This is a genomic window from Alistipes sp. HGB5 (assembly GCF_000183485.2).
GTDB lineage: Bacteria > Bacteroidota > Bacteroidia > Bacteroidales > Rikenellaceae > Alistipes > Alistipes finegoldii.
Genome location: NZ_AENZ01000019.1, coordinates 1 through 56702, shown reverse-complemented (window position 1 = coordinate 56702; position 56702 = coordinate 1). Strand labels below are relative to the sequence as shown.

The 56702-nt window shown below is 61.3% G+C and carries 44 protein-coding genes; 17 read left to right on the top strand and 27 right to left on the bottom strand.

The annotated features are described in order from the left end of the window. Window positions 1-323: 323 nt before the first annotated feature. Window positions 324-1316, bottom strand: a complete 993-nt coding sequence (locus HMPREF9720_RS03240; protein ID WP_009596759.1) for a class II fructose-bisphosphate aldolase — start codon at window positions 1314-1316, stop codon at window positions 324-326. 293 nt (window positions 1317-1609) lie between these two features. Between HMPREF9720_RS03240 and HMPREF9720_RS03235 the strand changes: the two genes are divergently transcribed. The 7 genes from HMPREF9720_RS03235 (at window position 1610) to HMPREF9720_RS03205 (ending at window position 9923) form a co-directional block, all read left to right on the top strand. After that, window positions 1610-3223: a fumarate hydratase gene (locus HMPREF9720_RS03235; RefSeq protein ID WP_009596757.1), complete on the top strand. Its 1614-nt coding sequence runs from the start codon at window positions 1610-1612 to the stop codon at window positions 3221-3223. 76 nt (window positions 3224-3299) lie between these two features. Continuing rightward, entirely contained in the window at window positions 3300-5156 is a 1857-nt protein-coding gene (locus tag HMPREF9720_RS03230) for a BatD family protein (protein ID WP_009596752.1), read from the top strand. Between the two features lie 8 nt (window positions 5157-5164). Continuing rightward, on the top strand, window positions 5165-5983 hold the full coding sequence (locus HMPREF9720_RS03225; RefSeq protein ID WP_009596763.1) for a tetratricopeptide repeat protein: 819 nt from the start codon (window positions 5165-5167) through the stop codon (window positions 5981-5983). Further along, on the top strand, window positions 5984-6580 hold the full coding sequence (gene recR / locus HMPREF9720_RS03220) for a recombination mediator RecR (protein WP_009596722.1): 597 nt from the start codon (window positions 5984-5986) through the stop codon (window positions 6578-6580). Between the two features lie 31 nt (window positions 6581-6611). Then, window positions 6612-7724, top strand: a complete 1113-nt coding sequence (locus HMPREF9720_RS03215; protein ID WP_014775119.1) for a metallophosphoesterase — start codon at window positions 6612-6614, stop codon at window positions 7722-7724. A 43-nt stretch (window positions 7725-7767) separates the two neighbouring features. Beyond that, window positions 7768-8766: a malate dehydrogenase gene (locus HMPREF9720_RS03210; RefSeq protein ID WP_009596748.1), complete on the top strand. Its 999-nt coding sequence runs from the start codon at window positions 7768-7770 to the stop codon at window positions 8764-8766. A gap of 485 nt (window positions 8767-9251) precedes the next feature. Next, complete coding sequence (locus tag HMPREF9720_RS03205) at window positions 9252-9923, top strand: DUF5039 family protein (RefSeq protein WP_039939727.1); 672 nt, start codon at window positions 9252-9254, stop codon at window positions 9921-9923. Between the two features lie 59 nt (window positions 9924-9982). Here HMPREF9720_RS03205 and HMPREF9720_RS03200 read toward each other — a convergent pair whose 3' ends face one another. Then, window positions 9983-10411 (bottom strand): META domain-containing protein, encoded by a 429-nt coding sequence (locus HMPREF9720_RS03200; RefSeq protein ID WP_009596735.1) that lies wholly within the window; start codon window positions 10409-10411, stop codon window positions 9983-9985. 77 nt (window positions 10412-10488) lie between these two features. Here HMPREF9720_RS03200 and HMPREF9720_RS03195 point away from each other — a divergent pair, with 77 nt between their 5' ends. The 3 genes from HMPREF9720_RS03195 (at window position 10489) to HMPREF9720_RS03185 (ending at window position 15002) form a co-directional block, all read left to right on the top strand. Further along, the gene (locus HMPREF9720_RS03195; RefSeq protein ID WP_009596764.1) at window positions 10489-10863 is read left to right on the top strand and encodes a RidA family protein; all 375 of its coding nucleotides are present in this window, start codon (window positions 10489-10491) and stop codon (window positions 10861-10863) included. A gap of 226 nt (window positions 10864-11089) precedes the next feature. Further along, entirely contained in the window at window positions 11090-13645 is a 2556-nt protein-coding gene (locus HMPREF9720_RS03190; protein WP_009596732.1) for an adenosylcobalamin-dependent ribonucleoside-diphosphate reductase, read from the top strand. 157 nt (window positions 13646-13802) lie between these two features. Further along, window positions 13803-15002 (top strand): OmpA family protein, encoded by a 1200-nt coding sequence (locus tag HMPREF9720_RS03185; protein ID WP_014775115.1) that lies wholly within the window; start codon window positions 13803-13805, stop codon window positions 15000-15002. Window positions 15003-15369: 367 nt separating this feature from the next. Here HMPREF9720_RS03185 and HMPREF9720_RS03175 read toward each other — a convergent pair whose 3' ends face one another. Then, on the bottom strand, window positions 15370-15642 hold the full coding sequence (locus tag HMPREF9720_RS03175; RefSeq protein ID WP_039939733.1) for a DUF721 domain-containing protein: 273 nt from the start codon (window positions 15640-15642) through the stop codon (window positions 15370-15372). 14 nt (window positions 15643-15656) lie between these two features. Further along, window positions 15657-17003 (bottom strand): DNA replication/repair protein RecF, encoded by a 1347-nt coding sequence (gene recF / locus HMPREF9720_RS03170; RefSeq protein WP_009596725.1) that lies wholly within the window; start codon window positions 17001-17003, stop codon window positions 15657-15659. 191 nt (window positions 17004-17194) lie between these two features. On the opposite strand from recF, the gene HMPREF9720_RS03165 reads away from it, so the two are divergent. Both HMPREF9720_RS03165 and ribH read left to right on the top strand, forming a co-directional pair. Beyond that, window positions 17195-17878: a tetratricopeptide repeat protein gene (locus HMPREF9720_RS03165; RefSeq protein WP_009596731.1), complete on the top strand. Its 684-nt coding sequence runs from the start codon at window positions 17195-17197 to the stop codon at window positions 17876-17878. Window positions 17879-17886: 8 nt separating this feature from the next. After that, window positions 17887-18417, top strand: a complete 531-nt coding sequence (gene ribH / locus HMPREF9720_RS03160; RefSeq protein ID WP_009596738.1) for a 6,7-dimethyl-8-ribityllumazine synthase — start codon at window positions 17887-17889, stop codon at window positions 18415-18417. A 266-nt stretch (window positions 18418-18683) separates the two neighbouring features. Here the strand turns inward: ribH and HMPREF9720_RS03155 are convergent, their stop codons facing one another. The 5 genes from HMPREF9720_RS03155 to dnaX all read right to left on the bottom strand — a co-directional run bounded on the left by HMPREF9720_RS03155 (window position 18684) and on the right by dnaX (window position 25596). Next, window positions 18684-20108 carry a calcineurin-like phosphoesterase C-terminal domain-containing protein gene (locus HMPREF9720_RS03155; protein WP_009596744.1) on the bottom strand — a complete coding sequence of 475 codons (1425 nt, stop codon included), beginning with the start codon at window positions 20106-20108 and terminating at the stop codon, window positions 18684-18686. Window positions 20109-20159: 51 nt separating this feature from the next. After that, window positions 20160-21509, bottom strand: a complete 1350-nt coding sequence (locus HMPREF9720_RS03150) for a sodium-dependent transporter (RefSeq protein WP_009596751.1) — start codon at window positions 21507-21509, stop codon at window positions 20160-20162. Between the two features lie 52 nt (window positions 21510-21561). Next, window positions 21562-21915, bottom strand: coding sequence for a dihydroneopterin aldolase (folB, locus tag HMPREF9720_RS03145; protein WP_009596750.1), 354 nt, complete (start codon window positions 21913-21915; stop codon window positions 21562-21564). A 1-nt stretch (window position 21916) separates the two neighbouring features. Continuing rightward, window positions 21917-23215 carry a tyrosine--tRNA ligase gene (gene tyrS / locus HMPREF9720_RS03140; RefSeq protein ID WP_009596737.1) on the bottom strand — a complete coding sequence of 433 codons (1299 nt, stop codon included), beginning with the start codon at window positions 23213-23215 and terminating at the stop codon, window positions 21917-21919. A gap of 131 nt (window positions 23216-23346) precedes the next feature. Beyond that, window positions 23347-25596 carry a DNA polymerase III subunit gamma/tau gene (gene dnaX / locus HMPREF9720_RS14950; protein ID WP_009596733.1) on the bottom strand — a complete coding sequence of 750 codons (2250 nt, stop codon included), beginning with the start codon at window positions 25594-25596 and terminating at the stop codon, window positions 23347-23349. A gap of 339 nt (window positions 25597-25935) precedes the next feature. On the opposite strand from dnaX, the gene clpB reads away from it, so the two are divergent. Next, window positions 25936-28533 carry an ATP-dependent chaperone ClpB gene (gene clpB, locus HMPREF9720_RS03130; RefSeq protein ID WP_039939723.1) on the top strand — a complete coding sequence of 866 codons (2598 nt, stop codon included), beginning with the start codon at window positions 25936-25938 and terminating at the stop codon, window positions 28531-28533. A gap of 142 nt (window positions 28534-28675) precedes the next feature. Here the strand turns inward: clpB and HMPREF9720_RS03125 are convergent, their stop codons facing one another. Further along, the gene (locus HMPREF9720_RS03125) at window positions 28676-29572 is read right to left on the bottom strand and encodes an extracellular catalytic domain type 1 short-chain-length polyhydroxyalkanoate depolymerase (RefSeq protein ID WP_009596740.1); all 897 of its coding nucleotides are present in this window, start codon (window positions 29570-29572) and stop codon (window positions 28676-28678) included. Between the two features lie 17 nt (window positions 29573-29589). Next, complete coding sequence (locus HMPREF9720_RS03120) at window positions 29590-30519, bottom strand: glycosyltransferase family 2 protein (RefSeq protein ID WP_009596739.1); 930 nt, start codon at window positions 30517-30519, stop codon at window positions 29590-29592. 186 nt (window positions 30520-30705) lie between these two features. Between HMPREF9720_RS03120 and HMPREF9720_RS03115 the strand changes: the two genes are divergently transcribed. Next, window positions 30706-31590, top strand: coding sequence for a hypothetical protein (locus HMPREF9720_RS03115; RefSeq protein WP_009596727.1), 885 nt, complete (start codon window positions 30706-30708; stop codon window positions 31588-31590). An 82-nt stretch (window positions 31591-31672) separates the two neighbouring features. Here the strand turns inward: HMPREF9720_RS03115 and HMPREF9720_RS03110 are convergent, their stop codons facing one another. The 5 genes from HMPREF9720_RS03110 to pdxA form a co-directional block, all read right to left on the bottom strand. Then, a complete protein-coding gene (locus HMPREF9720_RS03110) occupies window positions 31673-32326 on the bottom strand; it encodes an acylneuraminate cytidylyltransferase family protein (RefSeq protein ID WP_009596761.1) in 654 nt (217 codons plus the stop codon). A gap of 53 nt (window positions 32327-32379) precedes the next feature. Then, on the bottom strand, window positions 32380-33345 hold the full coding sequence (locus HMPREF9720_RS03105) for an acyltransferase (protein ID WP_039939721.1): 966 nt from the start codon (window positions 33343-33345) through the stop codon (window positions 32380-32382). Between the two features lie 354 nt (window positions 33346-33699). Continuing rightward, entirely contained in the window at window positions 33700-34323 is a 624-nt protein-coding gene (gene infC / locus HMPREF9720_RS03100; protein WP_081488085.1) for a translation initiation factor IF-3, read from the bottom strand. A gap of 138 nt (window positions 34324-34461) precedes the next feature. After that, on the bottom strand, window positions 34462-36414 hold the full coding sequence (gene thrS, locus HMPREF9720_RS03095) for a threonine--tRNA ligase (RefSeq protein WP_009596765.1): 1953 nt from the start codon (window positions 36412-36414) through the stop codon (window positions 34462-34464). Between the two features lie 222 nt (window positions 36415-36636). Continuing rightward, entirely contained in the window at window positions 36637-37731 is a 1095-nt protein-coding gene (gene pdxA / locus HMPREF9720_RS03090; protein WP_009596720.1) for a 4-hydroxythreonine-4-phosphate dehydrogenase PdxA, read from the bottom strand. 357 nt (window positions 37732-38088) lie between these two features. Between pdxA and HMPREF9720_RS03085 the strand changes: the two genes are divergently transcribed. Beyond that, on the top strand, window positions 38089-38451 hold the full coding sequence (locus HMPREF9720_RS03085) for a hypothetical protein (protein ID WP_039939717.1): 363 nt from the start codon (window positions 38089-38091) through the stop codon (window positions 38449-38451). Between the two features lie 309 nt (window positions 38452-38760). On the opposite strand, the gene HMPREF9720_RS03080 is transcribed toward HMPREF9720_RS03085, so the two are convergent. The 11 genes from HMPREF9720_RS03080 to HMPREF9720_RS03025 form a co-directional block, all read right to left on the bottom strand. Then, a complete protein-coding gene (locus HMPREF9720_RS03080; protein WP_009596754.1) occupies window positions 38761-39516 on the bottom strand; it encodes an RNA methyltransferase in 756 nt (251 codons plus the stop codon). Further along, entirely contained in the window at window positions 39513-40436 is a 924-nt protein-coding gene (locus HMPREF9720_RS03075) for a ribonuclease Z (protein ID WP_009596728.1), read from the bottom strand. Before HMPREF9720_RS03075 ends, HMPREF9720_RS03080 begins: the two co-directional genes overlap by 4 nt. A 37-nt stretch (window positions 40437-40473) precedes the next feature. Then, window positions 40474-41406, bottom strand: coding sequence for a thioredoxin-disulfide reductase (trxB, locus tag HMPREF9720_RS03070; RefSeq protein ID WP_009596758.1), 933 nt, complete (start codon window positions 41404-41406; stop codon window positions 40474-40476). Between the two features lie 22 nt (window positions 41407-41428). Further along, entirely contained in the window at window positions 41429-42451 is a 1023-nt protein-coding gene (locus tag HMPREF9720_RS03065; protein WP_009596749.1) for a WG repeat-containing protein, read from the bottom strand. A gap of 2 nt (window positions 42452-42453) precedes the next feature. After that, window positions 42454-43311: a vWA domain-containing protein gene (locus HMPREF9720_RS03060; protein WP_009596753.1), complete on the bottom strand. Its 858-nt coding sequence runs from the start codon at window positions 43309-43311 to the stop codon at window positions 42454-42456. Window positions 43312-43318: 7 nt separating this feature from the next. Next, complete coding sequence (locus tag HMPREF9720_RS03055) at window positions 43319-45049, bottom strand: DUF4954 family protein (protein ID WP_009596760.1); 1731 nt, start codon at window positions 45047-45049, stop codon at window positions 43319-43321. 40 nt (window positions 45050-45089) lie between these two features. Continuing rightward, on the bottom strand, window positions 45090-46436 hold the full coding sequence (locus HMPREF9720_RS03050) for a WG repeat-containing protein (RefSeq protein WP_009596730.1): 1347 nt from the start codon (window positions 46434-46436) through the stop codon (window positions 45090-45092). Further along, entirely contained in the window at window positions 46412-47083 is a 672-nt protein-coding gene (locus HMPREF9720_RS03045) for a pentapeptide repeat-containing protein (protein ID WP_009596718.1), read from the bottom strand. The genes HMPREF9720_RS03050 and HMPREF9720_RS03045 overlap by 25 nt, the downstream gene beginning before the upstream one ends. A gap of 58 nt (window positions 47084-47141) precedes the next feature. Beyond that, window positions 47142-47681 (bottom strand): FKBP-type peptidyl-prolyl cis-trans isomerase, encoded by a 540-nt coding sequence (locus tag HMPREF9720_RS03040; RefSeq protein ID WP_009596721.1) that lies wholly within the window; start codon window positions 47679-47681, stop codon window positions 47142-47144. A 597-nt stretch (window positions 47682-48278) separates the two neighbouring features. Beyond that, on the bottom strand, window positions 48279-51104 hold the full coding sequence (gene gcvP, locus HMPREF9720_RS03030; protein ID WP_009596736.1) for an aminomethyl-transferring glycine dehydrogenase: 2826 nt from the start codon (window positions 51102-51104) through the stop codon (window positions 48279-48281). A gap of 141 nt (window positions 51105-51245) precedes the next feature. Continuing rightward, window positions 51246-52916, bottom strand: coding sequence for a nucleoside kinase (locus HMPREF9720_RS03025; protein ID WP_014775094.1), 1671 nt, complete (start codon window positions 52914-52916; stop codon window positions 51246-51248). 70 nt (window positions 52917-52986) lie between these two features. Here HMPREF9720_RS03025 and HMPREF9720_RS03020 point away from each other — a divergent pair, with 70 nt between their 5' ends. Both HMPREF9720_RS03020 and rpsA read left to right on the top strand, forming a co-directional pair. Then, window positions 52987-54411 (top strand): bifunctional metallophosphatase/5'-nucleotidase, encoded by a 1425-nt coding sequence (locus tag HMPREF9720_RS03020; RefSeq protein ID WP_009596762.1) that lies wholly within the window; start codon window positions 52987-52989, stop codon window positions 54409-54411. Between the two features lie 334 nt (window positions 54412-54745). Next, window positions 54746-56581: a 30S ribosomal protein S1 gene (gene rpsA / locus HMPREF9720_RS03015; protein WP_014775093.1), complete on the top strand. Its 1836-nt coding sequence runs from the start codon at window positions 54746-54748 to the stop codon at window positions 56579-56581. The last annotated feature ends 121 nt before the right edge of the window (window positions 56582-56702 follow it).

Sequence of the window (56702 nt, the reverse complement as noted above, 5' to 3'; positions counted from 1 at the left end):
AACCTGATTTGATTGTGATTGGTCCGGCATCGGCATAGTGCCGCTCGGCAGCAAAAATAGAAATACCCCCTTTCTTGTCAAAACAAAGCCGGGGGTCAAATCGGGTGTGGGGCGTTGCTGTTAAGTACTTGTTATTTAGTCCGATGACTCTGTCCGGTCCCGCCCGGACCGGGGTATATCCGATGTCTCCGCGTCGCTTTGCGTCCGGAATTCCGCGCCCTTGCGACTCTTTTCTCCGGAGCTGCCGTTTTCCGGCAACGCATGCCGGAAACGAAAGAAACCCGGTCTCGAAAGACCGGGTTTCTTTGTCGGAATGTTGCGGATTAAGCCTTGCCGGCCGAACCCAGCACGCTCTCGCACTTGTGCATGTAGAGTTTCTTCAGCTCGTCGCGAGCCGGACCCAGATATTTGCGGGGGTCGAACTCGGCGGGCTGGTCTACGAAGATCTTGCGGATGGCTGCGGTCATCGCCAGACGGCCGTCCGAGTCGATGTTGATCTTGCAGACGGCGCTCTTGGCAGCCTTGCGGAGCTGCTCTTCGGGAATGCCTACGGCATCCTTCAGCGCACCGCCGTGCGTGTTGATGATCTTCACGTACTCCTGCGGAACCGACGACGATCCGTGCAGCACGATGGGGAAGCCCGGAAGCTCCTTCTCGATCTCGGCCAGAATGTCGAAACGCAGTTCGGGCGGAACGAGGATGCCCTCGGCGTTGCGGGTGCACTGTTCGGGCTTGAACTTGTTGGCGCCGTGCGAGGTGCCGATCGAGATGGCCAGCGAATCTACGCCGGTCTTGGATACGAAATCCACGACGTCCTTGGGATCGGTGTAGGTGTGGTGCTCGGCCGAAACCTCGTCCTCCACACCGGCCAGTACGCCCAGCTCGCCTTCTACCGTCACGTCGAACTGGTGTGCGTAATCGACCACCTGCTTGGTGAGCGCCACGTTCTCCTCATAGGGGAGGTGCGAACCGTCGATCATCACCGACGAGAAGCCCATGTCGATGCAGCTCTTGCAAAGCTCGAACGAGTTGCCGTGGTCGAGGTGCAGAACGATCGGAATGTTCTTGCCCAGTTCCTTGGCATATTCGACGGCGCCCTGAGCCATGTAGCGGAGCAGGGTCTGGTTGGCGTACTTGCGCGCGCCCGACGACACCTGAAGAATTACCGGCGACGAAGCCTCCACGCAAGCCTGAATGATGGCCTGCATCTGCTCCATGTTGTTGAAGTTGAATGCCGGGATGGCATAACCGCCCTTGATGGCCTTTGCGAACATCTCACGGGTGTTCACAAGACCCAAATCTTTGTAGGATACCATAGTAATTTAATTTATGCAGTGAATTGTTTCTCTCGAAAAACCGCACAAATTTAATAAATATTCTAATTAATTGCGCCTGTTCGGGCTATTTTATTCGCCTTTTTGTGAAAAAAATAACAGACGGCCGGAAATTGTTGCGCAATCCGGATTGTTTTTTGTATTTTTGCATGGCTTTAGCTCCGGGGATTCCCGAATCGCGGACGGCCTTCCGCGCCCCGCGGCGGCCGAAACGTCGGGGCGGACTGCAAGGATTGCAAGGATATTGATACTACAAACATAAACAAACTACCATTATGGCTGACTTTATTTATCAGGAGCCGTTCCCCGTGGGGGAGGACAAAACTGAGTACCGTCTTTTGACGAAGGATTACGTGAAGGTCGTCGAGTGCGACGGACGTAAAATCCTGAAGGTGGACCCCGCGGGTCTCGAACTGTTGTCGAAGGCCGCTTACTGCGACGTGTCGTTCTGTCTGCGCGCCGCGCACCTGCAGAAACTGCGCAACATCCTCGAAGATCCCGAAGCTACCGACAACGACAAGTTCGTGGCCTACACCATGCTGCTGAATCAGGTCGTTGCGGCCGAGGGCGAGCTGCCGACCTGTCAGGACACCGGCACGGCCATCTGCATCGGCCATAAGGGCGAGGACGTCTACACGGGGGCCGACGACGCCGCGTGCATCGCGAAGGGCGTTTACGAAACCTACAAGGACCGCAACCTGCGCTATTCGCAGGTCGTGCCCTTCACGATGACCGACGAGAAGAATTCGGGCACCAACCTGCCGGCCCAGATCGACATCTACGGCGGCCGTCCGGGCATGGAATACGAATTCCTCTTCATCACCAAGGGCGGCGGCTCGGCCAACAAAACCTTCCTCTACCAGCAGACCAAGGCGCTGCTGAACGAGGAGTCGCTCACGAAATTCATCAAACAGCATATCTTCGACCTCGGCACGTCGGCCTGCCCGCCTTACCACCTCGCGATCTGCATCGGCGGCACGTCGGCCGAAATGTGCCTTTCGACCGTGAAGAAGGCCTCGGCCGGCTACCTCGACGAACTGCCCACTTCGGGCAACGAGGGAGGCCGCTGCTTCCGCGACCTCGAATGGGAGGAGAAGGTGCTCAAGATCTGTCAGGAGAGCGGCGTCGGCGCGCAGTTCGGCGGCAAGTACCTCGTACACGACGTGCGCGTGATCCGCGCCCCGCGCCATGCGGCTTCGTGCCCCGTGGCCATCGGCGTCAGCTGCTCGGCGGACCGTAACATCAAGGCCAAGATCACGCCCGACGGCATCTTCCTCGAAGCGCTGGAGAAGAACCCCGCCCGCTTCCTGCCCGCCGAGGCGCCCGCCATGTCGCCCGCCGTGGACATCGACCTCGACGAAGGCATGGACAAGGTCCGCGAAATCCTTACCAAATATCCGATCAAGACGCGCCTGAACCTGAAGGGCACGCTGATCGTGGCGCGCGACATCGCCCACGCCCGCATCAAGCAGATGCTCGACGAGGGCAAGCCCATGCCCGAATACTTCAAGAAGCACCCGGTGTACTACGCGGGTCCGGCCAAGACGCCGGAGGGCATGGCTTCGGGCTCGTTCGGCCCCACGACGGCCGGACGCATGGACCCCTACGTGGATCTGTTTCAGTCGCACGGCGGTTCGCTGGTGATGGTGGCCAAGGGCAACCGCTCGCAGCAGGTCACCGACGCCTGCCGCAAGCACGGCGGTTTCTACCTCGGTTCGATCGGCGGCCCGGCGGCTATTCTGGCCAAGAACTCAATCAAGTCGGTCGAGGTCGTGGACTTCCCCGAACTGGGCATGGAGGCTGTCCGCAAGATCTACGTCGAGAACTTCCCGGCGTTCATCATCGTCGACGACAAGGGCAACGACTTTTTTGCCGATTTCAAACATTAAAAAACGGCCCGGAGATATACTAACGGGCAAAAGTTTACGTTGTAAAATCTGAAGAAAGATTTTATTGTAAGGCTCAATGAGAGATTTCATTGCGAAAATATCCCTGACGGCGCTCTTCGCGCTGGCGATCTTCTCGGCATCGGCTGCCGAGAAGGTCACTTTTGAGGCCAGCTCTCCGCTGACGGTCGCCGTCGGCGAAGCGTTCCGCGTGGAGTTCGCGCTCAACGCCTATCCCGACAAGGGGACGTTCAAGGCGCCTTCGTTCGACGGATTCGACGTGATCGCCGGCCCGGCCGAGTCGTCGGGCCAGTCGATCCAGATCGTCAACGGAGCGATGACCAAAAGCATCAATTACACGATCACCTACGTCCTGCTTCCGCAGGCTGCGGGCAACGTCACCGTCGGGGCTGCCGAAGTCACGGTGGACGGCACCGTCTACCGTTCCAACGCCCTGCCGATCGAGATCGTGAACGAGGGCAAGTCCCCCGGCGCCGGCGGCACGCAGTCCCGGCCGCGCGAGGACTCCTCGCCGGACGTTACGGCGCAGAACCAGATCGCCAAGGACGACATTCTGCTGCGCGCCGTCGTGTCGCGGACCTCGGTCTACAAGGGCGAGCCGCTGCGCGTGACGTTCAAGCTGTACGAGCGGGTGCCGGTCGTGGGATACAACGACGTGAAATTCCCGTCGTTCAACGGATTCTGGGCGCAGGAGCTCAATACCGACAATGCCCGGCGCCAGCGCGAGACCTTCAACGGCAAGGTCTATGAGACGCTCGTGGCCAAGGAGTACCTGCTCTACCCGCAGCAGGCCGGGACGCTCGTGATCGAGCCGGCCGAACTGACGGCCGTGGCGCAGGTCGTGGTGCCGGGACGCCGCAACGTGGATCCCTTCTTCGGGGGCGGTCCCGACTTCGTCAACGTGCCCCGCAAGGTGCAGAGTCCGCGCATCAACATCGCCGTCAAGCCGCTGCCAGCGGGCGCTCCCGCCAGCTTCAGCGGCGCCGTGGGCAGTTTCACGATGGACGCCGTGCTTCCGCAGGAGCGGCTGGCCGCCAACTCCGCGGCGACCTATACGGTGAAGATCTCCGGCACGGGCAACCTTACGTTCGTGCAGGCCCCCAAACTGACGCTCCCCGCTTCGTTCGAGCAGTATAACGTCAAGACCACCGAGTCGATCAACACCTCGGCGGCCGGCATCTCCGGCTACCGCCAGTTCGAATATCCCTTCATCGCGCGCGCCGAAGGCACGTACGAGGTGGAACCCGTCGAATTCAGCTATTTCGACCCGTCGCGCATGCAGTACATGACGCTGAAGTCGAAGGCGCTGGAGCTGGAGATCACGCCCGACGCCAAGGGCGGCGGCGACGCTCTCGTGGTGCAGGGCCGCGGTATGTCGAAGGAGGAGGTCAAGCTGCTCGGACAGGATATCCGCTTCATCAAGCTGGGCAGTCCGCAGCTGCGTTCGGTCCGCGAACCGTTCCTCTTCAGCGCGGCCTACTGGGTGCTGTTCTTCGGCATCCTGATCCTCTTCGCAATGGTCTACGTCGCGCTGCGCCGGCAGATCCGCGAGTCGCAGAACGTGGCCCTGCTGCGGGGCAAGCGCGCCAACAAGGTCGCCGTGCAGCGTTTCCGCGCCGCCAAACGCTACATGGAGGAGCAGAACCGCCATGCGTTCTACGAGGAGATGCTCCGCGCGTTGTGGGGCTACATGAGCGACAAGTTCAACATTCCGGTCGCCAATCTCACGAAGGAGAACGTCCGCGAGGAGCTGCACAAACGCGGCGTCTCGTCCGAGGAGTCGCAGCGTTTCACGGCCATCATCACCAAGTGCGACGAGGCGCAGTATTCGCCGGCCGCATCGGCCCGGATGACCGAGGTCTACGGCGAGGGCGTCGATATCATTTCGCGGATCGAAGCGATGATAAAACGATAGGAACAGCTATGAAAAAACGAATTTCAGTTTGTCTCGTCCTGCTGCTGGGGTGTCTGGCATCCTATGCGCAGGAGCCTGCCGACAGCCTTGCGCAGCCGGCGGCGGAGCAGAGCGAGTCCGCGCCCCGGCCCACGACCGATGAGTTGTGGGACATGGCCAACACGGCCTATATCAACGGCAATTTCCATTCGGCCGCCGAAGTCTACGAAGAGATTCTTTCCCGCGGGGTAAGCTCCGTGAAACTCTACTATAACCTCGCCAATGCCTACTTCAAGGAGGACCGCATCGGCAAGGCCATCCTCTATTACAAACGGGCGTTGCGGCTGGCTCCCGGCAACGACGACATCCGCCACAACCTGAGCGTCGCCGAAGCCCGCACGAAGGACAACATCGAGGACATTCCCGAATTCTTCTTCGTGACGTGGATGCGCGAAGCCCGCCACACGATGAGCTGTACGGCGTGGAGCGTCCTTTCGCTGGTGCTGCTGGCCTGTGCGCTGGCGCTGTTTCTGGTCTACCTGCTGGCCCAGCGGCTTTCGCTGCGCAAGGCCGGGTTCTACGGCACCGTCGTCGCCGTGCTGTTGTGCATGCTGACGACGTGGTTCGCGCTGGGCGAACGCCGCGAGATGCTCGACGACACTTCGGCCGTGGTCATGACCGCTTCTACGGCGGTCAAGAGTTCGCCCGACAAGTCGTCCACCGACCTTTTCGTGCTGCACGAAGGCACGGTCGTGACGATCACGAACCGGCTCGACGACTGGTGCGAAGTGGTGATCGCCGACGGCAAGAAAGGGTGGCTGGAGTGCCGCAAAATCGAAACGATCTGAATGTCTAAATTACTACAGGACGTCGTCGGCGAGTTGTCGAAGCTTCCGGGCGTGGGGCGCCGTACGGCGCTGCGCCTCGCCATCCACATCCTGCGCATGGAGCGGGAGTCGGTGGCCGAAATGACGGAGAGCATCGACCGTTTCCGCAATGACGTGAAATACTGCGCCGAGTGCAACAACCTTTCGGACGAGGAGGTGTGCCCGATCTGTCTGGACGACGAGCGCGACCGGACCACGATCTGCGTCGTGGAGCAGGTCGCCGACGTGCTTTCGATCGAGAATACCCACCAGTACAAGGGGCTCTACCACGTGCTGGGCGGGGTCATTTCGCCGATGCAGGGCATTTCGCCTTCGGATCTGAAGATCGACCTGCTGACCGAACGCATCGCCCGCGGCGGCGTGAAGGAGGTGATTCTCGCCATTTCGACTTCGGTCGAGGGCGAGACGACGCTCTTCTACCTGATGAACCGCCTGCGGCAGTTCCCCGGCGTGAAAGTCACCTCGATCGCCCGCGGCATCGGCTTCGGCGACGAGCTGGAATACGTCGACGAGCTGACCATCACGCATGCTTTGCGGAACCGCCGCGAAGTCGAATGATTCGCGGCCCGACAAATAAACGGTACGAAAAATGAAAAGAGGAATAATGACCCTCGCGGCGTTGGCTGCCATGTTGTGGAGCCTGCCCGCTGCGGCGCAGGAGGAATACCGGCAACCCGCGCTGGAGAATCCCGAATCGTGGAGCGTCGTGGTGATCCCCGACCTGCAGGGATATGCCAAGAACGAAGCCAGCCAGCCCATCGCCCGCCTGATGACGGCGTGGATCGCCGACAACATCGAGCGGCTGAACGTTCGGATGGTGCTCTGCGTGGGCGACGTGGTCGAGCAGAACGACCGCATCGGCAACGGTTTTTCAGGCGACCTGACCTCGGTGCGCCAATGGCAGGGCATGGCCGATGCGTTCGACGTGCTGGACGGCCGCGTGCCCTATCTGGTCGCCACCGGCAACCACGACTACACCTATACCCGCAGCGGCGCGCGGCGCACGCACCTGAACGAATATTTCCCGATCGGCCGCAACCCGCTCAACGCGGCGGCGATCTGCCAGTTCGGACTCGATTCGGACGAGAATCCCGCCGTCGAGAACTGCGCCTTCGAACTGAAGGCCCCCGACGGCAAGGACTACCTTTTCCTGAATATGGAGTTCGCGCCCCGCGATACGGTGATGAAGTGGGCGCAGCAGGTGGCGGGGCTGGAGGAGTACGCCGATCACCGGATCGTGCTGATGACCCACGCTTACCTCGATGCCAAGGACCAGCGGCTTTCCGGCCCCTGCAAGGTGACGAGCTACGAACCGCTGGTGCGCAACGGCAGGATCGTGAAGATCAAGGGACTGCCGCTTCCCGACGCCAGCAACGGCGAGGATCTCTGGCAGAAACTGGTCCGCCCGGCTTCCAACATCGAACTGGTGGTCTGCGGCCACATTTCGGGAAGCGGGTTCCGCACCGACAGAAACAGCGCCGGAAAAGACGTACACCAGATGCTCTTCGACGCGCAGTCGATGGGCGGCGGTTACGAGGGTAACGGCGGCGACGGCTGGATACGCATTCTGGAGTTCATGCCCGACGGCGTGACGGTGAAGGCGACGACTTTCTCGCCCCTGTTCGCCATTTCGCCCACTACGCGGCAGTTCGCTTGGATGCGCGACGCGAAGAACGAATTTACGTTCCGCTTCAGCAAATAAGACCCGGGTACGGGATCGTACCCAATTTAAAATAGTTTCAGTTATGGAATTTCTGACAAACGACAAACTCACGATCGTGGGCGCGGCCGGTATGATCGGCTCGAACATGGCCCAGACGGCGCTGATGATGCGCCTTACGCCGAACATCTGCCTGTATGACCCGTACGCTCCCGCGCTCGAAGGCGTGGCCGAGGAGCTTTATCACTGCGCGTTCGAAGGGGTGAACATCACTTGGACGAGCGATATCAAGGAGGCTCTTACGGACGCTTCGTATGTCGTTTCGTCGGGCGGCGCGGCGCGCAAGGCGGGCATGACGCGCGAAGACCTGCTGAAAGGCAATACCGAGATCGCCGCGCAGCTGGGCAAGGACATCAAGACCTACTGCCCCGGTGTGAAGCATGTGGTCGTGGTTTTCAATCCCGCCGACATCACGGGACTGGTAACGCTGATCTATGCGGGCATCCGTCCCTCGCAGCTTTCGACCCTTGCCGCGCTGGACAGCACGCGCCTGCGTTCGGAGCTGGCCAAGTATTTCAAGATTTCGCCCGACGAAATCCGCAACTGCCGCACCTACGGCGGCCACGGCGAGCAGATGGCCGTCTTCGCCTCGACGACGCTCGTCGCCGGACGTCCTCTTTCGGAGCTGATCGGCCATGAAATGCCCGAAGGCGACTGGCACGACCTGCAGCAGCGTGTGATTCAGGGCGGCAAGCATATCATCGACCTGCGCGGCCGCTCGTCGTTCCAAAGCCCGGCCTACCTGTCGATCTGCATGATCGCTGCGGCCATGGGCGGCAAGCCGTTCGGCTATCCGGCCGGCGTATTCGTGCACAACGATGAGTTCAAGCATATCCTGATGGCTATGGAGACCCAGATCACCAAGGAGGGCGTCAGCTACAAGAACGTGCAGGGCACGGCCGAGGAGAACAAGACCCTCGCCGCCAGCTACGAACACCTCTGCAAACTGCGCGACGAGGTGATTTCGATGGGTATCATCCCGCCCGTGGAGGAATGGCGCAGCCTGAATCCGCACCTGAAATAGACGCGGCGAGCCGTATGAAAAAGGGGAGGACTGTCCGAAAGTCCTCCCCTTTTTATTCCTGCCGGGACCCGAAATAGACTGGCGGCATGCGCTTTTCGTATGGCGGCTGTAAAGCCTTGCAAAGCATTCGATGTGTTTGCCGGCTCGGTGGCGGGGGAGGAGCTCTGTGTCCGTCATGCGGGGCCTCATTGTTGTCTGTCTGGATCTGTGTGAAATCTGCGCTTTTGCAGGAAGTTAAGTTTTGCGGCGGATTTTGTGGAAATTTCATCTTTTTCGGCATCTATTGATGCTGCGTAACGATAAATTCCATATATTTAATGCAAAATAGTATGAAAACGATGAAAAGGGCCAATTCCGTTACGGTTACCCTGAGTGCGACGCTGTTATTTTGTGCTGTGTCAGCTGTCGCAAGCCAACCCGAAATTATCGATCTTCCGGAGACTTTGTGCTGTTGTCCGGAGCCGCCGGCGGCTCCGGAGTGTACGATGCTTGACAATTTCTCGGAAAAGCTCGCCCGGATCGAAGCCCGGATCGGGGAACTTACGCTGGAATTGAATCGGCTGGTGTGGGAGACCTATTTCGACTATGCCGAACAGGCGCGCATCGTACCCGATATTATGACTTATCCCGGATTGGATTATTCGGCTCTCTGCGATACCGTGTCGGCGATTGCCGTACTCGATGCGCAGTACCGCAAAGCGGCGGATGTCTATACGAAAGTATTGAAGAGCGATCCCAAATACGATGCCATCCACCGCGAATACGTCGCGCTGCAGAATGTGGACGACAAGGATCGGAAGAATGCCAACCGGGAGCAATATAACCTGATGTACGACCGTCTGCGCAGGAAAAACAGCGAATATGCCCCGGCCCTGAAAGCACGGCAGGATGCCTTGCGTGCGCGGAATATTGCCGTCGCGCGTTTTTTGCTGAATCATTATCAGGCTGAGGGGCGTGTGATGCCTGTCGAGCCGTTGTTCAAGCGTTATTCGGAGACGATGCGCACACTGCAAATCCGTGACGCCCGCATCGAAGCGTATGAAAACGAACTGTCGACGCTTCAACGGCTTCGCCGCGAAGTCTTGGAGCAAGTGTTGCGCGAGCAGTATGACGTGCCGAAGAGAGACGCAGTCGGCGCTTCGGCTCTTAAACCGTAAAATCGAAAAGCGGGGAGATACGAAAGTTCTCCCCGCTTTTGCTGCGCCCGTGCTTCGTCTCAGGGCTTCGCCTGAAATACGGCCCGCAGTTCGCCGTCGCTCAGCAGGAGCAGCATCGGTCCGTCCATATCGTAGTGCGTCGTCGATTCGAGCGCCTTGGTGAACGCGTCCTCCTGCTCCATGCCGGGGCATGCCATCATCGTCGATGCCAGCGGCCCGATCTTCAGCACGCCCTTCTCGGTCGCTTCGTACCTCCCCATGATGCGGTTGCAGGCGCCGACGCCCGCGATGCGGTTCTCTTCGGCCAGAAACGTAAGCGTGAATTTGCCCTCTTCGGGTTTGACGGCCTTGCCGCCCAGCTGAATGAGCTGCCATTCGGTGCCGACGAGCGGCCTGCGGTTTTTCTTCTGGTAGGAACGGCAGCTGCAGCACCCTGCGGCGAGGGCCGCAACGGCGGCGAGGGCCGCGATTTTCAGCAAAATCTTCATAGTATATTATTATATATGTGTTGTGCAAATATAGGGAATAAATCGTACCTTTGTGTAAAATTTGAAAAATACCCGTTATGAAGAAGATTATCGCATCGCCCCATGCGCCCAAAGCCGTGGGACCCTATTCGCAGGCCGTCGAAGCCGGCGGCGCGCTCTATGTTTCGGGCCAGCTTCCGATCGACGGCGCCACCGGCAAAATGGCCGAAGGCGTCGAAGCCCAGACGCACCGGTCGCTTACGAACCTGCGCCACATCCTCGAAGAGGGCGGCTATACGCTCGGCGACGTGGTTAAGACCACCGTCCTGCTGCAGGACATCGGCGATTTCGCCGCGATGAACGCCGTTTACGCCCGGTTCTTTACCGAGCGGATGCCCGCCCGCGTGTGCTATCAGGTGGCGGCGCTTCCGATGGGCGCGCTGGTCGAGATCGACGCCGTGGCGGTGAAGTAGCTGGTGCTTTTCAGGGCCGTATCCGTGCGCCGAAACGGCGCCGCGGTTTTCCGCCGGCCGATAAATGCGTCTCACGTATGCGGGGCGCATCTTTTACACCTTTTGTAAATAACTTGTGGATAAAATTGGTGTGCGTCGCTGGTTTTTTCCATATAAAAGAATCATTTTTGTAAAACCGGACTTTGTCCGTTCCGACGCTAAAATTCTGAAATAAAGTAATATAGTCATGTCAAAAGCCGCAAAACCCGTGGCGCCGCAGAAAGTCGAATACAACGATGCGGTCGCCGAGTCGAAAAAGTATTTCGAAGGGGACGACCTCGCCGCAACGGTGTGGGTCAGCAAGTACGCCCTCAAGGACTCTTTCGGCAATATTTACGAAACGTCGCCCAAGCAGATGCACGAGCGTATCGCCGCCGAGATTGAGCGCATCGAGCGCAAGTATCCCGATCCGATGAGCAAGGAGGAGGTGTTCGAGCTGCTCGACCATTTCCGGTACGTGATTCCGCAGGGCGGCCCGATGACGGGTATCGGCAACAACTTTCAGGTGGCCTCGCTCTCGAACTGCTTCGTGATCGGCCATAAGAACCCGGCCGACTCGTACGGCGGCATTTTCCGCATGGACGAGGAGCAGGTGCAGCTGATGAAGCGCCGCGGCGGCGTGGGGCACGACCTTTCGCACATCCGTCCCACGGGCAGCCCCGTGCTGAACTCGGCCCTCACCTCCACGGGTATCGTTCCGTTCATGGAGCGCTATTCCAACTCGACGCGCGAGGTGGCGCAGGACGGCCGCCGCGGAGCGCTGATGCTCTCGCTGTCGATCAAGCATCCCGACGCCGAGCGTTTCATCGACGCCAAGGTCGATACGGGCAAGGTCACGGGCGCCAACGTCTCGATCAAGATCGACGACGAATTCATGCGCGCCGCGATCGCGGGCAAGAAGTACCACCAGCAGTTCCCGATCAAGTCGGACCATCCCAAATACGAGCAGGACATCGACGCCAAGAAACTCTGGGATAAAATCATCCACAACGCATGGAAGTCGGCCGAGCCGGGCGTGCTGTTCTGGGATACGATCATCCGCGAGAGCGTGCCCGACTGCTATGCCGACGAGGGCTTCGTGACGGTTTCGACCAACCCCTGCGGCGAGATTCCGCTCTGCCCCTACGATTCGTGCCGCCTGCTGGCGATGAACCTGCTGAGCTATGTGGACAACCCCTTCACCAAGGAGGCGAAGTTCAATTTTGACAGGTTCAAGGCGCATGTCGGCAAGGCCATGCGCATGATGGACGACATCATCGACCTCGAACTGGAGAAGGTCGAGCAGATCATCGCCAAGATCGCCGCCGACCCCGAAGACGAGGAGGTCCGCCGCGTGGAGCTGGAGTTGTGGAAGAAGATCCGCACCATGGCGCAGAAGGGCCGCCGCACGGGTCTCGGCATCACGGCCGAGGGCGATATGCTCGCGGCGCTGGGGCTGCTTTACGGCTCGGACGAGGCGATCGCTTTCGCCGTCGAGGTGCAGAAGACGCTGGCCGTCGAAGCCTACCGCGCTTCGGTCCGGATGGCCGCCCAGCGCGGAGCGTTCCCGATCTACGACGCTTCGAAGGAGAAGAACAACCCGATGATCGCCCGCATCCGCGAGGCCGATCCGGAGCTGTACGCCGAAATGGAGAAGAACGGCCGCCGCAATATTGCCATGCTGACCATCGCCCCGACGGGCACCACGTCGCTCATGTCGCAGACCACGTCGGGCATCGAACCGGTGTTCCGCACGGTCTACAAGCGCCGCCGCAAGATCAACCCTTCGGACCACGACACGCACGTCGATTACGAGGACGAAACGGGCGAAAAGTTTCAGGAGTACAACGTCTACCACCACAATTTCGTCAAGTGGCTGGACGCGAACGGATACGATACGTCGAAACTGGAGACCATCTCGGATGCCGAGCTGAACGAGTGGGTGGCGGCTTCGCCCTACCACGGCGCCACGGCCAATGACATCGACTGGGTGGCGAAGGTCAAGATGCAGGGGGCGATCCAGAAATGGGTGGACCATTCGATCTCGGTGACGGTGAACCTGCCGAACAATGTCTCCGAAGCGCTCGTCGCCGATGTGTACCGCACGGCTTGGGAGTGTGGCTGCAAGGGCGTCACGGTTTACCGCGACGGCTGCCGCGACGGCGTGCTGCTCGACAAGGCTTCCAAGAACAAGAAAAAGAAGTGCGAGGGGCATCCCGGCGAAGTGGCGAAGCGTCCCAAGTCGATTCCTGCCGACATCGTGCGGTTCAAGAACGGCACCGAGGACTGGATCGCCTTTGTGGGACTTCAGGACGGACGTCCCTACGAGGTCTTCACGGGTAAGATCGAGGAGGACGCCATGTATATTCCCCGCAAGATCAACAAGGGCTTCATCATCAAGGTCCGCGAGGACGACGGCACCAAGCGTTACGACTTCCAGTATACCGACCGTTACGGTTATACGAATACCATCGGCGGCATCTCGCGTCTGTTCGACGAAGAGTTCTGGAACTACGCCAAACTCATTTCGGGCGTATTGCGCCACGGCATGCCGATCGAGAAGACCGTTTCGCTCATCGAGTCGCTCCATCTGGACAGCGAGTCGATCAACACATGGAAGACGGGCGTCTGCCGTGCGCTGAAGCAATATATCGTGGACGGCACCAAGTCGAAAGGCAAATGTCCGAGCTGCGGACAGGAGAATATGGCCTACCAGAACGGCTGTCTGACCTGTATGTCGTGCGGTTATTCGAAATGCGGCTGATCTGAAAAGATTTGATATTGAGATTAAAAGGCTGGAAACGTATGTTTTCGGCCTTTTTTAGTCGCTTTCGGCTCTGTTTTTGCGTTTCATGCTGTCGATGAATGGATTTTGAAAAATTAATTTATAATTTTACAACTGGGAATAACTAATGTTAGCTATGAAAAAACTTATTCTAATTCTTGCGGTCGTGGCATTCGCGACGACGGCATGGGCGCAGGAGACGCCCAAAAAACCGAGCTTTGCAGGTTTTGTGTCCAATGGATTTTGGGATAACTGGGAGATGTCGCTGGGCGGCGGTGTAGGCACTGCCCTGACGAACGGCTCCAATTCGGGGTCTTTCGGAAAACGTCTCGGATTCGAAGCGAACTTTTCGCTTGTAAAATGGGTGCATCCTGTAGTAGGTATGCGTCTGCAGCTGCAGGGCGGTCAGTTTGCCAACTATGACGCCGATCTGGGCAAACTCAAGTGGCCTTACCTCTTCGTGCATTCCGACTTTATGCTTAACTTCTCGAACTGGGCGGGCGGTTACCGCGACGACCGGGCCTATTATCTGGTGCCGTTCGTAGGCTTCGGTTATCTGGCTACGAACTTCACGGACAAGAGCCAAGAGGACAATATGACCGGCACGCATCAGGCTTTCGCATTCTCTTACGGTCTGCTCAACAAATTCCGCTTGTCACGTTCGTTCGACTTCAATATCGAGCTGAAAGGCATGCTGGCGCCTTCGCGCGTATGCCCCGCGAAGACGGACGGTTCCTACCTGTTCGGCTTCAGCGCTACTGCGGGCTTCACCTACCGCTTTAACAAGCGCGGCTGGCAGCGCGGCGTAGCGGGCTATACGGCTGCCGACATTCAGGCGTTCCAAGACGCCGTTGCCGCAAGCATGGCCGCTGTCGAAGCCGCCGAGCTTGAGAACGCCCAGCTGGCTCAGCAGCTCGCCGCCGCTCAGGCGCAGGCTGCCGCCGCTCAGAACGCCGCCGCCGATGCCGCGGCAGCTGCTGCCGTCGCAACGGTTGTCGCCGCCGACGAAGCCGCTTTGGCCGACACTTCGATCATTCTCTTCGATTACAGCATGTCGGTGCTGACGCCGCAGGAGAAGACGCGTCTGGAGCTGATCGCCGAGCAGATCAAGAGCGGCTCGAAGGATGCCGTTTACCAGATCGTGGGTCACGCCGACCAGCAGACGGGTACCGCTGCCGGCAACAAGCGCGTCGCCGAGCACCGCGCCAAGCGGGTTTACGACTTCCTCGTATCGAAGGGCGTGAATCCCAAGCAGTTGAATTACGAGGGTAAGGGCAACTCCCCCGATCCCTTCAAGAAGGTTCAGGCTGCCAACCGCGCCGCGATTATCCAATAATCCCCGCGGGACGGAATGACCGGTTCGCCCGGTCGGCCCGGCCGGATAAAAAAAGGATGCGCCCTCATCAGGCGCATCTTTTTTTTTGTGTGATCCGGAGCGGGGCGGAAAGTATGCCCCGGCATTTTCCGTGTTTCTCAGGCAGTCAGTCTGTTTCAGTCTGTTTCAGTCTGTCTCAGTCTCAGTTTGTGTCTCTGCCCCAGCCCCAGCCCCAGCCTTTTCGTGTGTCCGTATTTTTGTCGTATCTCCTGTATTTTTCGTGCCTGCCGTGTTCTTATCTCTCTTATTTGCCGTTGCTCCGGTATTTCCCGAATCTCTCGTATCTCCCGTATCTCCCGTATCTTTCGTTTCTTGTCGTTCCGAAAATCTACCTGATAATCACCGCATTGACGATCCGGACGCCGGAACGCCGGTTCAGCTCCTCCTTGAGCGCTTCGCGCTGGTAGAAGAGTTCCGAACGAAGCACGCTCGACTGGATGCGGGCATAGAGAATGTGGTTTTCCAGCTTCAGTTCCGTGGTGAAGTCCGCGGCGCGGTCGCCCACGACGGCGCGCCATGTGTCGGGCAGCTTCCCTTCGGCTACTTTGGCCGCGACATAGGGGCGTTTGAAAAACTCTTCCAGCAGGTCGCCCATCAGCATCGTCTTGGTCCGTCTCATCGCGCTCCCTCCTTTCCGCCGGATGCCGTGTCTGCCGTATCTGTTCCGCAGGCGTCCTGTCCGCCGGATTTTTCGCCTGCGGCCGCTGCGTTGCGTAAATCCTCCGAAGCTTCGCCTTGCACCGCTGCCGTCCGGATTTCTTCCGCAGCCCCAGCCTCCTGCGGCCCGGCATGCCGCGTTCGGTCCGCTGCTTCCTTCGCGCTCTCTTCGGCCGGAAGCTGCCCGCCGCAAGCCGGCGCTCCGGCCGTTGCGGTCTCCTGCCCGATGCCGCCGTTTTCGACCGTGAAGAGGGAGTACGCCCCGCCGGCCTTGTCCAGAATCCGGCGCAGACGGGTGGGGTTGCAGTCCGTAATGACGATCTGCCCGAACGAATCTTCCGACACCAGCCGTATGAGCTGTTCCACGCGCCCCGCATCGAGCTTGTCGAACAGGTCGTCGAGCAGCAGGATCGGCTTCTCGCCTTTCTCCTGCGCGACTATTGTGTACTGGGCCAGTTTCAGGGCGATCAGGAACGACTTCTGCTGGCCCTGCGAGCCGTATTTGCGCAAGGGGTAGCCGCCGATTCGGAGCACCAGATCGTCGCGGTGAATGCCCGACGTGGTGAACTCGTTGGCCAGATCCTTCTGCCGCGCGGCGAGGAGAATCTCACCGAACGGACGGTCGTTCAGTTCCGATTTGTAGTGCAGTTCGACCTGCTCGCGGTCGCCCGAAAGTATGCGGTAATACTCCGCCGCCACGGGTTGCAGCCGCTCGGCGAACTCCCGCCTCCGGGCGTGAATCCGCTCGCCCTGTTCGACGAGCTGCATGTCGTAAATCTGCAGCATCGTCTCGTCGGGCATGTTCTTGAGCAGCCGGTTGCGCTCGGCCAGCACGGCGTTGTAGCGCATCACGGCGGTCAGATAGCTCCGGTCCAGCTGCGAGATGAAGGCGTTGAGGTAGCGGCGCCGTTCGTCCGAGGCGTCGCTGATCAGGGCGCTGTCCGCCGGCGATACGATCACGGCAGGAACAAGCCCCACGTGGTCCGAGAGCCGTTCGTACTCCTTGCCGTTGCGTTTGAGCACTTTGCCGCCTTTGCGCGAGAAGGAGCACACGATGTTTTCGCTCTTTCCCCCGTCGGTGAGATACTGCCCTTCGGCGAGGAAGAAGTCGGCGCCGTGGCGGATGCTCTGCCCGTCGGTCATGGGCAGCGACGACTTGCACATCGACAGGTAGTAGACCGCGTCGATGACGTTGGTCTTGCCGGCTCCGTTGTCGCCTACCAGACAGTTGACGCCCCGGCAGAGGGCAAGCTCCGCCTGTTCGATATTTTTGAAATTCAGCAGCGATATTTTCTTCAGAAACATAGCCCAAAGATAATGCAAGGTGAGTGCAAATGCAAACTTGTTTGCGATTTGCCGAAGTGCCGCCCGTACGGGGCGCCGTCTGTTTTTTGTAAAGATACAAAAAAAGCGGACAGCGCATTGCACATTCTGAATAGTTTTGTATCTTTGCAGACTAACATACCGAAATTTAACTAAAACAAGATATTTTTCATATGGCAAAGCAGCATGTAGCCGAGCAGGAGACCCTCGGCGAAGCAATGAACAGAACTGAGCTTTTCTTCGAGAAAAACGGCCGTAACATGGCGTATATTTTTCTGGGATTGCTGGTTCTTGCAGCCCTTATTTTCGGATACCGCGCACTGATCGTAGCCCCTCGCGCCACCAAAGCCGCCGAGCGGATCGCCGAGGCTCAGTACCGTTTCGAGGAGCAGAATCCGGATTATCAGCTCGCACTCGAAGGCGACGCCAACGGCGCCGGCTTCCTCGACGTGATCGAAGAGTACGGTTCGACGCCTTCGGGCAACCTCGCCAAGCACTATGCGGGTATCTGCTACCTGAAGACGGGCGATCTGGAGAACGCCGCCAAATATCTGGCGAAATACTCGCCGGTCAAGGGCATCCCCGGAGCGCTCATCAACGCCCAGAATCTGGGCCTGCAGGGCGACATCGCCGTCGAGCAGCAGAACTACGCCAAGGCGGTGAAATTCTACGAGCAGGCCGTCAAGGCCGCCGACAACAACCTGACGGCACCGATGTACCTGCGCAAGGCGGGTCTGGCCGAGCAGGCTCAGGGCAACAACGAAAAGGCAGCCGCATTTTACGAGCAGATTCTGACCTCCTATCCCGCATCGACGGATGCGCGTGAGGCGGAGAAGCTCCTCGGCAGCGTGAAATAACCGGGACTATGGCGACCAAGAATCACAACCTTTCCAAATTCGACTCACCCCTGCCTTCGGCCGCGGACATGCGGTTCGGAATCGTCGTGGCCGAGTGGAACCGCGAGGTCACCGAAGCTCTGCTCGAAGGCGCCGTGCGGACGCTCCGCGCCGCCGGATGTCCCGACCTGAACATCCAGATCAAGTATGTTCCGGGGACGTTCGAACTGGCCCTCGGCGCGCAGTTCTTCGCCGAATATACCGACGTGGACGCCGTGATCGCGCTGGGCTGCGTCATTCAGGGAGATACCCGTCATTTCGACTTTATCTGTCAGGGCGTTACGCAGGGCATCACGCAGCTGCAAATCCAGTGGAACATGCCCATCGCCTTCGGTGTGCTGACCGTGAACGACATGCAGCAGGCTTTGGACCGCTGCGGAGGCCGTCACGGCAACAAGGGCGACGAAGCCGCCGCCACGGCCGTCAATATGGTCAAACTGCAGATCGAGATGGAAGCCGCTTCGCCGGACCACGAACCCGACCGGCGGAATATCAACTGATCGGCAGCGACGCAGATACATGAAAAACGGAGAGTCGTACGACTCTCCGTTTTTTTTTCGGTCTCTGGCGGCCGCATTCGCAGCGGCGGTCTGTGTACCTGTTTGCCGTCAGCCTTGTCTGCCTGCATCGGTCTTTGTTTTCCGTCAGCCTTATTTGTCTGCGTCTGCCTTTGTCTGTGTCAGGTTTGTCTGTCCGCAGCGCCTTGTCTGCGTGTCTGTTTGCCGTCAGCCTTATCTGCCTGCGGCGGCCTGTCTGCCTTTAGTCCCTATTCCTTCGCCGGGAGCGTTATGCGCTCCGAGTAACGGCGGCCGGAACGGTCGGTGGCGACGACTTCGATCTCGCGGGCCGACGCCGAAGGCCGGGCCTTGAAGTAGAAGTGCGTCGTGCGCGGCCGCTGCGACTTGGATACCGTCTTCCCGGCGGCCTTCAGCGAGTCGATGTTGGCGATGTAGTCGGGATCGTTGAACCAGATGCGCTGCATGGAGCCGCGGTAGCGGCCGTCCTCATACCATACGACCGTCCAGTAGGAATCCCAGTTCCATACCTTGGCGATCACCGAAGCGGGGTAGTCCTCCGCCGTGCCGGGACCCCATACGCGCAGCTGCCGGGCTTCGGGCATCTCCAGACTCTGGTAGGTCCACGCGAAATCCTCGCCGCATTCGCGGAAAAGCTGCCAGCCTTTGGGCGTGCCGTCGCGGTTGATCGGGTCCCGCCAGAGGTTGCCGCATATCTGCGCCACGTTGTGTTCCATCGCGCCTTCGCGGATGTCGAAATTCGAGTTGATGTGCGTATGTCCCGATATGAAATGGATTTCATGGCCAGCAAAGGCGTCCATCAGGGTTTCGGCCGACTCCATGACGCGGCGTTCGTCGCGCCACGACTTCATGGCCGGAGCGTGCATCGCGAAGCAGACGCGCGAACCCGCCGGCAGACGTTCGGCGTAGGCTGCCGCCCAGCGCAGTTGCATCGAGTCTATCTGCTCGTCGTATTTGCGGGCGCCGTGGTAGACGATGTCGTCGAGAACGACGTAGTGGGTGCGGCCCATGTCGAAGGCATAATAGGTGGGGCCGAAATGCGACCGGTAGTTTTCGGTGGCTTCGCGGTCGGTGAATTTGTTCAGGTCGTGGTCGTGGTTGCCGATCACGCCGTAAACGGGGATTCCGAGCGATGCGAACTGCTCCCTGACTTTGGCGAACAACTGGGGCGAGTCCCACACGATGTCGCCCAGCAGAATGACGGCCTGATCGACTCCCTGCGCCTTTTTTGCGGCCGTTGCGGCCTGCAGCGGCGGGATTATCTCGGTGCGGAGCCGTTCGAAATGCTCGTCGGTCTTGGGTTGCGGGTCGGCGATGGCCAGCAGTTCGTAACATGCCGCGGTTCCGGGCCACGCCTGCAGCTCGAAGTCGAAGCGTTTGGCCGAAGGGGTGTAGGGCAGATAGAACTGCGGGACGCCCTCTTTCAGCGGTGCAATGTACCCCGCCGGGGTCACGACGCTGATGAATAACGCCTCGTCGTCGGCATCGAGGGCGAACGCCCCCTGCGCGTCGCTTTGCGCAAAGGTGTAGCCGTCCGTCACGGCGACTCCGGCGAGCGGCCTGCCGCCGCATTTGACGGTTCCCCGGATCGGACGGGCGGAAACTGCGGTGCAAAGCCCGCAGCAGATCAGCAGTAGAAGTAGCGGATGTTTCATGGTTCGGGTTGTTATTGGTTTCAGGTTTTTGCTATTGCCGTCGGCCCGGCGTTAAAATACGCCAAGGTTGTCGAGGAAGATCAGCAGCAGCACGGCCGGGCAGACATAGCGCAGCAGGAAGATGAAGACGCCGTAAATGCGGAATTTCAGCTCCCCGTTGTTGGTGATCTGGTCCCTGAGTATCTGCCGGTCGAGTTTCCAGCCGACGAAGACGCAGGTGAAGAATCCGCCTGCGGGCAGCAGGATGTTGGCCGTCAGGAAGTCGAGCGAGTCGAAAAGCGAAAGTCCGCAGATCGTCCAGCCGCTCAGCACGCCCAGCGACAGCGACGCCAGCGATGCGAGCGCGGCCGTTGCGGCGGTCGTCAGCCATGCCGCGGTCTTGCGGCTCAGGTGCCACTCTTCATGCAGGTAGACCGTCACCACTTCGTGCAGCGAGATCGTCGAGGTGAGCGCTGCCACGACCAGCAGCAGGAAGAATACCGACGACCAGACCATGCTCAGGGGCATGTCGTTGAAGATGCTCGGCAGGGTGATGAACACCAGCGAAGGACCCGACGAAGGCTCGATGCCCACGCTGAATACCGCCGGGAAGATCACCACGCCGGCCAGAACGGCTACCAGCGTGTCGAGGATCGTGACGTTGAGCGCCGTATGGCGCAGGTTGGTGTCGGGCTTGAAATACGAGGCGTAGGTGACCATCGTCCCGATGCCGATCGAGAGCGAGAAGAACGCCTGTCCCAGCGCGACGAGCACCGTCGTGGGCGTCACTTTCGAGAAATCCGGAGCGAAAAGGAATTTCAGTCCCGCTTCGCCGCCCGGCATCAGCAGCGAGTGGACCGACAGGATGATCAGGATGACGAAGAGCAGCGGCATCAGAATCTTGGCCGAACGCTCGATGCCCTTCTGCACGCCGAGTGCGATCACGAAGTGGGTCGCCAGCACGAACAGACAGGTGTAGAGAACCGGCCGCCACGGATTGCTGATGAAGGTTTCGAAGAGGTTTTTGTACTCCTCGGCCGTAGAGTAGCGGGCGATCTCGCCCGTGGCGGAGTGTACCATGTATTCGGCCGTCCATCCCGAAACCACGAAATAGAATCCCAGAATCAGAAATGCCGCCAGCACGCCGTTGTAACCCAGAAAACTCCATCGGCGGTTCAGCTTCCGGTAGGCGCCCACCGCATTGAGGTGCGACGCCCGTCCCACGGAGAACTCCGCGATCATCAGCGGCAGCCCCAGCAGCAGTACGCAGAGGATGTAGATAATCAGAAAGGCTCCGCCGCCGTTGTCTCCGGCGACGTACGGAAACCGCCAGATGTTGCCCAGCCCCACGGAGCTGCCCGCCGCGACGAGCACGGCGCTCAATTTGCCACCCAGCGTGGCGCGACTCTCCTTATGATGCATAACCTAACCTGTTTATTATCGGAAACGGGTGCGCGCATGGCGCACACCCGTCCTATTTCTCCAGCACGACGCTCACTTTCTCAAGTTTTCCGCCCAGCGGCGGCGCCAGTTTCGATACGGTGCATTTTACATGCCGTACCTGCGCGAAGGCGGCGTAAATCGCTTCGATGATGTTCATCGCCACCCGTTCGATGGTGTGCTGCGTGATGCGCATCTGCATCCGCACCACTTCGTAGACCGTCAGGTAATTGACCGTCTTGCGCACGTCGTCCTGCACGGCGGCGTCGCCCAGCTCTGCCGTCAGTTCCAGATCGACCGTGAAACGGTTGCCGACCTTGCGTTCCAGTTCGTAGCAGCCGTGCAGCGCCCGGAACTCCATCCGCGAGAGAACGATGCGGTACTCCATCTTATTCGGCGATCAGGAGGAAGTAATTCTTCTTGCCCTTCTGCACCAGCAGGTACTTGCCGGCGATCAGGTCCGCTTCGGTCACCTCGCGCGCCGCGTCGGCGACCTTCTCCTTGTTGAGCGACACGCCGCCGCCCTGCACCATCTTGCGGCATTCGCCCTTCGAGGGGAAGACCTGCGCCTTCTCGGCGCAGAGGTCCACGAACGGCAGCCCCAGCTCGGCGCGGGCGATGCGGAACTGCGGCACGCCCTCGAACACCTGCAGCAGTGTCTCTTCGTCGAGTTTGCGCAGCGCCTCCGAGGTCGATCCGCCGAAGAGGATCGCCGAAGCCTCGACGGCCTTTTCGTACTCCTCCTTGGAGTGGATCATCGTGGTGATCTCCTGCGCCAGCCGCTTCTGCAGTATGCGCAGGTGGGGCGCCGCTTCATGTTCGGCGGTCAGCGCCTCGACGGTCTCGCGGTCCAGCAGCGTGAAGATGCGGATGTAACGCTTGGCGTCCTCGTCGCTGACGTTGAGCCAGAACTGGTAGAACTTGTAGGGCGAGGTGTAGCGCGGGTCGAGCCATACGTTGCCGCTCTCGGTCTTGCCGAACTTCGTGCCGTCGGCCTTGGTGATGAGCGGGCAGGTGATGGCGAACGCCTCGGCTTCGCTGCCCAGCTTGCGGCGGATCAGCTCCGTACCGGTGGTGATGTTGCCCCACTGGTCGGCGCCGCCCAGCTGCACCTTGCAGTTCATCGTCTGGTAGAGGTGCAGGAAGTCGAAGCCCTGTACCAGCTGGTAGGTGAATTCGGTGAACGACATGCCGTCGCCCTCGCCGCTGAAACGCTTCTTGACCGAGTCTTTAGCCATCATGTAGTTGACGGTGATGCACTTGCCGATGTCGCGGATGAATTCGAGGAACGAGATGTCCTTCATCCAGTCGTAGTTGTTGACCAGCACGGCGGCATTCGGCGCGTCCGACTCGAAGTCGAGCAGTTTGGCGAGCTGCCGCTTGATCGCCTCCTGATTGTGGCGGAGCGTCGGCTCGTCGAGCAGGTTGCGCTCCTGCGACTTGCCGCTGGGGTCTCCGATCATGCCCGTCGCGCCGCCTATGAGCGCCAGCGGACGGTGGCCGCACATCTGGAAATGCTTGAGGATCATCACGCCCACCAGATGTCCGATATGCAGTGAGTCGGCCGTGGGGTCGATGCCCAGATAGGCCGTCGTCATCTCTTTTTCGAGTTGTTCCTTTGCGCCGGGCATGATCGTGTGGATCATGCCGCGCCATTCGAGTTCTTCGATGAAATTCTTTGTTGCCATTTTATTGTTTCTTTGTCTTGATTATCAATATTGTCCGGCGTCCGGCCGGTCGTGCCGGCGGTCTGCATGCGCCTCCGTCTGCGGCCGTTCGCCTGAACCCGTTCTGCGGCGTGCGCCGTAAGTCGGGTGCGTTATTCCACTTCCAGATCCAGCGCCTTGCGAAGCTCCGCCACCAGCGGGTTTTTCTCCGTAATGTACCGTACCCGGTCTTCGAGTTTGATCGGACGCACCGCCCGTATCTCCTCGTTTACGATGACCTCCAATTCGATCATTCCCTCTATTCCGGCCAGTTCGGCGATGCGCATCAGCATTCCCGTCTTACTGCGCAGAATCTCTTCGCGCAGTTCGGTCGTCGGCACGCTCACCGAGATCGTGTTGTCGCGGAACGTCATCAGCTCGAAGGCCGGCACGAAGCGCGGGCGTTTCTCCTTGATGAGGTTCAGTATCCTGCTGCGGGCATGCTCCAGCTTTTCGGCGCACTCCGGATCGACGGTTACGACTTCGGCTTCGTCGGGCGTTTCGCCGTCCGAAAGCTCTTCGTCGGGATCGCTGCCCGCCGAGGCGAGCAGTTCCGAGAGCGAAGCGCCCGATATGAGCGGACGCCGTGCCGGAGCCGGTGCGGTCTGCACTGCGGGTCTTGCCGGTGCGGGCTGCGGAGTCGTTTCTGCGGTTGTTCCGCCTGCGGTTTGCACCGCCGGGACGGCCGCTCCGCCTTGTGCCGTCGGATGCGCTGTTCCGCCCAGTACCGTCGGTCCCGCCGCTCCTCCCTGCGCGGTCGGGTTTGGTGTCCCGCTCTGCATCGCCGGATTCGCCATTCCTCCTTGCGCCGCGGGATTCGCCGCTCCGCCCGGTATCGTTTGTCCGGCTGCCGCAGCCTGCGGAGCGTTGTCCTGAGCGGAAACTTCCGCTGCCTGCCGACCCGCCGTCTGCATCGCGGCTCCGCGTACGGAAAATCCGGATACCTGCGGTATGCCGGCCGATGCCGTCGGTCCGGCTTCCGGCCGAACAGTGCCTTGCCCCGTTTGTCCTGCTCCCGGCTGAACTGCGGACGGTGCCGTTTGTCCTGCCGCCGGTGGAGTTGCGGCCTGCACCGTTGCTCCCGCACCCGACTGGGACGTACCCGGCGTCGTTTGTCCTGCCGCGGAAACTGTCTGCGCCTGAACTGTAGACGCGCTCTGCTGCGGCGCGGGTCGTGCCGCAGCCGTCGGAGTCGCCGCCGCGCCTGCGGCCGTACGGGGTGAGAGGGCGGGGAGGGAATACTCCCCGGAGGAGGTCAGATCGTCATTTTTTTTTTGGCCGAGTCCTGCGATCTTCATCAGGCCCAGCTCGACGAGCAATCGCTGGTTCGACGATTGCCGGATCTTCCCGTCGAGCTCCGTCAGAATGGAGATGGCTCCGAACAGGAACTCGACATTGCAGGCGCCCGCCTGCGTCCGGTATCGTTCGAGCAGCGTTCCGGTCATTTCGATCAGCCGCAGCGTTTCGGGGCGCTTGGCCATCAGCAGGTCGCGCATGTGGCGGTTGAGTCCCGCCGTGAAGGTCTGCCCCGAAAAGCCTTTCGAGAGCACCGTGTCGAACGTGACCAGCACATCGACGTAGTTGCCTGCGAGCAGCATCTCCGTAACGCTGAAATAGGTGTCGTAATCCAGCACGTTGAGCGTCTGGGCCACGTTGCGGTAGTCGAGCGTCGTGCCGCAGAACGACACGGCCTTGTCGAACATCGACAGGGCGTCGCGCATGCCGCCGTCGGCTTTCTGCGCGATGAGGTTCAGCGACTCTTCGTCGGCCGAGATGTTCTCCTGCCCGGCGATGTATTTGAGGTATTCGACGCTGTCCTCGACGCGGATGCGGTTGAAGTCGTAAATCTGGCACCGCGAGAGGATGGTCGGAATGATCTTGTGTTTCTCGGTCGTCGCGAGGATGAAGATGGCGTGTGCGGGCGGCTCTTCGAGCGTCTTGAGGAAGGCGTTGAAGGCTGCGGCCGAGAGCATGTGGACCTCGTCGATGATGAATACCGAGTAACGGCCCACCTGCGGGATGATGCGCACCTGCTCGATCAGCGTGCGGATGTCCTCCACCGAGTTGTTCGATGCGGCGTCCAGCTCGTGGATGTTCAGCGAGCGGCCCTCGTTGAACGAGCGGCACGATTCGCACTCGTTGCAGGCTTCTGCGCCGTTGGGGCTCAGGCAGTTGATGGCCTTTGCAAAGATGCGGGCGCAGGTGGTCTTTCCCACGCCGCGGGGACCGCAGAAGAGGTAGGCATGGGCCAGCTGGGCGCGCTCGATGGCGTTTTTGAGCGTCGAGGTAATATGTTTCTGCCCGACGACCGAGGCGAAGGTCGCGGGGCGGTATTTGCGTGCGCTGACGATAAAATCACTCATAGTTCCGCAAAGATAAGAAATATGAGCGAAGATTTGAAAATTCGGGATTAAAAATTGTCCCCTCCGCCGTCCCTGCGCGCCCGTCCGCCGTTGCGCCAAATTGGCGCATTTTGACAGCGTGTTGTGACAAAAGATGACACAATGACCGAAAAATGAGGTTGGCAGGTGTTTTGCGGATGTTGATGACGAATGGTTTGCGTCTGCGATCCGGTCGCAATGCGACGAGTCCCCGCCGGGCGGGGATTTGAGGGGGAGTCGGACTTGCATGCGCGGCGGTAAGCCGCGGGTTGCGGCCCCGGACGCGAACCATCGGACCGTGTGAAATTTAACTTTGCGATTATGAATATAAACACATTGACCATCAAGGCGCAGGAGGCGTTGCAGGCAGCGCTCAACCTTGCGCGGGAGCGCGGACAGCAGGCTGTCGAGCCGCTCCATCTGCTCGCGGTGCTGATCCGCGAGGACGATTCGCTGGCCACGTTCCTGCTGGGACGCGTCGGCGTGAACGTGCGCGGACTGCGCGACGAAACCCAGCGCGCCGTCGGCTCCCTGCCGCGGGTCGAGGGCGGCGGCGAGCAGTTCTTTGCGCAGGAAACCTCGAAGGTGATCCAGCGCGCCGTGGACTTCACCAAGAACTTCGGCGACAAATACGCTTCGGTCGAACACCTTCTGCTGGGTCTCGTGGCCGAACGCGGACAGGCGGCCGACATCCTCAAGCGCAGCGGCGCCACCGAGAAGGAGCTTCTCGAAGCGATCCGTATCTTCCGCAAGGGTGCGACGGTCGATTCGCAGACCTCCGAACAGCAGTTCGACGCGCTGGGCAAGTACGCCGTCAACCTCAACGAACAGGCCCGTTCGGGCAAGCTCGACCCGGTGATCGGCCGCGACGAGGAGATCCGGCGCGTGTTGCAGATTCTCTCGCGCCGCACCAAGAACAACCCGATTCTGGTCGGCGAAGCCGGCGTGGGCAAGACTGCCATCGCCGAGGGCATCGCCCACCGTATCGTGGACGGCGACGTGCCCGAAAACCTGAAATCGAAGGTGATCTACTCGCTCGACATGGGCGCCCTTATCGCGGGCGCCAAGTATCAGGGCGAGTTCGAGGAGCGGCTCAAGGCCGTCGTGCAGGAGGTCGTCGCCAGCGAAGGCGAAATACTGCTGTTCATCGACGAGATCCACACCCTCGTCGGCGCCGGCAAGTCGTCGGGCGCGATGGACGCCGCCAATATCCTCAAACCCGCGCTTGCGCGGGGCGACCTGCGGACCATCGGCGCCACGACGCTCGACGAGTATCAGAAATACTTCGAGCAGGACAAGGCCCTCGAACGCCGGTTCCAGAAGGTGATGGTCGATGAGCCGACGCAGGAGGATGCCATTTCGATCCTCCGCGGACTGAAAGACCGTTACGAGAACCACCATCAGGTCCGCATCAAGGACGAGGCGATCGTCGCCGCCGTCGAGCTTTCGACGCGCTACATCACCTCGCGGTTTCTGCCCGACAAGGCGATCGACCTCGTGGACGAGGCGGCTTCGCGCCTGCGTCTGGAGATGAACTCCGTGCCTGAGGAGATCGACACCCTCGACCGGCGTGTGCGCCAGCTCGAAATCGAGCGCGAAGCCATCCGCCGCGAGAAGGATAAGGAGCGTGTGGAGCAGCTCACCAAGGAGATCGAGGAACTGAAGTCCAGAGACGCCGAGATGCGTGCCAAATGGCAGGGCCAGCGCGATCTGCTGAAGAGGATTCAGGAGAACAAGGACCGGATCGAGCAGCTGAAGATCGAGGCCCAGCAGGCCGAGCGGCAGGGCGACTACGGCAAGGTGGCCGAAATCCGCTACGGCAAGATTCAGGAGGCCGAAAAGGAGATCGCCGCCTTTCAGGAGGAGTACAAGCTGGCGTCGGCCAACGGCTCGATGATCAAGGAGGAGGTCGATGCACAGGACGTCGCCGAGGTGGTGTCGCGCTGGACGGGTATCCCCGTGACGCGCATGCTGGCTTCCGAACGCGAGAAACTGCTGCACATGGAGGACGAGCTGCACCGGCGCGTCATCGGTCAGGAGCAGGCCATCGCCGCCATCTCCGACGCCGTGCGCCGTTCGCGCGCCGGGTTGAACGACCCCCGCAAGCCGATCGGCTCGTTCATCTTCCTCGGCACCACGGGCGTCGGCAAGACCGAGCTGGCCAAAGCGCTGGCCGAGTTCCTCTTCAACGACGACTCGATGATGACGCGTATCGACATGAGCGAGTATCAGGAGCGCCACAGCGTGTCGCGTCTGGTGGGAGCGCCTCCGGGATACGTCGGTTACGACGAGGGCGGCCAGCTCACCGAAGCCGTGCGCCGCAAGCCCTATTCGGTCGTGCTGCTCGACGAGATCGAGAAAGCGCACCCCGACGTCTTCAACATTCTCCTGCAGGTGCTCGACGACGGCCGTCTGACCGACAATAAGGGCCGCACGGTGGACTTCCGCAATACGATCATCATCATGACTTCGAACATGGGATCGCATATCATTCAGGAGAATTTCGCGGCGGCGTTCAGCGGCGAGAAGCTCGCGCCCGAAGTGGTCGAGAAGACCCGGATGGACGTCATCGACCTTTTGAAACAGCAGCTGAAGCCCGAATTCCTGAACCGTATCGACGAGATCGTGATGTTCGAGCCGCTGACGCGCCGGGATATCGAGCGCATCGTGGACATCCAGCTGGGCGCCGTGCGCCGGATGCTGGCCGAGAACGGCATCCGCCTCGAATACAGCGACAAGGCGCGCGAATGGATCGCCGCCGCCGGCTACGACCCGCTCTACGGCGCGCGTCCGGTCAAACGTACGATCCAGCGTTACATCGTCAACGAACTCTCGAAACGGATTCTGGCCGGCGACGTCAACCGCGAAAAACCGATCAAGATCGGCGCCGACGACAAGGGCCTGACCTTCGCCAACTGAGAGCGGCCGCAAGACCGCCGGAGCGGGGTCTCGGATGCGCCGCTTCCTGAAAACGAAATGGTTCCGGATTTTTCCGGAACCATTTTTTATTGCCGCCCGCGTTCGGAGCACTCCTCTTTCGGCCCTGCGGGAGACGTTCCGCCTACTTTACGAACCTGCTGAAGAATTTCCACAGCTCCTCGCCCGTGTCGATGTCCTGCTCGCCCCACGCGTGTTTGCCGCCGACGATTTCGTAAAGCCACACCTCGCTTCCCCCAGCGCCGCCCGTGAAGCGGTGCGCGATCACCGTGCGGCCGCCGGGGGCCTTTGCCGGCAGCGTGTCGGTCTGCATGACGGTGCAGCGGTTCTTCGCCGCCCAGTAATGTACGGCCAGCGGCACGGGCAGATAAGCTCCCCAGCCGCCTTTGTTCTGCGGATCGCCCAGCCATGCCGAGGTCTTGTCCTCCGTGCCGTGGATTTCGAAGAGCGGAACCGGCGCCGTACTCCGGTCCGCTTTGTAGAGCCAGTCGAGCATCAGTCCCGAAACCGGCGCCACGGCGGCGAACAGGCGGGGACGCTGCGCCGCCAGCTGGTAACACATCTCTCCGCCGTTCGACATGCCCGTGCAGAAGACGTTGTGCCGGCTCAGTCCGTGCTTTTTCTGCAAATGGCGCACCAGCTCGGTCAGGAACCGCACGTCGTCGACGGTCATGTCGGCCTGAAAGGGGTATCCCACGTTCCAGCAGCTCTTGCCGCGTCCGTCTTTGGCGCCCTGCGGGTAGCAGACGGCGAAACCGTGGCGGTCGGCCGTGGCGTTCATGGCGAAACGGTCGGGATTGTTGTTGCCGCCGTAGCCGTGCAGGACGACGACCAGCGGGGCGTTCTCCGGCAGGCCGGCGGGCAGGTGCAGTTTGTAGGTGCGCTCCATGCCGCCCGAACGCAGGATGTAATCCGGGGTCTCCGGCGCCGCGGACTGCGCCCGGCAGCTGGCTGCTGCGAAGAGCAGAAGGGCCGTAAGAAGAAAACCCTTTGCCGCGGCGGATTTCAGCAGGTGTCTCATTTTCAGCAGTATTCGATTTACAGACCCTTGCGGGCGATGCGCCATGCCAGACTGTTGTATAGCCCGATCAGCGGAGCGCGCCAGCTGCGGGGCAGGGCGTTGAGGACGCGGACCTTGCGCAGCGTGCGGCGGTAGGTCTTGGTGTAGCCGAAAAACTCCGCCGCGCGCGCCGCCTCTTTCGTGCCGCCCTTGGCGCTGATGATGAGCGCTTTGCCCAATGCCGCGCGGGCCACGAATTCGTTGTATTCCTCAGGCGCCGACGGGTCGTAAAGCTCCTCGAACGAATAGCGCGTCCGTTCGGGCGTGTAGCTCGACGCCGAGCGGTTCGATGCGACCTTCGAGTAGTTCGCCAGCGGCTTGGGCGAGAAGCAGACCGCGTAGCGGCGGGCGATCTTGATCCACATATACATGTCGCCGCCGATCTTCATCCCTTCGGGGAATCCGCCCACCGCCTCGAAGACCGCGCGCGGTACTGCGCTGGCCGACGGGATCGAGATGTACCGGTGCGCCGAGTCGCGGAAGAAGTTGGCGACCACGCCGCGCTCCGAAGGGGTGCGGGCCGGGAAACGCCCGTCGTGGCTGACGATGTTGAAGGCCGTCGAGTAGACCCCGCAGCCCGGAAACTCCGCGATCATAGCGGCGATCTCCTCCAGAAATCCCGGCTCCCACGTGTCGTCGGCGTCCAGCAGGGCGATGTAGTCGCCCGTCGATTCGGCGATGGCGCGGTTGCGGGCCGCGCATTCGCCGGCGTTGGGCTGCGTGACGAGTTTCACGAGCGGCGAGCGGATGCCGCGCACGATTTCTGCGCTGCGGTCCGTCGAACCGTCGTCCACGACGACGATCTCTGCCGGCGGCAGCGTCTGGGCCAGCACCGAACGCAGGGTGTCGCCGATTTCGCGTTCCTTGTTGTAGAGGGGTATGATGACCGAGATGGTTGCGGATGCCATTTTTAGCGGTTTGATTTATTGCGAAGATACCGATCTTTTGCTACATTTGCAAATAATTAACGGGTGCGCGGCACTCTTCGGGCGAGTTTTTCGGCAGAAACCGGCCGGTCCTATGCGCGCGGAGTCCCTCCCGCCGCTCCCGTTCCGCTCTTCCCGTTCCGGACGGGAATTAACGAATAACGCACCATGACCGCAGCCGAGAAACTCATCGCTTTCATCCGCAACTCGTTCGACACGGCGTTGTATTTCGCCGTGATGGCCGTCAAGGAGAATTTCCGCAACTACGTCGGGCGTGCCGGAACGGTCGGCCGGCCGGCGCAGTTGATGGTGATTCTGGGCAACGGCCCCTCGTTGGCCGGCGACCTGCCGCGGCTGATCGAACGCCGCGAATACGAAACCGAAGATTTCCTTGCGGTCAATTTTTTCGCCGAAGACGACCGCTTCGAGGTCGTGAAGCCGAAGTATTACGTCCTTTCCGACCCGATGTTCTTCCGCGACAGCGCATGCCGCGACCGCGTCCGGGCGCTTTACGCGACGCTCGCCCGCAAGGTTGCGTGGCCGATGAACCTCTACGTGCAGTACTATAACCCCGAAGGCTTCGACTACCGCGCCGCGCTGCCCAATTCCAATATCCGCATCGTCCGCTTCCATACCCAGATGTACCGCGGTTTCAGAAGTCTCGAATTTTGGCTTTTCCGCCGCGGGCTGGGAAGCGCCAATTTCGGAACGGTGGTGCAGGTCGGCGAATACGTCGCTCTGCTGCTGGGGTATAAGCGGATCGAGCTTTACGGCGTGGACCATACGCTGTTGGACGGACTCTGCGTGGACGATGGGAACCGGCTCTGCCGCATCGACCGCCACTATTACGACGGAGCGGAAGCCGCCGCGCCGCAGCCTATTTACAAGAAGGTTCCCCATGTGCCCTATACGATGGCGGACTATCTGGCCGAAGTCGCCGAACTGTTCCGCGGCCACGAAGTCCTGCGCGACTATGCCGCCGCGCTCGGTGCGCGGATCGTCAACCGCACCCGCGGTTCGATGATCGACGCCTACGAACGGAACCCGGAGTGAGCTGCCCGATGAAAACGAAAAAGGAGGAATCGAAATTTCTCCTTCTTCGTATCGCCTGATGTGCCGGTAGATGCGCCGGAATTTATTTGGGCAGGTTGCGGCTTGCGGCGATGATCTCGGCCATCGTGAAATCCTCCGGATAGTCGATGTCCAGCCCCTCGATGCGGTCCACTACCGCCATGTAGGGCCTGTCGCCGATCCTGCGGTGCCGCCCGGTCCACAAGGCCCGCGGGAAGATGAAGAACGCGCTGGTTTCGATATACACCGGCTCGATGGTCTGTGTGCGGGGGATGTTTTCGGGCGAATAGTTGAGCGGCCGCCCCTCGTACCATGCGAACGTCTGTATCTTTTCGGCGCTGAATGCCGAGTCGTATTCGCCCGAAACCACTTTCCGGAGCGCATCCGCGACGGTCTCGGCGCGGATAAAGGGCGACGTGGCGTGCGCCAGCACATAGAGGTCGGCTTCGACCTCGGCGGTGAAACTGTCGTAAATCTCCCGTCCCAGCGTCGTGTCGCGGTCCAGCTCCTCGCTGCGGCGCAGGAACCGCACCCCTTCGGGCAGGAATTCGCGGATCCGCTCGTCGCTGCAATAGACGTAAACCTCGTCGATTCCTTCGACCTCGGTCAGCGTTCGGAGTATGTGGCACATGAGCGGCGACCCGCTCAGCGGACGCAGGTTCTTGCCGCTGACGCGCTGGCTGTTGAGCCGTATGGGGACGAATGCTGCTGTTTTCATAATTCGGTTTTATATCGGGGCCTGCCCGCCTTGCGGCGGAAACCCGTTTAGGTTCACTGTACCAGTAAGTTGCATCCTCTGATGTCGCTGTGGTCGATGCGCCCCTCGACGACGAACGCTCCGCGGGCATCGACCCGGCCCACGTCCTGCGTCTGGATGAACGCGCACGACCACCAGTTCGCCAGATCGGCGATGTTCAGCCCTCCGCGCGTTCCCGCGGGCTGCGGATCGAACGGATCGTTCACGTCGCGGGTCGTGACGCGCATCCACGGCGGACAGCGGAAGAGGTTGCCGCCCTGCGAATAGGCCTGCGAAGTCAGCTCGGCCATGCCGTATTCGGAGTGTATCGCGCCGACGCCGAATGCGCCGCACAGGATTTTGTGGAACTCCTCCTTGGGAATCTCTTCGCGGTAACCCTTCATGCCGCCCGTCTCCATTATGACCGTATTTTCGAGCTTCGGGGCGTAACGCTCCGCCAGATCCCACAGTGCATAGCTTACGCCCAGCAGGATTTTGGGCTTCGGATCGGCCTGCATGGCCGTCAGCAGCGCGTCGTAGTCGTCCAAGTAGAAGCCGCCCGAACCGCAGTCGGCGATCAGCCGGTCGGCCATGTAGACCAGCGACGACCCCTTGCGGCGCAGGTAATTGGGCAGCAGGGCATAGAGGCTCCACTGCCCCGGTTCGCCGTAGAACGTGCGGAATGCTGCGCGGAACGTCCGTTCGTACAGCGCCAGCGAGCGCATCGGGTGGCGCGACGGCGTCATGCCCGTCGTTGCCGACGAGGTGAAGACCGCCTCCGGCTCCGTGCCGCCGCAGTAGACGTCGTGGGTCTTGAAGATTTCGATCGGCAGGAATGGAATCTCGCGGGCCGCGCGCACCTCTTCCGGCCGCACTCCGGCCAGCGCGAGGTATTCGCGGTAGGGCGGGCATTCGGCCGCCTGCCGCCTGAATACCTCCAGTGCGGCGGCTTCGAACGCCGCGTCGTCCGTGATCCCGAATATGTCGTCCTGCGTAATCATTTCATTGCAAAGGTAAATATATTTCGAAATTCGGCAAAATCCCTTTTCTGCGGACGGAATAAGTCCGGCAGGGCGGTTTCCTGCGTAGCGCTTCCGAAAGTCTGTCCCCCGCGTCGTTCCCGAAAGCCCGTTCCCGAAAGCCCGTCCCCGAAGCCCGTTCCCGAAGCCCGTCCCCGAAAGCCCGTTCCCGCAGGTGCATGCCTGCAGGTCCGCTTCCGCAGGTATATGAAAGGCCGCCGTCTCTCTGCCGCTTGCGTCGGTCATGAAATAAAAATCCACAATCGGACTCCCTTCCGGGACCCCGATTATGGATCGGATATAGTCGCTTCGCGCGGTGTCGGAACCGCTCGGCCGCTACTTCTTGTTGGTTTTGGGCGCCAGCATCATGTTCATCTTCTTGCCGTCGAGCTTGGGCATCATCTCCACTTTGGCGACCTCTTCGAGGTCGGTGGCGAAGCGGAGCAGCAGGATTTCGCCCTGCTCCTTGAAGACGATCGAACGGCCGCGGAAGAAGACGTACGCCTTGACCTTGCACCCCTCCTTCAGGAAGTTGGTGGCGTGCTTGAGCTTGAAGTTGTAGTCGTGGTCGTCGGTCTGCGGACCGAAGCGGATCTCCTTGATCACGACTTTCACCTGATTGGCTTTCAGCTCCTTGGCCTTTTTCTTCTGCTGGTAGAGGAATTTCTGGTAATCGGCGATGCGGCATACGGGCGGCTCGGCCTTGGGCGAGATCTCGATCAGGTCGAGTTCCATGCTGTCGGCGAGCTTCAGCGCTTCGCGTATGGGTAAAACCAGCGGTTGTTCGACGTTGTCGCCCACGACGCGCACTTCGGGAGCCGTTATCTGCTCGTTGATGCGGTGCGGATTCTCCTTTTCGGGCGGGCGGCGCCCGTACCGGTTGTTGGTGCCGGCTGCCGGTTTCGGCCGGTTATTCCCGGGGTTGAATGGCCTCGGCGGGAATGGTTTCGGTGCTGCGATAATCGTAAAGTATTAAAGTGGTTAATTACTTTTGTTTTTCATTGTCCGGCTGCCGGGGCGTGACCTGCGGCGTGCCGTAAACCCCGCCGTCCGGAATTTCCCCCGAAAGGGGGAAGTCCCGGATGCGGACCGGAGTCGTTATTTCTTTTCCATTTTGTTGGCCTCGATCTCCTCCTTCACCAGTCCGGCGATGAAGTCGCGGAAGCCTTCGAGCGTCATCTGACCCTTGTCGCCTTCGCCCTGCGCGCGTACCGACACGAGTCCTTCGGCCTCCTCCTTCTCGCCGACGATCAGCAGGTAGGGGATGCGCTTGAGTTCGTTGTCGCGGATCTTGCGGCCGATTTTCTCGTTGCGGTCGTCCACCTCGGTCCTCACGTCGCTGCGGTTGAGGTACTCCGCAACCTGCTGGGCGTAGTCGTTGAACTTCTCCGAAATGGGGAGCACCACGACCTGCTGGGGCGAGAGCCACAACGGGAATTTGCCGCCCGTATGCTCCAGCAATACAGCCACGAAACGCTCCATCGAGCCGAACGGTGCGCGGTGAATCATGATCGGGCGGTGCAGTTTGTCGTCCGCGCCCTTGTACGTCAGGTCGAACCGCTCCGGCAGGTTGTAGTCCACCTGAATGGTTCCCAACTGCCACTTGCGGCCGATGGCGTCCTTGACCATGAAGTCGAGCTTGGGACCGTAGAACGCGGCTTCGCCGTACTCCACGACCGTATTGAGTCCCTTCTCCTCAGCGGCCTGCATGATGGCGCTTTCGGCCTTCTCCCAGTTTTCGTCCGAGCCGATGTACTTCTCCTTGTTGTTGGGGTCGCGCAGCGAAATCTGTGCCGTATAGTTGTCGAACTTCAGCGTCTTGAAGATGTAGAGCACGATGTCGATCACCCGCTCGAACTCTTCGAGCAGCTGGTCGGGGCGTACGAACAGGTGGGCGTCGTCCTGCGTGAATCCGCGCACGCGGGTCAGTCCGTGCAGTTCGCCCGACTGCTCGTAGCGGTACACGGTGCCGAACTCCGCCAGACGGACGGGCAGCTCCTTGTACGAACGGGGCTTCGAACGGTAAATCTCGCAGTGGTGCGGGCAGTTCATCGGCTTCAGGAGATACTCCTCGCCCTCGATCGGGGTGTGAATCGGCTGGAACGAATCCTTGCCGTACTTGGCGTAGTGTCCCGAAGTCACGTACAGCTCCTTGTTGCCGATATGCGGGGTGATGACCTGCTGGTAGCCGTATTCTTTCTGCACGTTGCGCAGGAACTGTTCGAGCCGGTCCCTGAGCGCGGCGCCTTTCGGCAGCCACAAGGGCAGACCCTGTCCCACGCGCTGCGAGAAACAGAACAGTTCGAGGTCCTTGCCCAGCTTGCGGTGGTCGCGTTTCTTGGCCTCCTCCATCATCACGAGGTATTCGTCGAGCATCGACTTCTTGGGGAACGAGATGCCGTAGATGCGCGTCAGCATCTTGTTCTTCTCGTTGCCGCGCCAGTAGGCACCTGCCACCGAAGTCAGCTTGAGGGCCTTGATGTAACCCGTGTTGGGGATGTGCGGACCCCGGCAGAGGTCGGTGAACGCACCGTTGGTATAGAATGAGATGGTTCCGTCCTGCAGGTCCGAGATCAGTTCGACCTTGTACTGGTCGCCCTTCTCGGTGAAGGTCTTGAGCGCTTCGGCCTTGGGGACCTCGCGGCGGACGAGCTGCTCCTTGTTGCGGGACAGCTCCTGCATCTTCTGTTCGATCTTCGGAAGGTCGGCCTCGGTGATCGGCGTCGGCGAATCGACGTCGTAGTAGAAGCCGTTTTCGATAGCGGGGCCGATGCCGAACTTGATGCCCGGATAGAGGGCTTCGAGGGCTTCGGCCAGCAGGTGCGACGAGGTGTGCCAGAAGGCGTGCTTGCCCTCTTCGTCGTCCCATTTGTAGAATTTGACCGAGGCGTCTTCCCCGATCGGGCGCGTCATGTCTACCGTTGCGCCGTTTACCGAAGCGGCCAGTGAGTCAGCAGCTAAACGAGGGCTGATGCTCTCTGCGATCTGGTAAGCAGTAGTCCCTTCGGCGTATTCTCTGACCGAGCCGTCGGGAAAAGTGATTTTGATCATAAAATATAAATTAAGTTTTCGGGGCCTTCGGCGCTTCCACAATTACGAGACGGAATACGCCTCCGGTTTGCCCGGTGTGTTGTTTCTGTTCTTGCTGCGCCCTGCCCGCAATCTTTGGGCGGATACGGCGGATGTCGTTTGCTCTTCCTTTTCTTCCTCTTCCTCTTCCTCTTCCTCTTCCTCTTCCTCCGGCCCAGATCCCGGTTTTTCGTCGCTCCTGCGCTAATCCTCCTTTTCGGTCTGCGGCAGGTCCTTGACCGAGACGTCGCGGCCGCCCTTCTCGCGTTCGGCGCGTTGCAGCGGGTTGCGGCTCCATTCGGCCCATGCGCGGCGGTGTTCGACGATGTCGATCGCGGCGTAAATCGCCGAGCGCATCGACTGCGGGTCGGCTTTGTCCTGCCCGGCGATGTCGTAGGCCGTGCCGTGGTCGGGCGAGGTGCGGACCTTCGAGAGTCCGGCCGTGAAGTTCACGCCGTCGGGCGAAAGCGTCTTGAACGGCGCCAGCCCCTGATCGTGGTACATGGCCAGTATGCCGTCGTATTTTGCGTATCCTCCGCCTGCGAAAAGCCCGTCGGCGGCAAACGGTCCGAACGCCAGCACGCCCTGATTGAACGCCTCGACGACGGCCGGGCGGATGATCTCCTGCTCCTCGCGTCCCAGCAGTCCTCCGTCCCCGGCATGCGGGTTGAGAGCCATCACGGCGATGCGCGGCTCGACGATGCCGAAGTCCTCTTTCAGCGTGCGGCGGAGCGTATGCAGGTCGCGCACGATCTTCTCCCCGGTGATGCTGCCGCTGATCTCCGACACCGGAATGTGCTTGGTGACCAGCCCCACGCGCAGAATCTCGCTGCACATGATCATCATCGGCTCCCCGCCCAGTTCGGCCCCGATGAATTCGGTATGGCCCGTGAAGTGGAACCCGTCGCCCTGCACGCTCTCCTTGTTGAAGGGGGCTGTGACGATGGCGTCGAGCAGCCCCTCCTTCAGCTCCTGCGTCGCGCGGCGCAGCGCCTCGACGGCGGCGCGCCCGGCCTCGGCCGAAGCTTTGCCCGGTTCGATCTGCTCCGTGTCGCCGCATGCGACGAGGTTCACTTTGCCGCGGCGGGCGTCGCGGGCCGACGTTACGGCGTTGAACTGCACCGGTTCGGTCTGTGCGAGCGTATTTCGGTAATAGGCCGCGGCCTTGGGCGAGCCGTATACGACGGGCGTGAAAAGCTCCGTCATGCGCGGATCGGCCAGCGCCTTGAGGATGACCTCCCAGCCGATGCCGTTCGTGTCGCCCTGCGTGATGCCTATTTTAAGTTTCTGTTCTGACATGGATACAAGTATTTCAATCTACAAAGATACATATTATTCAGAATCTGCAATAGGCCGGATGCAATTAAAATGTTTTTTTGCACTGCGGCGATCCGTAATGTTTTGCGGATGGACTATTTTTTCCTACCTTTGTTTTATGCAGCCTGTTAGGGCTGATGACATATTCGGATTAAAGCGCATCGGCTTTTTTCTTACCGTCGAAAATTGGACACTTTCGCGTAACGTAAGGAACAAAGGTTGATGCTCTCGCTGTTTTCGGCGTGGGCATTTACCGTATTCTACGTTACAGGTCGTCCAATACCTCGATGGTGGATTCGGTGATACTGCCCGCGCTTTTTTCGATAAACCGCCCGAAAGATGGAACCTTGCGCACAAAAGACGACTAAAAAACACAATCCGGAACTGGTCGATACGGTTTTCCGGCTGATGTTCGAAATATTATGGGTGGCTCCCTACGACCGGCGCCGGAGCAATGCGGCGCTTTCGGGATTCGAACGCTGCAGCCGGGAGACTGCCGTGCTGCTGGCCGCCACCGACTTGCGCTCGGCCTCGCCCGGCGAACTGCATACGCTCTTGCAGGCCGTCGACCGGCTCGTGCAGACCATCGGCCGGCTCGAATCGGAGGCGCTTTTCTCCCGCTGGCAGTGTGCCGAAGCGCTGGCGCAGGTGCGGCGGATCGCCGCCATCGTGCAGGAGCACGCCGCCGTTGCCGTGGGCTGAGCCTTTTGCCGGCGCCGGTCTGTTGCGGGGTTTTGCCGGTCTGTTGCCGGTTTGCCGCCGGTTTGCCGCCGGGCGGCATGCGCTGAATCGGTTTTGCGTCGCGCCGGCCTTGCGTCGAATCTGCCTTGTGCCGACCTGCCTTGTGCTGAATCTGCTTTGCGTTGAGCCTGCCTTTGCCGAACCTCCCTTGTGCCGCTGCCTCTCTTGCGGCGTGCCGCAGTTGGTTCCCGCGCCGCGGGCCTTGCCGGATGTCGCAAAAAATAACTGCCGGGAGTAATCCCGGCAGTCTTTTGTTTGTGGTGCGGCGGCCTATTTCCCGCTTCCCATGCCTGCCCGACGCCGGAATTCCGAGCATACGATGCCCGTGGCCATCGCCACGTTGAGCGACTCCGACCCGCGGCGGTCGGTCGGGTAGGGCGGGATGAAGAGCTTGTGCGTCACGGCGCGCGCCGCGGCCTGCGAGATGCCGCGGCCTTCGTTGCCCATGACGACGACGCCCTCTTCCGTAAGCGTCGTGCCGTAGATATTCTCCCCTTCCAGAAACGTGCCGTAAACGGGCAGCCCGGCGGCTCCCGCGTCGTGCAGAAACGCTCCCAGATCGGTGTAGTGAACCCGCACCCGCAGGATCGCGCCCATAGTGGCCTGCACGACCTTCGGGTTGAAGCAGTCGGCCGAAGCCTCCGAGCAGACGATGTCGGCGATGCCGAACCAGTCGGCCAGCCGGACGATCGTGCCGAGGTTGCCGGGGTTCTGCACGTCGTCGAGCGCCAGCGTCAGCCGCCCCGCGAGCGACCGCATGTCCAGCCCGTAGCGGGGCGTCTCGACGATCGCCAGCGAGTTGGCGGCGGTTTTGAGCAGCGACAGCCGCTCCATGTCGCGCGGGGCGACGGTCTCGACCTCCGGCCCTGCGAACACGCCCTCCAGCGCGAAGATCTTGCGGACCTTCAGGTGCGAGCCGCGCAGTTCGCCGATGAGTTTCTCCCCTTCGGCCACGAACAGTCCGTGTTCCGTGCGTCCGCGTTTGTCGGCCAGCGCGCGGACGAGTTGTATTTCGGCTTTCGTCATCGTTGTTTCTCTATGGTGAAGGTGACGCCTTCGGTGGCCGGATAGGTCTCCGGGAAGATCGCGCGGGCCTCTTCGACCAATATGTTTTCGTTCTTGTAGCGGGACGAATAGTGTCCGATTATCAGCCGCTTGGCTCCGGCCTTTAGGGCGGCTTTGGCCGCATCGGCGCTTGTCGAGTGGCCCCGCTCCTTGGCCGTTTTCTGCTCGGCGGCGGCGTAGGTCGCCTCGTGGTACATCAGGTCCGCGCCCTTGGCCAGCGTCGCGGCCTTCGCCGAGAAGTTGGTGTCCGAGAGGTAGGCGTACGACCGGGGCGCATAGGGGCGGTAGGTCAGCTCCGCGTTGGGTATGACCTCGCCCGTCGGGAGCGCGATCTCCTCGCCCCGCTTGGCGGCGGTGATTTGCGCGACCGTAAGGCCATATTTCGCGATCTTGAACTTCTCGACGTTCAGCGGCGGCTCCTTCTCGCGGAAGAGGAATCCCGCCGTCGGCACCCGGTGGCGCAGCGGAATGCTCCACACTTCGAGCGTGCGGTTTTCCAGCAGCAGCGCGTGCTTGGTCGTGTCCACCTCGGTCCAGACCACCGGATAGGGCAGCTCGCTGTCAAAAAACCGCAGGTGGCAGGCCAGTATCTCGCCGAAAGGCGCCGGGGCGAATACCCGCAGCGGGGTTTTGCGCCCGTAGAGCGCCAGCGTCGAGATCAGCGGAAAGAGTCCGAAGACATGGTCGCCGTGCAGGTGCGAGATGAACACGGCGCGCAGTTTCAGCGGGTTGATCCCGCAGCGGATCAGCTGTTGCTGCACCCCCTCGCCCGCATCGACCAGATAGTACTGCTCGTGCACATTGACCGCTTGGGCCGACGGATGGCGGCTCAGGGTGGGCTTGGCGGAGGACGATCCGAGTATGGTGACGCTGAAACTCATGCGGGGTACCTGTTTTGTTCGTTCTGCGTGATTCGGTTTACTCTGCGCGGCTCAGGATGAAGCGTTCGCAGTCGATCGCCGCGATGCAGCCCGACGCTGCGGCCGTTATGGCCTGCCGGTAATGCGGGTCGCGCACGTCGCCCGCGGCGAAGACCCCTTCGATATTGGTCTTCGAGGTGCCCGCTTCCGTTTTGATGTACCCTTCCGCGTCGAGCGTCAGCTGATCGGCGAAAAGCTCCGTATTGGGATGGTGGCCGATGGCGAGGAAGAATCCCGCTATGTCGATCTTGACCTCTTTGCCGTCGTTGCAGCGCAGCAGCGCGCCCGTCACGCCCGATTCGTCGCCCAGCACCTCAGCGGTGTTGTGGTTGAACATCACTTCGATGTTGGTGGTGTTGAACACCCGCTCCTGCATGGCCTTCGAAGCGCGCAGGTGGGGCTTGCGCACGATCATGTAGACCTTGCGGCAGATCGAGGCCAGATAGGTGGCCTCCTCGCAGGCCGTGTCGCCGCCGCCGACCACGGCCACGTCCTTCTTGCGGTAGAAGAATCCGTCGCACGTGGCGCATGCGCTGACGCCCATGCCGCGGAATTTCGTTTCCGAAGGCAGGCCGAGGTATTTTGCCGATGCTCCCGTGGCGATGATGAGCGTCTCGGCCTTGAGCTGCGTCGTGCCGTCGATCACCACGTGGAACGGACGCGACGAGAGGTCCGCGCTCGTCACGGTTCCGATGCGGATGTCGGCTCCGAAGCGTTCGGCCTGACGGCGCATGTCGGCCATCATCTGCTGGCCACTGACGCCGTCGGGATAGCCCGGAAAATTCTCCACGTCGGTCGTGGTCGTGAGCTGCCCGCCCGGCTCGATACCCTCGTAGAGTACGGGCCGGAGGTTGGCGCGCGAAGTATAGATAGCTGCGGTGTACCCTGCGGGGCCGCTGCCGATAATCAGGCATTTGATCGTTTCTTCCATTGTCGTATGTTTTGTGACGTTGTTATCTGCAAATTTCGGACCTGCACGGCTCCTGCCGGACAGGCTCCTGCATATCCTCCCGGCCGAACTCCGTCAGACGGCGGCCCAGATAGTCGAACAGCGCCCAGCGTCCGCCGTGGCGGACGTGCACGATGCTGACCGCCGGGTCGTAATCGACGATTTCGTATTCGGGCGGGATGACGTAGCCTCCCTCGCGGTCGATCAGCCCCATGCCGGTCCGCGTCTGAACCTCGGCGCGGCCTTCGTGGAAGTCGCCCGCCCAGAGGAACTGCGACGGAATCACCGGGTTGTTGTCCGTATCGACGAATCCGAATCCGCCTTCGTCCTCGACGCATACCAGCCCTTCGAATACATGGCTCGTCCAGCGGTGTCCGGTCAGCTTCCGCACCGGATTGTAGACCGCTTCGACGTCGTTTACCGACTGTCGGGGCATGGGCGCCTCGGCGATCCGGCGTTTCAGGGCCTCGAACGCCTCCGCATCGGCCCCGCCGTTTTCCGCCGCGCCTATGCGGGCGTCGTAATAACGGATCGGTATGATTCGTCCCCGGTGCCAGCGGAGGTTGCTTTCCCGAAGGTTGTTGTGCGTGAATTCCAGCTCCCGCAGCGCTTCGCGCAGCGTGTCGAGCGCCGCGAGCAGGACCGTTTTGTCCTCCGTGAGCAGCGCCTCGGCGAACTCCCGGCCCGGAAGCTGCTGCAGGACGAGTCCCGTGCGCCGCTCGTTGCCCAGCGCGTCGGTCCAGCGCATTTCCTCCGGCAGGATGCGGAATTGCGTCAGGTGTTCGGTGTTCATGCGCCGCAGGACCGAAGCCGTGCGTTCGATGCGGGGCAGTGCTGCGGGCGTCAGGGGCATGGCTGCGAGCCACCGCTCGCCGCGCCATTCGATTTCGGCTTCGGCGAACCGCGTGGTGCGTACCATGCGCGGCATGCCGTTGCGGTCGGTGACGGCGCGGGCGTCGGAGAGCGTCGCCAGCGACAGGTCGGGCGTCAGCAGCGCACGGGTGAAGTGTTGGATGGTCGCTGTCATGGCTATTCGGTTTTGACGCTGATGGAACCTATGTTGAGCATGGTGACCAGCTGGGCCGCCGATGCGTTGTAGCTCATGCCCCGGAACGGGGGCGCCGCGGCGGGGCCTTTGGCCTCGCGTATGGCTTCGTTGAATACCGCCGGCATTTCGCTCGAACAGTCGTACAGCAGCGCCGCATAGCGGTTCGTGTAGTTGGCTTCGTCGGCTTCGGGAAAGAATACGTGCCGCCCGGCGTCGCCTGCGGCGATGTGGATGTTTATCAGCAGCACGTTGCCGTCGGCGGTCTCCAGCGCCTTGATCTGGTTGCATACCGCACGCAGCTCCTCGTCGTCGCAGTCGGTCGCCTCGCCGTCGGTGATGTTGAATACCACGGGCGGGAAACTCTCGGCGTTGGCCGCGCGTGCTGTCCATTCGGCGGCGATGTCGCGCACTCGGCGCAGCGCTTCGCACATGGGCGTCTGTCCTGCCGCCTGCGGCTCGATCCACGACGGTGCGGGAATCTCGCGCAGGGCGATGCTGCCGTCGGGAAGACGGTGTTCGATCACCTCCGTACGCACCGGCATCTCCCGCGCCGCGAGGGCGCTCACCGGCACCAGCTCTTCGCCGTCGGGCAGCAGCGAGCGCACCTCGTCGTCGCCCGAATAGCCGATCACGGCGATGTCGTAATAGTCGCGTATGCCGTCGCTGCGGCGGGCGCGTTCTACCAGCTCGAACAGCAGGTCGTTGGTGATGCCTGCCACCGCCTCGGCCTTGGTGAGCCTGCGTCCCCGGAAGAGGATGCTTTCGGCCATCGATCCCGAACAGTCTATGGCCAGTATGAATGCCGTGCGGTGGTTGCGTGTGATGCTTTGTGTATACATGTTGCGTCTATTTTAATCCCCGGACCGAGTAATAGTCGTCGCGTACTTCGCGCTCGTCGTCGCTGTCCAGACCGTAGCTGACGGCCATGTCGAGCGAACAGTCGCGCTCGCGGTCGGCGTCGGTCGTGCGGCGCATCGCCTCCCTTGCGTTGCGCCCCGCCTCGATCGCGTCGCCGATCTCTGCCGCGGTGGGCACGCGCCCCAGCAGCGAGGCGTAAATCCCTTCGGCCCAGCTGTGGGCGTAGTCGTCGTAATGCACGAAAAAGACCCTGAAACGGTTGTCCACCTCTTCGGGCGTTGTCAGCTCGCCGCGGTCCACGGCGTCGAGGATCGCTTCGACCTCGCGTTTGGTGACGTACTGCCCCGCCACGTCGAGCCAGCGGCCACTGCCGTCGTAGCGTGAGGCCGATTCGCCGCGGTCGAGCATGGCGCCCAGCGCCGCGACGACGAATTTGTTGTAAAGTCCGATGCCCCGTTTGAGGGCCGCGGCGCGGATGACCGCCTTGCGGTAGACGTACGACGGCGCGTCGGGGTCCTCTTCGGCCAGCGTGTGGAGCGTGTCCACGGCCCTGAGCATCGCTTCGGTTATGTAAGGGTTGTATTCTTCGAAGTTGATGACGTCGCGTTTGCGTTCGCGGCGGTCGCGCGCCGGCCACTTCTCGATGTCGCGCACGGCGCCGTAGCTGGTGAGGTTCGCGCCCGGCATGAGCGTCGTGCGGCCCTCCTTCTCGATCAGGTAGGAGTAGGGAAACGCCGACGTGTCGTGGTGGTACGAGTGGTGTCCCATGATCATCGTGAAGGCCCCTTCGAGCGCCGGCGACATGATGTAGGCCCCGCTGGCGAACTTGCAGCCGCGCAGATGCACCGACTGGTGTACGGCGCCGCTCTTGAAGAGGTGGTTGCTCTGGTTGGAGCCGCTCCCGGCGTTGAAGAACGAGAACATGCCGGCGATCAGCAGCGACGATTTGTGGTGCGAGACGGTGTAGGGACCCGCGAAGATCGAGGCCGCCTCCCCGTTTTCGCAGTGCGAGTTTGCGAAAAAGAGCGACTCGGCTGCCGTGAAGGCCTTGTCCAGCCGGCAGCTCTCGCCCACGAAGCAGCGTTCGACGATCGACCCGTTGTCGATGTGCGCCTTCTCGGCGGCGATGAAGTCGTAGGCCTTGACGTCCACGCCGATATGCGCCCCGTCGCAGACGGTGCCGTTTTCGAGCATCGAGGCCCCGTCGATGCACACTTCGTCGCCGATGCGGACTTCGCGGATGAATTTCGCGCCTACGATGCGGGTGTTGCGGCCTACGCTGCCCATCTCTGACGCACCCGCTTCGGCATACGCCTCCACCATGCGCTCCAGCGCCGCAACGGTCTGCGGCCGGTGGCGGTAGACGGCCATCAGATAGGCTACCTGCGCCGACATCCGGTCGAATATCCTGACCGTGCGGCCCCCGCACTCGTTCATCGTCGCTACGCCCACGCCGTTGCCGAACGTGCTCCGGCGGCGGCATTCGAGAGCCATGACGCCCTCTATGAGCGCGCCCTCGCCGATCCGGTAGTTGCATACGCGCGATCGGATGATGCGCGCGCCGGAGCCGATCTCGACCGTCCCCTCCAGATGGCTTTGCAGCAGCTGGAAGGGCGTGAAATCTTCGGAGACCCTCACCTGCGACCATGCTTCGGCCGAAGATCCGAGGGATTCGGCGGCGGAAATCTCCGCCGGAGTCATATATCTGAGTTGAGGCATCGGTGTCGTATTAAGCAAATGCAAATATAACGATTTAAGGCTAAATATCAAACTCGCGGCCCTCCCGGTCGATCTCCAGCCGCCTTCCGCCGCATACGACCGGGGCGCGTCCGTTGCGGAACGGCTTCACGGCTTCGCACCCCGGACAGCTGATCCGGGTCCGGCCCGCGCCGTCGATATAGTGCCATGTCGCTCCGAGCCGTACCGCCGCCAGCCCTTCGGTGAAGTCGAATCCGCAGTCGTAGAGCGGCGGCACGACGACCTGTTCCGGCGTGCGGTAGCCCCACAGGCCGTTTTCGACGAAAAGCTCGGCCGCTTCGGCGACGGCGCCGTCCGTTGGGTCCTCTGTTGTGCCGTCTGCCGAGTCGCCCGCTGGGCCTTCTGCCGAGCCGGAATTTCCGCCTGCCGTTTCTTCCGCTCCCATTGCCCGCTTTGGGCCTGTTGTTCCGGCTGTTTCCCCGGTTCCGGTTGTCCCTGTCGTTGCCGTATTCACTGCATTCTTCGTTTCCTCAGGTCCCGTTATTTCATCCGTTTCCGTTGTTTCCGCCGCCAGTGCGAGCAGTTGCGGCAGTCCCGGCAGCCGGAGCGAAGGCGAACGGAGCAACCGTGCAATCCGGTACTGCGCCGCGAGTCCCCTGCGCTCGAAGAGCGCGAGCACCTCGCAGAGCGCCGCGTCGGTCCCGATCTTCTGCGGCGTGAAGAGCAGCCCGTCGGCATCGGAATAGCGGGCGTACAGCGTCGGGTCGAGCGCCAGCGCATGCAGCGCCGTGGAGATCAGGGCCGCCGGATAGTCGTCGAGCGAAGCGTCGAAATCCCGCACCGTGCGCGCGGGATGCTGGAAAGCCGCCGTGCCCAGCTCCGGGCTGTGCCGACCTGCGAAGGCGGGCAGAAACATGGCGTCGAAATCGATCAGGTGGAGCCGTCCCCAGTTGTCCGCGACGATGTTTTCGGGTTTCAGGTCGCCGTGCGCCCAGTCGTCCGCCGTGAGCGCCGCGGCCATGCGGTCGAATGCGGCGGCGAATCTCCTCAGCCGCGCCGTGTCGCCCGCCTCGGCGGCTGCGGCGACCGCTTCGTGAAGCGTCACGCCTTCGATCCAGTCGCTCAGCACCACATCCACCCAGACGCCGCCTGCGGGCGAGGTGTAGATGAAAAGCTCCTGCGGCAGCAGCTTCTCGCCGTAGATTTCCGCCAGATGGCGCGGATGGTGCATGTAACAGCGCAGCGAGCGGACGCGGCCTTCGCAGCGGATGCGGAATACGACGGCGCTGTTGCCTGCCGAGTAGCATATGCGCCCCTTTCCGTCGCGGCACACCTCGATCTCGCCCAGCGTCCGGGTGAGGCCGTGCGTATCGGCCAGCGTGGTCAGGTATTGGCGCAGTGTGAACACGGCTTTATTGGTTGCGTATCTTGTTGCCGAGGATGAAGCCGAAGATACCCGTGAGCAGGATGCCGATCGTCGTCTGGACGACGTTGAGCATGTCCACCAGCGTGCAGCGCCGCATCGGGACTCCACGCCGACTGCTCGGCGCGGTCGTTCCGGCGGACTCCCGTGCCGGAGGTGTTCCATTCGATCAGAAACTGCCTGTAGGCGTCGAGGTCCTGCTGGAGCAGCCTGCCGCCGGCGATGTTTTCGCGGCGTATGTTCACCCCTTCGCCGAAGTAGGCGTAGTAGAGGCTCGTCTCTCCGATCCGAGCCTTGCGCATGATGACGATTCCGGTGAGCATGGCGCGGTAAAGGTCGCAGAACCGGATTTCGGCCTCTTCGAAAGTGGCCCTTTCGATCTCGCAGTAGCGGAAGTCGCTCCATGCGATCTTCGCCCTGCGGAAACGGCAGTTGCGCAGCACGGCCTTGCGGAAGGAGACGCGCTCCATCCCGCAGCCGTCGAAATTGCACTCCGTGAGCGTGCATTCGTCGAATGTCACGTTTTCCACACGGCAGCCTTTGAAATCGATGTTCTTCAATTCGCGGCCCGTCAGGTCGAGGTCTCGTACGGCGCCGCTGCCGATCATTTTCAGCAGTTCGGTCTGGGTCATGGCAGAGTCGGTTTCGGGGTTTTAAAAAAGCGGGGCTTCTGCAAGTCCCGCTTTTCTGTCAGTGGCAGTCGCAGTGCCCTTTTTCGTGGTCGCAACCGCCGCCGCAGTCGTCTCCGCACTCTCCGCACGAGCAGCCGCCCTGCAGATCTTCGGGCGTTACGTCGCGCACCGATACGATCTCGACGTCGAAGTTGAGCGTCTTGCCGGCCATCGGGTGGTTGAAGTCCATCTTCACGGTCTCCTCGCCGACCTCCTTGACGATGCCCATCATGCGGTTGCCCTGATTGTCGCTCATCGGAACCTGCGAACCCACGAAGAGGATGTCTTCGGCGAGTTTGCCGTCCACCATGAATATGTTTTTGGGCAGGTCTACCACGGCGTCGGCGATCAGTTCGCCGTAACCGTCCTTCGGCTCAAGGGTAAACGAGACGGCTTCGCCGACCTCCTTGCCCAGAATCGCCTCTTCGAATTTGGGGAGCAGCATGCCTGTTCCGAAGATAAATTCGAGCGGCTGGCCCGGACGCGACTGGTCTGCGATCTGTCCGTCGACGGTGAGCTTGTAGTCCACGCCGACCATTTTGTTCTGTTCTACTTTCATAATAATTCGTTAAAAAATGTTTTTTTCGTTTTCGTTGTTCCCGCCGGGTATTTCCGCCCGTTGTTCCCGGTCTGCGTTTCCGCCCGGCGTTTCCGCCCGGATTTCCGCCCGGATTTCCGCCCGGATTTCCGCCCGGCGTTTCCCTCCGGGCCGGGCTTGGTTCGCGGAGCGTTTCCGCGCTCCGCCTGCCTTTGGGGGCTTGTCCGTTTTTGCCGGCGTTTCTGCCTTGCGGCCCTTCTCCGCGTTTCCGTCCGGCATTTCCGCCCGGCGTTTGGGTCTGCGCTACCGCCTGTTATTCCCGGTCTGCGTTCCCGCCCGGCATTTCCCTCCGGCGGGGCTTGGCTCGCGGAGCGTTTCCGCGCTCCGCCTGCCTTTGCGGGGCTTGTCCGTTTCTGCCTGCCTGTTTTCTGCATGCGGTTACTTCCGCATACGGCAAAAAACGCGCCTGCCGGAATCCGGACGTTGGCTTGCAGCGCTGCGGCGCCTGCCGCCGGGACCGTTCTTTCGAACCGGCCGGCGGCTCCGTCAGCGGCGGAATCCGCGCCGTACGGGCTGCAAAGTTACATATAATTCCTTAATAATCGCGGCTTTCACGATTTATTCGCAATTCCTGCAGCAGAGGTTGCGGTCTCCGTAGCCGGCGTCGATCTTCGAAACATAGGGGAAGAACTTCGCTTGGCGCACCCATTCGAGCGGGAAGACCGCCTGCTGACGGGTGTAGGGATGCGGCCACTCGCCCGCGATCTCCACGGCCGTGTGGGGCGCATTGACCACCACGTTGTCGGGCTGTCCGACGGCCGCTTCGCACTCGCGCTTGATCGACACGAGGGCTTCGATGAAGCGGTCCATTTCGGCTTTCGGCTCCGATTCGGTCGGCTCGACCATCAGTGTCTCGTGCACGGGGAACGAGAGCGTCGGGGCATGGAATCCGTAGTCCATCAGCCGGTGGGCGATGTCGCCGCAGTCGATGTTGTAGTCCTTCTTGAAGTTGGTCAGGTCGAGGATCATCTCGTGACCCACGCGGCCCGTCTCGCCCGAATAGTAGGTCCTGAACTCCGATGCGAGCGCGGCGGACATGTAGTTGGCGTTGACGATCGCCATTTCCGTAGCGCGGCGCAGTCCGGCTTCACCCAGCATCTTGATATAACCGTAGGTTATGGGCAGCAGCAGTGCGGAGCCCCAAGGAGCCGATGCCACGGCGGTGATGCCTTCGTCGCCGCCCGTCGCCATAACCGAATGCGAGGGGAGGAAGGCTTTGAGGTGCTCGGCGACGCAGATCGGACCCACGCCCGGACCGCCGCCGCCGTGGGGCATGGCGAAGGTCTTGTGCAGGTTGAGGTGGCAGACGTCGGCGCCGATGTAGCCCGGATTGGTCAGGCCCACCTGCGCGTTCATGTTGGCGCCGTCCATGTAGACCTGTCCGCCCGCGTCGTGTACGGCGTCCACGATTTCGCGGATGCGGCTTTCGAACACCCCGTGCGTCGAGGGATAGGTCACCATCAGGCCGCACAACTCCGAACTATACTCCTTGGCCTTGGCTTCGAGGTCCTCCACGTCGATGTTGCCGTTGGCGTCGCAAGCCACGGTGACGATCTTCATGCCCGCCATGGCGGCCGACGCGGGGTTGGTGCCGTGGGCCGACGCCGGGATCAGCACGACGTTGCGGTAGCCCTGTCCGCGGCTCTGGTGGTAGGCGCGGATCACCATCAGCCCCGTGTACTCGCCCGCCGCGCCCGAATTGGGCTGCAGCGACGAGGCCGCGAAGCCCGTGATCGTCGCCAGATCGTTTTCCAACTCCGTGATCAACTGCATGTAACCCTCGGCCTGATCCGCCGGGGCGAAGGGGTGCATGTTCTGGAAGCCGGCCAGCGAAAGGGGCTGCATGAGCGCCGCGGCGTTGAGCTTCATGGTGCACGAACCTAAAGAGATCATCGAGTTGGCCAGCGATATGTCGCGCAATTCCAGCTGTTTGATGTAGCGCATCAGGGCGCTTTCCGAACGGTAGGCGTTGAAGACCGGTTCGGTCAGGTAGGCCGAACGGCGGCGCAGACCGGCCGGGACGTTGCTTTCGGTGACGGGCTTTACGGCCTTGGCTTTCTTGCCTTTGGCGGCGGCGAAGATGCGGATGACCTCGGCGATCTCCTCCGGAGTCGTGACTTCGTCGAACGACATGCGCACCGAACCTTCGGTCGGGTAGAAGAAGTTGATGCCGCTTTCGAGCGCCAGCGACTGTACGACGGCGGCTTCGGCGGCGACTTCGAGCGTGTCGAAATAGGCCGTTGCGGCGAGTTTGTAGTCCATCGCTTCGAGCGCCTTGGCTACCGTCGCGGCGGCCAGATGGGCCGTGTCGGCGGCGCGCTTCAGCCCTTCGGGACCGTTGTAGACGCAGTAGAAGCCCACCATCGAGGCCATCAGCGCCGAGGCGGTGCAGATGTTCGACGTGGCGCGCTCGCGCTTGATGTGCTGTTCGCGCATCTGGAGCGCCATGCGCAGCGCCCGGTTGCCCAGACGGTCCACCGAGACGCCGATGATGCGGCCCGGCATGTTGCGCTTGAAGGCTTCGCGCGTGGTCATGTAGCCCGCGCTCGGACCGCCCAGCCCCATCGGGGTGCCCAGACGCTGGGTCGAGCCGACGGCGATGTCGGCGCCCCATTCGCCGGGGGCTTTCAGAAGCGCCAGCGCCAGCAGGTCGGCGACGGCCGTGACCAGCGCGCCCTTGGCGTGGGCGGCGGCCGTGAAGTCCGCGTAGTCGCGCACGGCGCCGTTGGCGGCCGGATACTGGACGATGGCGCCGAACTCCTTGCCCGTGAAGCTGTATTCGTCGTATTCGTCGACGATCAGTTCGATGCCGAAGGGTTCGCTGCGGGTGAGCAGCACGTCGAGCGTCTGCGGGAAGATGTTGCGGTCGACGAAGAGCTGGTTGCGGCCCTCCTTGACGGCTTCGCGCGAGCGCAGGGCGAACATCATCAGCATCGCTTCGGCGGCGGCGGTAGCCTCGTCCAGCAGCGAGCAGTTGCCGATCTCCATGCCCGTGAGCGAGATCACGGCGGTCTGGAAGTTCAGCAGCGCTTCGAGACGGCCCTGCGAAATCTCGGCCTGATAGGGCGTATAGGAGGTGTACCACGCGGGATTCTCGAAGACGTTGCGCGTGACGGCGGCGGGAACCGCGCAGGGGTAGTAGCCCATGCCGATGAACGACCGCAGGCAGCGGTTGCGCTCGGCCAGCGCGCGGATGTGGCCTGCGAATTCGTACTCGCTCATGCCCTCCGCGGGCAGCGCGAGCGGTTTCTTGAGCCGGATGGAGTGCGGAATGACCTGCGAGATCAGCTCGTCGACCGACTTGACGCCGATCGTTTCGAGCATGGCTTTGAGCTCCTTTTCGTTGCTGACGCCGATGTGGCGTTCGGAAAATTTGTCGAACATATCTGTTAGTTGTATGAAGTTATGGGGACTTGGCGCCGCGGTGCGGCGGAATTATCGTTTCGGGGCCGGGTCGGAACCGGGCGGTCGTTTATTGTCTTGCATGGTTTGCGTCCGGGTGACGCCGGGGCGTGCGGACGATTCTCAATATTGAAAACTGCTGCCGCCGATGAATTCGCGCAGGATCGAGGTGGGCGGAATCTCGTCGGGCGGAATGGGGATGAAGTTGTCGAGGAACTTCAGCATGCGGCGCGCTTCGTCGTATTCGGGCACCGTGTCGGGCACTTCGCGGAGGATTTTCTCGGCGAAGGGGCGCAGGACCGAAATCTCGTAGAAGAGCGACGAGTTGAGCATGACGTCGGCGTTCTCCTGATAGGGGAAGATGTGCTTCTCCTCGCCGCGGCGGACCGAGGCCCAGCGCGAGAGCGTGGCCAGCGCGTCGGCGCCCCGCTGCCGGTAGTCGCGCGTCAGGCGGCGCAGCAGGCGGTTGTCGGTGGTGGCGATGCGCGAGAGGTTGTCCATGGCCACCGACGTGAAGCAGGAGATGTAGATGCGGAACTTTTGCTCTTCGGGAACGCCCGGCGTGAGACGGGGATTGAGTCCGTGGATGCCCTCGACGATCAGAATCGAACGTTCGTCGAGCGTCAGCGGGTCGTTGTGCTGCATGCGGCGTCCCGTGATGAAGTTGTAGCGCGGAATATCGACGCTCTCGCCGCGCATCAGGCGGCGAAGGTGGTCGTTGAACAGTTCGAGGTCGATGGCTTCGAGCGCTTCGTAGTCATACTCGCCGTCGGCGTCCTTCGGGGTCTTTTCGCGGTCCACGAAGTAGTCGTCGAGCGAGATCAGCACCGGTTTCAGCCCCAGCACGCCCAGCTGGATGCCCAGCCGCTTGGCCGAGGTGGTCTTGCCGCTCGACGAAGGACCGGAGATAAGCACGATGCGCACGCCGCGCGAGAGGTTGGCGTCGTAGATGGTGTCGGCGACCCATGCGAATTTGCGTTCGTGGAACGCTTCGGCGAGTTTTATCATGCCGCCGGCGTCGCCCGCGAGCACCTTCGAATTGACGTCGCCCACGGTGGGGACGCCCATGATCCGGACCCATGACTGGTACTCCTGAAAAATGCCGAACATCTTCTCCTGCTGGACGTTCTTGTTGAGCACGCCGGGGTTCGTCCGCAGGGGCAGGGCCAGATAGAAGCCCTTGTAGTAGGGTTCGATGCAGAAGCGGTCGATGTAGCCCGTCGAGGGGGCCAGCGCCCCGTAGAAGTAGCCGGCCGTGCCGTCCAGCGTGTACAGGTCGCTGTAGAGCCGCGGACGGGTGTCGAGCAGCGCCGTCTTGTCGTCGAAGCCCTGTTCGGCGTAGATGGCGCGGAGCTCGCTCGTGAGCACCTTGGTGCGCTCGATGGGGAGGTTCTGCGCCACCACTTCGCGCATGTGCCCTTCGAGCGCTGCGGCCTGTTCGTGGGTGAACTCGTCGAGCCCTTCGAGCTCGCAGTAGAAGCCGCTCTGGCCCATCGAGTGGCGGATATGGAGCGTATGTCCCGGAAAGAGCGTGCGTGCGGCCTTCTGGAGGATGAACCACGAGGTGCGCTGGTAGACGCGGATGCCCGCGAAGTCGGTGATGTCCACGAAGCGGACCGTCACCGGGGTATATATTTTGTAGTTGAGCTCTTTGATGCGGTTGTTCACGAACGCCGCGAGGAACGGGTAGCGTCCCGGCGTCAGCTGTGCGGCCACGTCGGAGAGCGGGGTGCCCATCGCCACCCGGATCGGACCTCCGAGGTTGTCGCATATGACTTTGATGCTGTCTGCCATAAGTTTTTCTGCTGAATGAAGTGTAAAGATATGAATTATTTGTAACTTTGACAAACTCAAAAACGATATTATGGAAAGAATACTCCGCACGGTTCTGATCGTCACGGCGGCGCTCGCGGCGGCCTGCGCCCCCCGCGAGCGGACGCTCGTTTTGCTGTCGACGAACGACATGCACGCCAAAATCCGGAACTTCCCGCGTCTGGCGGCGGCCGTCGAGGCGTGCCGCGACACGGCGCAGCTGGTGGTGCTGGTCGACGCCGGCGACCGCTGGACGGGCAACGCCTACGTAGACCGGGCGGCGACGCCGGGGATGCCGATGATCGCGCTGATGAACAGGCTGGGGTATGACGTGGCGACGCTCGGTAACCACGAATTCGACCACGGGCAGGCGTTTCTGGGCCGGATGATAGACAGCATGGATTTCGAGGTGGTGTGCGCCAATGTAGTGAGCGACACCTGCTCCTTTCCTCCGCTGCCGCCTTACACGGTGCTCGAAGAGGGCGGATTCCGCATCGGATTCGTCGGCGTGGTGACCAACTACGAGGGGCCGGGGCATCCGGCGGGCAATGCGTCGAGCTTCGCGGGGCTGACCTTTCCCGATCCGCAGCAGATGGCGTTGAAATACGCCGCCGAGCTGCGCCCGAAGTGCGACGTGCTGGTGCTCGTTTCGCACATGGGCGACGACCGCGACCGGGAACTGCTCGCCGGGGGCGCTTCGCAGTACGACGTGGTGATCGGCGGGCACACGCACGAGGAGGTCGATACGCTGATCGGCGGCACGCTGCTCACGCAGACGGGGAAGGATCTGCGGAACATAGGCGTCACGACGATACGCATGAAGGGCAGGAAGGTCGCCGGCGTGGATTTCCGGCTCGTGCCGCTGGCCGGTTACGAGCCTGATCCGGTTTTCCAGAAGCAGGTGGACGCCTGTTACGCCAATCCGGAGCTGAACAGACCGATGGGCGAGTTCGGGAACGCCGCGAACAAATGGGGGCTGGCGAACTGGATGGCCGGGGCGGTGGCCGACGGGATCGACGCCGAGGTCGGATTCTACCACATCGGGGGCGTGCGGCTCGACTCGATTCCCGCGGGCGGCGTGAGCGCGGCCAGCGTATACGGGCTGGAGCCGTTCGGGACGCTGGTGGCCGAGATGAAGATGACGCCGGCGGATATGCGGAGGATGATCGTTTCGAAATACAACGATCCGGTGAACGTCAAGGAGGCGCACCGCATCGACCTGATTTCGACAACGCCCTATGTGATCGTTACCGATCAGGCGGACAATGCGCTCGACGTGGAGTTCCCCAAGTTGCGCGAAGGGAAGGTCTACACGGTCGCCGTCAGCGATTACGTCTACAAGAATTACAACGACCTGAATTACACCGACGGCAAGATTACCGAGGAGGATGTGACCGGGCTTCTGCTCGAAGAGCTGGAGGAGGACTCTCCGCTCCGGATCGACAATACGCCGCGGCAGCGGGTGCGGCGGAAGTAGGCCTGCGGACGGGACGGCCTGCGTCCGGACGGAACAGTGGTTTGTGACCGGGGCCTGCGACGGGCGGGAAAAGCATTTGCGGCTGTGTCCCGGCTGCGCGACCGGTCGGCCGGAAAGTGTGCGGGCGCGGCGGCGGAGTCGTCCGGGGCGTGCCCGCGGTCGGAAGGTGTAAAAAACTGTCGGTAAGCGATTTTTTGCGCTCAATCTTTCATTTTTTCAGTTGAAAAGAGTATCTTTGCACTCCCCGTATGCGCGCACGAGGCGCGGATGAGGGACTATGAATTTCATTATTAATCATTTAACGAGCGATTGTATCGCACAAAGTATTTCCGTTATGGAAGAAACGAAAACTGTAGTCGCAAACGAGAATTTCGACTGGAACGCATTTGAAAACGATCTGGGCGTCTATTCGCAGCCCAAGGAGGAGATTGCCGAAGCGTATGACAAGACGCTTTCGAACGTCAATGTCGGCGAAGTCGTGGAAGGTACCGTAACCGGCATAACCAAGCGTGAGGTTCTTGTGAACATCGGCTACAAAAGCGAGGGCGTCATCCCCGTTTCCGAGTTCCGTTACAACCCCGATCTGGCGGTGGGCGACAAAATCGAAGTGTATGTCGAGTCGGCCGAGGACAAGAACGGCCAGCTGGCCCTTTCGCACAAGAAGGCCCGTCAGCTCAAGTCGTGGGACCGTGTGAACGAGGCCCTCGAAAAGGACGAAATCATCAAGGGTTACATCAAGTGCCGCACCAAGGGCGGTATGATCGTAGACGTATTCGGCATCGAGGCGTTCCTGCCCGGTTCGCAGATCGACGTGAAGCCGATCCGCGACTACGACGTATACGTGGACAAGACCATGGAATTCAAGGTCGTCAAGATCAATCAGGAGTTCCGCAACGTGGTCGTTTCGCACAAGGCGCTCATCGAGGCCGAGCTTGAGGCCCAGAAGCAGGTCATCATGTCGAAACTCGAAAAGGGCCAGATTCTCGAAGGTACCGTCAAGAACATCACTTCGTACGGCGTATTCGTCGATCTGGGCGGTGTGGACGGTCTGATCCACATCACGGACCTTTCGTGGGGCCGCGTGAACCATCCCGAAGAGATCGTGGCGCTCGACCAGAAGATTCAGGTCGTGATCCTCGACTTCGACGACGCCAAGAAGCGTATCGCACTGGGTCTGAAGCAGCTTACGGCTCATCCGTGGGAGGCGCTCGACCAGAACCTCAAGGTCGGCGACAAGGTCAAGGGCCGCGTGGTCGTGATGGCCGATTACGGCGCGTTCGTGGAGATCGCTCCCGGCGTGGAGGGTCTGATCCACGTGTCGGAGATGTCGTGGAGCCAGCACCTGCGTTCGGCGCAGGAGTTCATGAAGGTCGGCGACGAGGTCGAGGCCGTTATCCTGACGCTCGACCGTGAGGAGCGCAAGATGTCGCTCGGCATCAAGCAGCTTACGCCCGATCCGTGGGAGAATATCGAAACCAAATATCCCGTCGGCACGAAGTGCACGGCCAAGGTTCGCAACTTCACCAACTTCGGTATTTTCGTAGAGATCGAGGAGGGTATCGACGGCCTGATCCACATTTCGGACCTGAGCTGGACCAAGAAGGTGAAGCACCCCGGCGAATTCACGTCGGTAGGCGCGGATATCGAGGTCGTGGTGCTGGAGATCGACAAGGAGAACCGTCGTCTGTCGCTGGGCCACAAGCAGCTGGAGGAGAACCCGTGGAACGAGTTCGAAAACCAGTTCTCGGTGGACAGCATCCACGAGGGTACGATTACCGAGATGACCGACAAGGGCGCAGTTGTCGCTCTGGGCGAGAACATCGAGGGCTTCTGCCCCGCACGCCAGCTCACCAAGGAGGACGGCACCACGCCGAAGGCCGGCGACAAGCTCGACTTCAAGGTGATCGAGTTCTCGAAGGCTACCAAGCGTATCACCCTTTCGCACGTTCGTACGTACGAGGAGGCCAAGCGCGCCGAAGTTGCAGCCGAGAAAGCTGAGAAGCGTGCCGCTGCCGACGCGACCAAATCGACCGTGAAGAAGATCAACGCTTCGGTCGAGAAGACGACGCTGGGCGATATCGCAGGTCTGGCCGCTCTGAAGAGCGCCATGGAGGCTGCCGAGGCGAAGAACGCCAAGAAAGCCGCTGCCAAGGAGGAGACCGAGGAGTAATCCCCGGAAGAGAGGGCGGAGCGGTTGCGTTCCGTCCGATATAGGCGAAAGTCCGCAGGTGTGAGCCTGCGGACTTTTTTGTCGGGGGGGGCGGCGGTTGTGAGAAGACGGTTTCCGGTCG

What these genes read in the sequence shown, in the direction of transcription:
- HMPREF9720_RS03240 (WP_009596759.1), bottom strand. Translation starts at nt 1,316, where the DNA reads ATGGTATCCTACAAAGATTTGGGTCTTGTGAACACCCGTGAGATGTTC.
- HMPREF9720_RS03235 (WP_009596757.1), top strand. Translation starts at nt 1,610, where the DNA reads ATGGCTGACTTTATTTATCAGGAGCCGTTCCCCGTGGGGGAGGACAAA.
- HMPREF9720_RS03230 (WP_009596752.1), top strand. Translation starts at nt 3,300, where the DNA reads ATGAGAGATTTCATTGCGAAAATATCCCTGACGGCGCTCTTCGCGCTG.
- HMPREF9720_RS03225 (WP_009596763.1), top strand. Translation starts at nt 5,165, where the DNA reads ATGAAAAAACGAATTTCAGTTTGTCTCGTCCTGCTGCTGGGGTGTCTG.
- recR (WP_009596722.1), top strand. Translation starts at nt 5,984, where the DNA reads ATGTCTAAATTACTACAGGACGTCGTCGGCGAGTTGTCGAAGCTTCCG.
- HMPREF9720_RS03215 (WP_014775119.1), top strand. Translation starts at nt 6,612, where the DNA reads ATGAAAAGAGGAATAATGACCCTCGCGGCGTTGGCTGCCATGTTGTGG.
- HMPREF9720_RS03210 (WP_009596748.1), top strand. Translation starts at nt 7,768, where the DNA reads ATGGAATTTCTGACAAACGACAAACTCACGATCGTGGGCGCGGCCGGT.
- HMPREF9720_RS03205 (WP_039939727.1), top strand. Translation starts at nt 9,252, where the DNA reads ATGCTTGACAATTTCTCGGAAAAGCTCGCCCGGATCGAAGCCCGGATC.
- HMPREF9720_RS03200 (WP_009596735.1), bottom strand. Translation starts at nt 10,411, where the DNA reads ATGAAGATTTTGCTGAAAATCGCGGCCCTCGCCGCCGTTGCGGCCCTC.
- HMPREF9720_RS03195 (WP_009596764.1), top strand. Translation starts at nt 10,489, where the DNA reads ATGAAGAAGATTATCGCATCGCCCCATGCGCCCAAAGCCGTGGGACCC.
- HMPREF9720_RS03190 (WP_009596732.1), top strand. Translation starts at nt 11,090, where the DNA reads ATGTCAAAAGCCGCAAAACCCGTGGCGCCGCAGAAAGTCGAATACAAC.
- HMPREF9720_RS03185 (WP_014775115.1), top strand. Translation starts at nt 13,803, where the DNA reads ATGAAAAAACTTATTCTAATTCTTGCGGTCGTGGCATTCGCGACGACG.
- HMPREF9720_RS03175 (WP_039939733.1), bottom strand. Translation starts at nt 15,642, where the DNA reads ATGCTGATGGGCGACCTGCTGGAAGAGTTTTTCAAACGCCCCTATGTC.
- recF (WP_009596725.1), bottom strand. Translation starts at nt 17,003, where the DNA reads ATGTTTCTGAAGAAAATATCGCTGCTGAATTTCAAAAATATCGAACAG.
- HMPREF9720_RS03165 (WP_009596731.1), top strand. Translation starts at nt 17,195, where the DNA reads ATGGCAAAGCAGCATGTAGCCGAGCAGGAGACCCTCGGCGAAGCAATG.
- ribH (WP_009596738.1), top strand. Translation starts at nt 17,887, where the DNA reads ATGGCGACCAAGAATCACAACCTTTCCAAATTCGACTCACCCCTGCCT.
- HMPREF9720_RS03155 (WP_009596744.1), bottom strand. Translation starts at nt 20,108, where the DNA reads ATGAAACATCCGCTACTTCTACTGCTGATCTGCTGCGGGCTTTGCACC.
- HMPREF9720_RS03150 (WP_009596751.1), bottom strand. Translation starts at nt 21,509, where the DNA reads ATGCATCATAAGGAGAGTCGCGCCACGCTGGGTGGCAAATTGAGCGCC.
- folB (WP_009596750.1), bottom strand. Translation starts at nt 21,915, where the DNA reads ATGGAGTACCGCATCGTTCTCTCGCGGATGGAGTTCCGGGCGCTGCAC.
- tyrS (WP_009596737.1), bottom strand. Translation starts at nt 23,215, where the DNA reads ATGGCAACAAAGAATTTCATCGAAGAACTCGAATGGCGCGGCATGATC.
- dnaX (WP_009596733.1), bottom strand. Translation starts at nt 25,596, where the DNA reads ATGAGTGATTTTATCGTCAGCGCACGCAAATACCGCCCCGCGACCTTC.
- clpB (WP_039939723.1), top strand. Translation starts at nt 25,936, where the DNA reads ATGAATATAAACACATTGACCATCAAGGCGCAGGAGGCGTTGCAGGCA.
- HMPREF9720_RS03125 (WP_009596740.1), bottom strand. Translation starts at nt 29,572, where the DNA reads ATGAGACACCTGCTGAAATCCGCCGCGGCAAAGGGTTTTCTTCTTACG.
- HMPREF9720_RS03120 (WP_009596739.1), bottom strand. Translation starts at nt 30,519, where the DNA reads ATGGCATCCGCAACCATCTCGGTCATCATACCCCTCTACAACAAGGAA.
- HMPREF9720_RS03115 (WP_009596727.1), top strand. Translation starts at nt 30,706, where the DNA reads ATGACCGCAGCCGAGAAACTCATCGCTTTCATCCGCAACTCGTTCGAC.
- HMPREF9720_RS03110 (WP_009596761.1), bottom strand. Translation starts at nt 32,326, where the DNA reads ATGAAAACAGCAGCATTCGTCCCCATACGGCTCAACAGCCAGCGCGTC.
- HMPREF9720_RS03105 (WP_039939721.1), bottom strand. Translation starts at nt 33,345, where the DNA reads ATGATTACGCAGGACGACATATTCGGGATCACGGACGACGCGGCGTTC.
- thrS (WP_009596765.1), bottom strand. Translation starts at nt 36,414, where the DNA reads ATGATCAAAATCACTTTTCCCGACGGCTCGGTCAGAGAATACGCCGAA.
- pdxA (WP_009596720.1), bottom strand. Translation starts at nt 37,731, where the DNA reads ATGTCAGAACAGAAACTTAAAATAGGCATCACGCAGGGCGACACGAAC.
- HMPREF9720_RS03085 (WP_039939717.1), top strand. Translation starts at nt 38,089, where the DNA reads ATGGAACCTTGCGCACAAAAGACGACTAAAAAACACAATCCGGAACTG.
- HMPREF9720_RS03080 (WP_009596754.1), bottom strand. Translation starts at nt 39,516, where the DNA reads ATGACGAAAGCCGAAATACAACTCGTCCGCGCGCTGGCCGACAAACGC.
- HMPREF9720_RS03075 (WP_009596728.1), bottom strand. Translation starts at nt 40,436, where the DNA reads ATGAGTTTCAGCGTCACCATACTCGGATCGTCCTCCGCCAAGCCCACC.
- trxB (WP_009596758.1), bottom strand. Translation starts at nt 41,406, where the DNA reads ATGGAAGAAACGATCAAATGCCTGATTATCGGCAGCGGCCCCGCAGGG.
- HMPREF9720_RS03065 (WP_009596749.1), bottom strand. Translation starts at nt 42,451, where the DNA reads ATGACAGCGACCATCCAACACTTCACCCGTGCGCTGCTGACGCCCGAC.
- HMPREF9720_RS03060 (WP_009596753.1), bottom strand. Translation starts at nt 43,311, where the DNA reads ATGTATACACAAAGCATCACACGCAACCACCGCACGGCATTCATACTG.
- HMPREF9720_RS03055 (WP_009596760.1), bottom strand. Translation starts at nt 45,049, where the DNA reads ATGCCTCAACTCAGATATATGACTCCGGCGGAGATTTCCGCCGCCGAA.
- HMPREF9720_RS03045 (WP_009596718.1), bottom strand. Translation starts at nt 47,083, where the DNA reads ATGACCCAGACCGAACTGCTGAAAATGATCGGCAGCGGCGCCGTACGA.
- HMPREF9720_RS03040 (WP_009596721.1), bottom strand. Translation starts at nt 47,681, where the DNA reads ATGAAAGTAGAACAGAACAAAATGGTCGGCGTGGACTACAAGCTCACC.
- gcvP (WP_009596736.1), bottom strand. Translation starts at nt 51,104, where the DNA reads ATGTTCGACAAATTTTCCGAACGCCACATCGGCGTCAGCAACGAAAAG.
- HMPREF9720_RS03025 (WP_014775094.1), bottom strand. Translation starts at nt 52,916, where the DNA reads ATGGCAGACAGCATCAAAGTCATATGCGACAACCTCGGAGGTCCGATC.
- HMPREF9720_RS03020 (WP_009596762.1), top strand. Translation starts at nt 52,987, where the DNA reads ATGGAAAGAATACTCCGCACGGTTCTGATCGTCACGGCGGCGCTCGCG.
- rpsA (WP_014775093.1), top strand. Translation starts at nt 54,746, where the DNA reads ATGGAAGAAACGAAAACTGTAGTCGCAAACGAGAATTTCGACTGGAAC.